Here is a 42877-nt window from a genome sequence, read left to right as displayed (position 1 = left end):
GAGATTGAGTATCCTGCCACCATTACCGGACTCTTGGGCTGAGCAGATTACAGTCAATGCTCGGCGAACAGCGGTGAACATTTTTTGCTATCAGACATCACAGACTCCTTTCTCTCATCAATTTCAACAGTTTTAGTCTAAGATACTGATTTTACAGGAGGCTGTCCAGCGAAAAATGTGTCCGGTAGCAAATTGTCCTGTGCGATCAAGACGAAGATCAGGACGAAGACCTTGATGTGATCGCTCCGTTCAGCATTGATGAAATTCGTAGAATTCGATGTGAACTACCAGACCACTGGAAACCGTATTTCGATTTTGCTGTAAGCGCGGGTCTCAGACCAGGGGAGCAAATAGCCCTGAAACCACAGAACATTAATTGGGAAGAGGGAACTATCACAATCCGGAGAGCCATAACGCTCGATGTGGAAGGGAAACGTATAGAGGGGAGAACGAAGAACAAATACAGTAGACGGTCGTTCAAGCTCACCCGCGCGATGTTCAACGCTTTGAAGGCGCAGAAGGAAATCCATGACCGGTTCAGCTGCAAGTACTTTTTCTGCTCTCCCACGGGCTGTCAGGTTGACCTCAGCAATTTTCGCAATCAAGTGTGGGTTAAATCGTTGAAAAGGGCTGAAATTCAATACCGATCAATCAAGCAGGCAAGGCATACGTTTGCAACGCTGGCTATCAGCCGTGGTGAGGATCTGTCGTGGATTGCTAGGGTCATGGGGCATGCCAATACACAGATGATCCACCAGCACTATGCCAGATTCATCGAAAATGCCAACGGCACTGTGAACGGCTCGAAACTTGACGATCTTTTCGAGAGCAACGGGAACGATGAGTAAAAGGAGGTAAGAACGATTTTGGCAAAATTTTGGCAAAATAACCGCCAAAAAACACGACAGGTTAGCCCAAATTGGGCTAACCTGTTGATTTTCCTGGAGCTGGCGATGGGATTTGAACCCGCAACCTGCTGATTACAAATCTGATTATATTTACTTCACAAATTTTCACATAATATCATTAATTGATTGACATCACTCTATATTTGTCTATTATTATTTCACTCGTCATCACTCTGAATCATCGTTTTTCACTCAAAAAGTGGGGACAAAATGGGGACAAGAATATGTCCTTGCGACCTGCTGATAAAATCAAATGGACAGGCAGAAGTGAAAGACTCTGGCAGAAGAAAGTGGGGACAAATATAGAGGAGAAAATGCAAATGGCTTATAAATGGCAACCGACCAAATTTAAAGGCGTGAGATATCGTGAACATCCCACCAGGAAACATGGTGTCAAGGCTGACCGCTATTACACCATTAGGTACCAGTACGAAGGGAAGCGCCAGGAAGAACCTCTGGGTTGGGCAAGTGCCGGATGGACGGAAGCCAAAGCCTTTGCGAAACTCACCGAATTGCAGGAAGCCGCCAAGAACCACGAGGGGGCAAAACGGCTTCAGGAACAACGGGAGCTTAAGCGACAAAAAGAGGAAGAGGAGAAAGCCCGTCAAGAAGCGGAATTGCTCTCTCGATTGACCGTCTCTCAGTTCTACCGGGACACCTACCTTCCCATTGCCCGGACGGACAAGAAAGCACGTACGGTTGACGTAGAGCACGGTCTCTACCAGCTTTGGATTGAACCCCATATTGGGGATAAGGCGCTTCTTCTGGTGTCCGCCATGGACATCGAACGGATCAAGAAGAAGATGATCGATGCAGGGCGGTCTCCCAGGACTATCCAATACGCTCTTGCCGTGATTCGCCAGGTATTCAACAAGGCACTGGCCACAGGGCATTTTGAAGGTACCCTGCCCACTGCTTATGTTCGTGCGCCGTCGATCAATAACCGTCGTATACGATATTTGAGCCACGACGAGGCAGACAGGCTTTTAGGTGAACTCAGAACACACAGCCGACAGTTGCATGATATTGCAGCTGTCTCGTTATATAGTGGCGCGAGAGCTGGAGAGGTTTTTGCGCTGCAATGGAAAGATGTAGATGTGGAAAAGGGTACATTGTTTTTGAGAGACACCAAGAATGGAGAAAGTCGTGTGGCCTACCTGCTCGAAGGGGGTGCAACAATACTCAGCGAACGATTGGAACGTGCGAAAGAAAGAGGGGCCTATAGTCCATCGGCGTTGGTTTTTACAGGTAGGAAAGGAGATCCTATCACGGAAGTTTCCCGCACGTTTGATAAGGTTGTCGAGAATCTTGGATTCAACGAGCACGTCACGGATCAGCGTGACAAACTGGTCTTTCACAGCCTCAGACATACCTATGCCTCATGGCATGCAGAAAATGGAACCAGCCTGGTGGTGATCAAGGAACTCATGGGGCATAAGAGCTTGGCCATGACCGAACGCTACAGCCACCTGTCGCCCAACGCTATGAAGGATGCTGTGGCGCAGTTGAATAAAGCAAAGGCGGAAATCATTTCCATTCCCCGCAGAAAACACCAAGTGGCAGGAGCCGGTGATAGTCAAGTTGACTAGCGTAACTGCATGGGTTACAGGATGATGGTGTGATCAAAAGTTTTGTCCATAAAGGGCTTGAAGAATTCTTTTACACTGGAACGACCAAGGGCATACAGGCAAAACACGCTGCAAGATTGGCGGGTTTGCTCGACCGTCTGCACAGTGCCGCTGATGTGGAAGATATGAACTTTCCCGGCTCAGGCCTGCATCCGCTCAAGGGCGAACTGAAAGGACACTGGTCTTTGAAAGTATCCGGTAACTGGCGCCTGACATTTTGTTTTGAGGATGGGGATGCCTACATTGTCAACTATCAGGACTACCATTAGGAGGCTGGCATGCCACCCAAAATGACTCGACGTCCTTCTTCTCCCGGCTTTATCATCAGGACGCACTATATGGAACCCCTGAACCTCACGGTAACCGAGTTGGCCCTGCGGCTTGGCATTTCACGCAAGACGCTTTCCAAGATTTTGAATGAACGCGGTTCCGTATCGCCGGACATGGCCTTGCGTCTTTCCCGTGCGTTCAATACGACCCCGCAACTCTGGCTCAATCTCCAACAGACCGTTGATCTGTGGTTGGCCGAAAACACCCCCGGTGACTGGCAGAAGGTAACCCCATTACCCATGGACCAAAGCGAAACGGCATAAGATCTCGCAAAATATTATCCTTTCCTTCTCCCATCAAGGTCCAGGACGGTACAATGAGATCCTCAGAGGCTGGTAATTAATCGAGGGTAAACCCTCGGCTTTGCCGGAGGTATTTGACTCATGGCAGGCTCTGCCTGGATTTCACCAGAAAGAAGCGAGCAGAGGAGGCTCAGGCTGTGAGCAACGTTGATGACCTGAAGCAACAAGATCGGTTCGAGACTGTCAAACGCTTATTTGAATCTGCTCTTGAAGAGGCGAATGGGATAGTCGCTGAGAACTGGTCAATTCTTCAAAAACTGGTACCTTCTCCTGATGGTGACATTCAGCTGAGACCAGAGGAAGTTCCTGCCGTTCTATTGAGAGAGATGGCACGTCTTGAAGCTAACTATAAGAAAGACAGTAAAAGCAAAATTGGCCAAATCAAGGCACTTTACCGTCTTTTTTGTGCTTCCAATATAAGTGGCATCGCTGTCCGCCAGCTAGGATCTATCAGAACGTCACAGGCACAAGATTTCCCACCGTCCGCCGTATTGGGAGCACAATTGATTGGGCTATGGCATGGTCAACTCTTGGCGTTACGATGGATGGATGAAGATGGGGTGATGTCTTTATTCAAGGCTGTTCATCACAAGGAGGTTGCCGGTCAGCATCGTGCAACGAGATCGGAGCGGCAAGCAGAGAAGATGTCTGAACTTGTGGGGGCGCTCAGGAGAAAGCACAAGAATTCTAAAAAGCCCCTTATGGATTGTGCAAGGGCGACCCTTGATTCCAGGAAGCATGATAAGAATGTCACTCCTGAAAAACTCATCATTGCCTACATGGAACCACAGTTGGAGGAGGCATTTCAAAGTGTGTGCAACCTTTGGGATGAGGGTGATGAGGGCACACACGTTGAGATGACGGATTTTTCTATGAGCCGAGACTATTTTAATGCTCTGGATTCTGAGTCACGGAAAATTTTGAGGAATGAACTATTGAGCAGATTTCGCGAGGCAGCAAACAGAAGATACCCAGATCGCCTCTTTGGCAGCAAGGGAGTCCGCAAGAGTGAGTGAACCTAATGGGAAGGGATGGCGGAATATGATCATCATATGGCAAAGGCCTGACCGATCCCATGAATAATCGATATAGGAGAGATATTGATATTCTTAGCCTAAGCAGCACTTCTTATATTTCTTCCCACTACCACATGGACATGGGTCATTGCGGCCCACCTTGGTAATTTTACGCGGTGCGTGACGTTCTGGAATGGATTCCCCCGATGCTGGACGCGGAATCTCGATTAGACCATGATTGATTGCGTCAACGAGTTCCATCTGATTCTGCAATTCGTGTTGGGCATGTGGGTTCAAAGACGAAGCGAATGGCTGAAGTCGTTTAATCTCTTCACGGGCCAACTTGCTCTCGCCGCAATATGCTAGAATGATGGCATATTGGGCACATACTGGCACCATGTTGGCAGTCAGACCATATTCGCGTACAAGCGGCAGGAGGTGACATTCCATGAATTCACGTGCAAATTCGGGATCACGTTGAATCGTAAGGAAATCGTCGACAGCCTCTTGGCCTGTCCTTACCGCTGAACGGTAAGCACCACTCATTACATAAAATTTTAAAGCATGGAGGTTTGCGAGCCCCGAATAAAGTCCGCGCTTGCGTCGTGACATGGCATAGAGGTCTAGACAGTCGGCAAGATGTTTCAAGTCGTCCTGATGATTCGCATCCAGTTTGCCCCCAAGCGCCTTAATGATTTGCGGAGGATTAACCCCAACAACATCGGACCAATCGAGACCGAGGACGCTATAGTATTCCAGATAAAGAGTTTTTGCTTCTCTCTCGACATCACTATAGCGACCTAATTCGAACAATGCATTTGCATGGTTATAACGAACAATGCGCATAAGCAGCGGATCGTTATTGCAGAGTTCCTGTGCTTGCTCGAATGCGACTTCAACATCGTCCGCATTGCCTTTTATTGCCGCACTGGTCATCTGCTTCATTATGAGAGCCTGTTGCTCGCGGTCCCCCAATCTCCCCTTTGTGATCAACGATGCCATTTGATCCAAACGCGCAGAGAAGGTCTCACCACGGATTCCGGCATGCCAGTCCCAAAAAGCCAGCGCATCTAATGTCCAGAATCTACCTTGTTCGTCTAATTCGTCGGATTCCACTGCTGCTTCCAGCACCGACTTCAGGTCGGTCGGGTCGCCAAATTCATGGAAATATTCGAATGTCGCGACATTTACAAGGGTCTCGAAGTCACCTGTCGCTGGTAAAAGCCGCAACCAGATACCAAAACGGATGATATCAAGATGTTTCTGTAATGATATGGAAAGAAGGTCACGTAATTTTTTCTGGCTCTTCAGCAGTGCACCTGATGGAAGATTGGATTGTAATGCACGGCCGAGAATGCGAAGCGCATCATGCACCTTAAGGCGACCATCAGCGAATAACTGAAGTCCTCCGCAGGTTGTGAGTTCACGAAGGGACCGACCCCAAGGCCTCGATGGTGCCTCAAGCGCCGCCAAGACTGCGTCGGCCTCCTCGCGGGTAAGTGGGGCAATCGATAGACTAAGAGCCGCTAAAGCCATTCTCGCATCCGGGGAAAGCGTATCCAGCAATCGTGTTAAAATCACCTCCTGGGTAGTGACCGTCGAATGCGCGTCCTTTTGTATATCATCAGCAAATCCTACCGCATTCCCCATATAGAGGTCAAAGGCAAGCCGAGCTGCGTTTCTGACGAACAGTGGCATACCACCAGTCATTACACGCCAACGCTCTGCAGTGGCGGGGTCTATCCTGCAACCAGCTTCCGAGAATTCGGCAGCGATGGAATCAGTATCCCATCCCGCAAGCGATTCCGCCCTCTTATTAAAAAGGGCTTCTATCTCGGCGAGCCCAGGCCATGGTTGATTCAGGAATACAAATCGGACGCGAGTGCATGCTTCCGTAATATCGAAAAGGTCGCGCCCTGAGATACGGTGAGCGTTGTCGATTACTACTATTGGGGTAGGGCTAACTTCAATGCGACGGTCCAGCGCTCGAAGCATTTCAAAACCAGAAGCAGAAGGCAACAACACCTCACCAACGACTCCTCCGCGCCCACCCAGGAACCTCGCGACAAGTTCGCGGGCCAAGGAGCTGGCGACAGCTGGTCCAGGGAGATCAGCCACATCGAAGTACGCTGTGAGGGATGCACAGTGTCGGGCGACCTGCGCCGCCCACGCAGTTTTTCCCGCTCCTGAGAGGCCAGTAATGAAGCGTATCCGCGTCGGAGAATCGAGGTTAGGCTCATTCGCCTGAGGCCGGTAGTTTTCCGGTACGGACGGGAAGTCCTGTAACTGTTCAACAATTTGCTCGAATAAAGCGGGCAGGTCTGCTTTATTGAAACTGTGAGAGGGGCGTTCCTGGTCGTTACCTGTGGCCGCAAAATGAATCCGCGCCGCCAGTTTCCATACGAGCGTCTCTGGCGAAACAGCAGCAAATGGGACAGTGCGGGCCGCTTCGAAGCACCATGCGATTGCGGCGGGCAAATCCGGCCAAGCCGGTGGTAACCAGTCGTCCCCAACGCATGCGGGGCTATCTGGCCATCTGATCTTCACATCGGCAGGCCAGACAGGAGTGCTCAAATCTGCCATGAGTGAGGCGTTTGGAGGAACATTTGCAATTATCTGAAACTGTGGCGTCCCGCTTCTGAGATCAGACTTGTGTGTACTTCTGATTTCTTCGAATCTTTGTAACGCGCCTTTTATGTCTCCACGATTCAGCGCTTCTGTTCGCGTTTTGATCTGGAGGTATAGAGAGCTCCCCTCTAGTGCGATCTCGATGTCCTCATCCCGCTCAACACTTACAGAGAGCCCTCCAACATTCGCCAATCTCAGTAGGCACCCAACAGCGTAAAGATGTTGGTAGAGAAACCCGCGATGCACAGCCTCTATTAACCGGAGTTGTGCCGGGTTAAGTACATCAGAAGGCTTCTCGTAGGAGTCAGTGGACGGCGCCTCAGATATCAAACTGCGACTCTCGGGCATCACCAGTTTCCCTCATTTGAAATTTGTATCCTATCCGTTCGCTAAATTTAGTCAAGAATTTAGGAATAGGCGAAGACATTCTGAGGCGAGTCTTGAAGCTTCTTTTGTGACGATCCAGAATAGGTTTAAGAGCCTTCATGGATATTCCACACTTCTTGCCAGAATGTGGAAACTGATCTGAAAGATAGCCATAATAGATATGATATCAATATGTTGAATTTATTGCCTTGGTAGACATCAAGTGCCGAAGAATGCATTTTGCATCTCGCTGCTGAAAGACGTTGCCTGCGAGATGCCGAATTTCAAAGAACCTGGGGATCTCAACAGTAAAGTCTTCTATCCCTCTCCTGCAAAACTGTGGGCATAATCGCAGCGAGGAATCCGATCCTCATGGGTCGCAGGGCGCGCCATATCCCAACCATGAACTTTTCTTGTCCTACCCCCTTCGCTTAGCCTAAACACCCCCCGTTTGTAGCCTAGTGGCGATCTTTCGCAAATAACCTTCCCGAGTTACCGTTGGTGCACATTCGTGATGCATCTAAAACAAAGGAGGTTTTATGCCCAAAACAAATATTGAGGAACTCATTGAAAAATTGAAATGTTCCTGGCCAAGTCCCCTTGTCGCGCGACTCGATGTGGACCGTTTCAGCGGGGGGCTTTTGCATCCTCGCACGATGGCGAACCTGGACTCCAAGGGCGAGGGACCAACTCTTCTAAAATTTGGTCGGCTAGCCGCATACGACAGAGACGAATTGATCGCTTGGCTGTTGAATCGATTGTCTGAGTGAGCGCGGGTGCATGGACATGAACAACTCCCAATTGAGTCAGGACAGCAGTAGCGACAGCATAGGCAATCTGGAAACCCCTCTCGATTGTTCTCTCAAAGATCCGAATTGTGCCGAGAAAGCTATCGCACCTGATGATCCTGACAGGATGACAGCGATCCGGGTGGAAGCAGCTAAAATCATAGAGATGGAGCAAACGAAATTCGCCCCATTTGAAGAACTTGCCACGAAGGACTCAAAGCCCAAGTTTAAGCGGTCTGAATTGATCGAACGGATAGAAGGTACTTCCGATTTCGAAGAGCTGACAGGAACTATTGCCCGGGACGTGACTCAGAGTGGTCTGCCAGATACCCATGTCCTGAGTCTTAGAAAATCGATCGCGAAAAAAGCCGGCGTTTCCGTTGCATCCCTTGTTGAAGACGCCAAGAAGATCAATCAACTCATAGAAATGGCAGTAAGCAGTGAGGATGACCATCTTCCCGTTGCCCGCGCGGTTGTCGAATCTTACGGTGCTCAGAATATCATCGATACTCCATACGGCACCTGGCTGTGGGATGAATCCGGGATTTGGAAACTCCTGGACCCCCGTCAGATGAAGAAGAGAATTCATGAATTGGCAACAAGTCTTGAACTGACTCGAAATAAAGTCGATTCGATCCTAGACTTGACGAAAACAGAGGTATTTCGGGCAGGCCATGAATTCGATGCCGCCAAGAATGCTATAAACGTTTTGAACGGCGAAATCCATTGGAATGGAAAAAACTGGGAATTGCAGTCGCATCGTCGCGATCATTATAGAACCACTCAATTACCAATACGTTATGATCCATTAGCCAAGGCTCCTCGGTTTGAGCAGTTTCTTCGGGAAGTCTTTATCAAAGACGCTGACCGGGTGCTCAAGGCGAGATTGATTTGTGAGATGATAGGATACTGTCTATTGTCATCTTGCGAATACGAAAAATTCTTCCTCCTCATCGGCCCTGGCGCGAACGGCAAGTCCGTTCTTATGGAAACTATCGCAGCGCTGGTGGGGGGTAGACATGTCTCTGCAGTACAGCCCAGTCAGTTCGAAAACCGTTTTCAGCGAGCGCATCTTCACGGGAAACTCGTAAATCTGGTCACGGAAATCGCAGAAGGACACGAAATCGCGGATGCACAGCTTAAAGCAATCGTTTCCGGGGAGTTGACCACGGCCGAGCACAAACATAAGCCGCCTTTCGATTTTACACCATTTTGTACCTGCATCTTCGGAACCAACCACATGCCACACACGAGGGATTTTTCAGACGCCCTTTTTAGGCGGGCAATCATCATCACCTTCAACGGTAAGTTCAGTGAACCGGAGCAGGATAGGCATCTCAAGTCAAAACTGAAACTTGAACTGCCCGGAATCCTCAATCTCGCGCTCCAGGCCATTGGTGAAGTATTCCTGCGGGGGGAATTTACCCGGAAGCCGTCGTCAGAAGAAGCGAAAAAAGAATGGCGACTCGACTGTGATCAGGTGGCCCAATTTGTAGAGGAGAATTGCGAAATTAGATCGGGCCTGCAGGTTGCGTCTCAGCAGATCTATTCCAGATACGAGAGATGGGCAAGTGATGCGGGGGTTAAAAAACTTCTGAACAGGAAGAACTTCACTACTCGGTTGGTGCGCCTGGGGGCAGAACTCACCAGGGGAACCTTAGGTACACGCATGATCGCGGGCATTGCTTTAAAATAATAGGTGCTGTGAGTGACACGAGTGACGCGTGTTTCGACATTACCCCTGATGAGTTTTCCTGCTCTGTATATTCAAAAGAGAGTGAGAGAAAACCAATACAGAAAAATGTGGGAATATGCGTCACTCGTGTCACTCCCGTCACCCAAACAAGACGACGAGTGCTGAGGAAATGAATATCCTTTATCAATTACAACTTGATGGAATAACAGTAAAAAATGTCTCAAACACCAATGGCGGCGAGTATTCTTCCCCCTGTCCTGGTTGTGGTGGCAAGGACCGCTTTCGTTCCTGGCCGGAGCAAGGCCAGGGGGGGAAGTGGTGGTGCCGCCGCTGTGGTAAGAGTGGTGACCTCATTCAATATCTGCGGGAGTTCCATGGGCTATCCTTTCGGGACGCATGTAAGAGACTTGGCATGGTCAATGATGGATGCAAGATTGTGCCCGGCGCCAACCTCTATAAAAACAATAGAAACGGCGGGCAGCGGAAACCGCGGCCGATATCGAACCCTCCAGCATTATGGCAAAACAAAGCTGAATCTTTTGTTTTATATGCTGAAACCAATCTCTGGTCTGATGTTGGGACGGAATCTTTAGGGTGGTTGAAAGAACAGAGGGGACTCATTGATGAGACTATAAAAACATTCCGTTTAGGCTGGAATCCACAAGACTGGTACCCGAAACGGGAAGTGTGGGGGTTGCCCACCAAGTTGAAAGAAAATGATCGCCCGAAAAAACTCGTTCTGCCTACCGGCCTTGTTATTCCCAAACTCCAGAATGGCAAAATACTGCGACTGAGAACACGCCGTGCAGTTCCATACAATGGTTCGCGCTATTCAGACCTTCCAGGTTCAAACAAGGGGGCGCTCGTGATACCTGGTGGCAAAGGAAAAGTCGTTGTGGTGGTGGAAAGTGATCTTGACGCTCTGCTGATCTGGCAGGAAGCAAAAGACCTTGTGACCGTTATGGCGCTTGGATCGGCGCAAGCCAGACCCGATGAGGAAGCTTCGAATGTACTTGAAGGCGTTCAGGACATACTTGTCGCATTGGATGTCGACGATGCCGGAGCCAATGAGGCTTGGCATTGGTGGAGAAAGCATTTCAGCAAAGCAAGGCGCTGGCCGCCAGTTCGTGGAAAAGACCCTGGTGAAATGTGGAAAGTCGGCGTCGATGTCCGGTTATGGATCAAGGCTGGTTTGAGCGAGATGCCTCAGGATGATCCTGCTGAAGCCTTTGCAGTACTGGCGGATATCGAACCAAGTGAACCAAATTACCAGCCTGAAACAAGGATTCGAGAGGATACACAAATCGAAGGTGAAAGGAAGAATCTTGCTGCTCCTGATCGATCCGACCCGGATGCGTATAGCATCGAGGAGAGCATTGAGGAGCACGGGAATGAGGTCATTTCTCTGGTTGGGGAAAAGTGCCCTCAACTTTTTTGTGAAACCTGTCTGCACTGGATCGAGTCTTTTCCTGCTTCCCCGCATGGAGTCTGCCGAAATGTTTCAGCCAAGCAATGTCGGTTTCAAAACCGAGCACAAAACGGATGTGCATTTCATTCTTTGCGAGGACAAGCCCACAAAGCTGTGAGTTTTTAACTAATTGGAGTTGCCCAGCCGTTTCAGCATTTTGAGCAATCCAAATCCTGAAAAGATGGCGGGATGCTCCCCTGTGGGGCTGAGCGACGGTGCAGAACTGGTTAGGGTTCATTTTCGCGTCAGAATTGCCATACGGGTTGTTGAGGAGAGTGAGATAACATGCAAACCAAAACGCGACAATCAGACCAGCCCACAGAAACAGAAAAGACAGAATACACTGAAGCGGAGATCGAAAGAATTCAAAAATATATTTCCGAGTGTAAGACGGCGCCAAAGCCCCTCAAATATGATGCGAAAAAGGATGATGACGATGGAATCACATTGGCATTGATCGATGATCCCGAAAACAATGAGACTTGGCTCAAGATTTACGAAACAGCGGGAACAACCGATCCATCATTGGGCCAATTACTGATACACCAGTCTGTTCTTGCCAGCGCCAGGACTTCAGACAAGGAAAACATGGAGCAAATGGCGAACGCTGTTGCTGCCGGCATGCTTGGAATAGCCCCGAAGGATGAAATCGAGGGCATGCTTGCTTCACAGATGGTGGCTGTGCATAACCAGGCCATGAAGTTTCTCAATCTGGCGTTAAGCAACCAAAATTTGGCTATAGTTCGAGAAATGCAGAACGTCAGCAACCGGTTGCTTCGAACCTTTACCCTACAGATGGAGGCCCTCACGAAATACAGGAAAAAGGCAGAGCAGACCGTCCGGGTCGAGCATGTTCACATTCACAGTGGGGCACAGGCAATAGTTGGGACTGTCAGCCACAATCAACTCCAGAGGGAGGGGGGCACAGATGAAAAATATGGATCAAGCCCGTGTACCGGGCGAATCGAAGACAGAACCGGCGGAGTTACTTTGGACCTTCCAGAAGGCGAAAAAGTGTGGAGCGAAAACCCGGAGCGGTGGGAACTGCAAGAATCCGGCGATGAAGAACGGGCGTTGCCGTCTTCACGGCGGAAAAAGCACGGGGGCGCCCAAGGGTAACAAGAACGCTTTCAAGCATGGGCGGTATTCCCGCGAGGCAATCGAGGCCAGGCAGTTTGTTCGCGAACTCATTAGGATGAGTCGGCAGATGATTTTGGAAACAACTGGGCACTCGTGAGGACTTTAAGAATTCGACATTTCCACTTTATCCTCGTTATTGCCGAGCTTAACAAAATATCTGAAGTAAAATCACAAGAACCGGCTCTTCTTTCCAAAGCTCGTAACCAGCACGTTTTTCTTAGCCCTGGTCGCAGAAACATAGAGCAAAGCCCGTTCTCTCAGTTCGTTCTGCTCGACGGCCAAAGGATTGTCCTGACCCTCTAGAACCATTTGCAGGGGCACGATCCCTTCATTGACTCCCGCAATAACGAGGTGATCAAATTCGAGCCCTTTGACTCGATGCATGGTAGCTAGCCGAAGTCCCGGTGTACTGCGGTTTTCGGCCGCACTCCTCTTGATGAGGTAGGTAGTAAACCCTGCAGATTGTAAAGCTGCCTCGTATTGCGCTAGCAGACCGTGTATTCGGCAGACCAGGCAAACTGAATTGATCGGAACGCCCTCCGATTCTAGCTGTTTCAAATGCTTCACAATGAAATCGGTCTCCTCCGCCATGGATGGCAGGTTCACCACCTGGGGAGGACTGCCGTGAAGCAGGGCCTTGTATCCCTTCTGGTCATCCACACCAGCATCCAGATCATCGATTTTCCGACCCTCAAGAAGCTTGACGGCCCACTTTCTTGTCTCATCAGTGGTTCGGTAGTTGATCTTCAGTTTGTGACTGCGGCCCTTGATGTTGATCCCACATTGTCCCAATACCACCTTGTGCCTGTAGATCCTCTGATGGCCATCGCCCACGATGAAGATATCGTTCGTGCTCCCATCGGTAGGAATCATCTGTCGGATCAGCTTGAAGGCTTCCGCACCCATATCCTGGCCTTCATCAACAATGACAGCTTTGTAAGGGAGTACTGAGCCTTTGCTCTGTAGGATCACGCGAGCATCCCGAATAGCATCGATGGCTTCTTTGTATCCCTTTTCATTGAGCTGTGCCCGGTACTCTTCGAAGACGGGCCAGATGGCTTTTCGTTCGACACGATTGAGCTTCCTCCCTCGGCCGAGTCTGGATGCTTTCATGTAATCGTCGCCAGACGAGATCCCCTGAGTCTGGATGATCTGCTCCCACTCGTCCCGGTAGAAAGCCTCCGGGAGGTCCAGGCTTTTAGGTGCAACATTGAGCGCATTGGTCCAGCAATCCCTAGTATCGTCCTCGTAGACGATGGTGTGCTCGTAGCCGTTCTTCTTGAGAAATTGAGTGACCCATGCATCGAGGTTCACCACTTCGATTCGCTTGAGAACGTCAACCGGGCAGATCTTCCTTAGATTTTCACGGATATCGGCGGCGAGATTTCTGGTGAAAGTCGTGAAAAGAATCCGATCACCTTCGGCTTTAAAAACATTCTGAGCCAGGTGCTTGGCTCTGTGCATGGCGCAAACGGTCTTGCCGGTTCCGGCACCACCCAGCACACGAACCGGGCCTTTGGCGTTCTTTTCGACTATCTTTCTTTGAGACGGATGGAGGAAAACCCGCCATTGCTCTAAAGGAGCATTCAGGATTTCGGCAAGCTCCAGTGCGTCCTCGACGACATGAAAACGCCTCATCGTATCGGGATTCTCAAGGGCTTTGACGAAGTCGCCGGTATCGACTTCTTTCTCGACTCCGTGCTTTTCCACTTCCCTCAGAACATCCTCAAAGGAATAACCGGCGGCATAGAGAAAAAGTGCTTCGTATGCTTCTTGAGGTAAGACGGCCTCATTTTGGTCAAGGTCGTCTTCGTTCATGATGCCGCGAACGAGTGGCACAAAGGCATCAGGAACGCCAAGCTGCAAGAGGTGCTTGTCCTTGAGGTCATGGAAAAGGCCTCTCTCTTCCCCGGCAGCACCGACGATAGAATGACGGGCCGCCACCTGTTGAATATCAACCACCTGAAGACTTCCGGTCTCTGGGTGAATGCTGAAGACCTTATTTTCAGCCCATTGATAGGCTTTGTCATGATGATCCACCCACAGGAGCAGGAATACATTACCGATTTCGGGTTTCAGGACAATTCCACGGTACGTGTTGTCGATTCGGACGCTCCGGAGATTTGGATCTTTACACTGCTGGATTTTTTCATAGTTGATAGCAGCTGCAGCCGGGTTCATCCGAAACTTCTCCACAAATTCCCTCACCTTTGACTGCTGTTTGTGAGGAATCAGGGAGAAGGCTTTCAAGAAGTCCGAAGAAATGGCAACCTTTATATCATTGATCCCTTGTTGCATATCCTCTCCTGTCCACTACTCAGGGTCTCATCCCCTGTTTTTCAGACTACATGGGGTTGTCGTGTTGCTCCAGACTTCTCCCATAGTGTTTCGATCTATGAAAACATCTCAACGGTGCTCGTCGGATCGAGAACCACTTCGGCGACAGATGCGACTTGCCATCCCCTTTCCGTATAGAGGGGCTTGAATTCCATTTCTTCGGCAAGCAAAAAGGCAATCTTAACAGGGGGCCAGCCCAGCTCTGCTGTCGCGATTACCGCCCCCTTCTCATCGCACAATTCAAATCCCGGTTCCGGGAGGCTAATCCCGTTTGCTTCAATCAATGAAAGAAATGGATGAATCGATGGATCTGTTACAGACTTGAGCAACTTGAGTTGTTCCGATTCAAAATCTGGGGCGGGACTCGGTTGGGACGGCTCTTGTTCCGTGAGAAAGCACGAAAACTCACCATCCGAAATGCCTCTCGAAGTAAGGAAAAGGATCAGTGGCGCGAACTGGTAGACGTTGAAAAGCCTGATGAATCCATTCCAGGCTGCCTTGAAGTTCGGACCCAAGGCAATCTCGTCGTCATCGTGGAAACGGCATGTCACTTCGAGCTTTTGAAACCTGCGGCCCTGCATGTCGTCCTTGCCGATGCAGACAAGCATTTTGAGCATCGGCTTATTGTCCTCGTGATTCTTCTGGTTGATGCCAAAACAATATGAGCCGTTTGGATCGTGTTCCAGGCTCAGTTGAATTTCATGCCATGCTGCATCCTTCTTAAGGATCTCCCGGACAGACTCAATGGCATCAAAGGTTCCCAGCTTCTTCGAATCGATGTGGATCATGGCGTGGATCAAAGAATAGAGTCTCCACATTTCAAAATCCGGGATGGCCAGGAACTGGATCAGCATCTCGAAACCTGTGGCCAGGTGCATATCCGAAAGATTCTTCACGCCAAATGTGGTATCGAAGGCATCAAGGAGCTTTCCGAGAACGGGACCGTTGGGCTGGGTGAAGTTGGTGAAGTAGGCTTGTTGCGGCTTGAACTGATTTTCGATATCGTTCCACGACAGGGAGAAGACGAGATATTTCCCGCTCCGAACGAGGGCCATTCTCTGAGCTAGATCCTTACCGACCCTGTTCTTGAGAGCGGCACCATCGGCATGGAACGAGAATCCATCGGTGAAAACCGCGATAGAAGGCCTGCTATCTTTCTGCCTTTCAGGATGAAAAACGAAATCGATCTTGCTTGGCACCAGGACCCCGCTTTCAGGTCCGACACTCACCTGGGGCTCGATGTAGTAACCATTGCCGTTGATCTTGAGATACCATCCCGGCTTTCCATTCACGATATCCTGTTTAAAGGAAACAGGCTCATCGTGAAATTTGACCCTCCTTACGGCCTCGACAAAACGGGCCTCAAGCTCGCTGTCAAACAAGGCATTCACCGATATCTTGCTCAGCGACTCCGTTTCAACAAGAGCATCCTTTCCCTTGACGATCTCCGTTAAAACCTGAATGGCCGTGTTCCGGGAGATATCCGCCATGTCGAAGCTCATCCGGTATGCAAAAAGACACCGGTAGCATCCATCTTTCTCCGGATTCTGCTGACATGAGCAGGATCTCAAAACCTCCAATGCGGCTTCGAAGACATTCATGAGCGGCTTTTCGGTCCTGATCAACTGCTTGAGGTATCCCGTTCCTCCGGGAACTACGTCATAGAGAACAAGGTACTTCCTCTTGTGGGACGTTCCGGCCACTGGATCGTCATAGACGGTGGTTTGAAGATGATCGATGCTCCCTCGAAAGACTTTCTTCAATCCGAGAAACAGGGCAGCAATGAAGGAGTGAAGCTTCTGCTCTGAACCGGCAAAGCTCGTCATGGGAAGCAGGATTCGGATGGCCTCCGAAGTGAATTCCCGGTACATGTAGAGACAGTCAAAAACGTTTTTCTCAGAGCTTCGAAGCTTGTACTTGCAGGTCACCGCATGCTCTATCTTCTTCCCATTTCCCTGGACCTTGCCGCATTCGCGACAGATTGCAAACCCCCTTTTCGGAACCTGGTGACCGGCAATATCGATGTTCTCCCCCACCGTCTCCTTGTTTCCGAAATTTACTTCTCGAAAGGTCGCTCTGTCCAGATACTCGAACCCGAAGGGGAAATCTTCCCAGTCGATCTTGAAGGCTTTCTCGATGAACTTCTCATCGGCATCAAAGAGCATGTGTTTGTTGTAGAACTCAGGCTCTCGATCATCACTGTCATCCTGGTTGCGGCTCTCTTTGTCGGAAGTTGTTGCAATCACCTGGCGCATACGGATCATGCGGCGCTTCTGCCCGTCATCAGCCCAAAGAGGGCTTCCGCATTTCGGGCAGGCAGGCTTTTCTTCCCCTGAAACTGCCAGTTCATGGTACGTGCAATTATTGCAAAACCGCCAGTCTTCTACCTCGGATGTGGCCATATTGATCTGATCAACAGTGACCTTCCGACCCTCGGCGTAGAACCTGTTGGCGGGAGCCAGTTCGTGGATGGCGCTCACAGCCGGTCGTTCGTATTCAAATACTTTGGTTTGATACTTCCCTGGACCATCCACGTTCTTCTTTCTTCGGTAGATGACGGATCGAAGGATCACTCCCGCCTGTGGGAAGGCATAGTTTGGAAGCAACCCCTCGTCGGTGAAGAAATTGAACGTGTCCTTCTCGACGATAGAGCGGATGATGCCGTTGATGGCGGCCTTCTCAAGTCTCAAATCGTCAAGGTCCGACTCGTAGTTCTTGTCCTTTACCGGATCGTTTTCCTTTTGCTTGATTCGATAGTTGAGCTTCTTCACCCGGTCTTGAAGGGCGCGTTTTTCCTTATCGATCTCGTTTAGACCGTTCAAGATCCGGTATCTTAGATTCTGCTCTCCCTCGGCACCCTCGACAAAGGCCCTGAGATTTTCCACGGACTCTTCTGTCAGAGACCCCTGAAAAATCTGTACGAATCGCTCGAAAAGGACCGTTCTATTGTTTTCACTGAAATCGAGAAGGTTAAAAGGGAAGAGACTCTTGTTGTTTTTCTTATTGAGGTTCGTAAGCACTTGTCCCAACTTGTATGGGAGAGCGACGCCGGATGCTCCGGTTTCAATCCACCTGTCGAAACAAAAGGCCGTAAATTGCCTCTCAAGGACTGCGGGGGCATTTAGGAAACAGCCTGGAGGCTCCACTCGTCCGGCAATCATTTCCTGCGGCTGATCGTAGAAGTAGAGATCATGAGGCCTGGCATTGGCGACAGTCATGGCAAAGGAGTTGCCATCCCGTCTTCCTGCTCGCCCGATTCTTTGCAGGTAATTCGATTGGGATGGTGGAACCGAGCAAAGGATCACCGATGAGAGGTCGCCGATATCGATACCCATCTCAAGGGTTGGTGTGCAGGAGAGAAGATTCGGGTCCCATGGATTCTCGCCGTTGATGAAACGTTTCTCCAGAAGCTCCCTCGTTCCCCTCTCCAATAAGCCCGTATGCTCCTCGGCAAAAATCCGCTGAACATCCCCCGTGGAGTAAAGCTTGCCGTAATAGTCTTCGGTGTCGGGCTCCTCCTTATAGCGGCCCTGGCATTCGAACCTCAGGCAGGAGCACCCCCTCCACCATTCCGAGCCGTCTTCAGTTGCCGAGACACTATGGCCGCAGGTATCACACCTGTACTGTTTCACATTCCTTCCGACGAAAACGGCGGAACGGTTGATTCCCCAAACGGCATGCCCCTGGATCTTCACCTCTTCAAGAATTCCAAGCTTTGAGAGTGCAGGGATGACCAGTTCATAGATCCTTTCCGAGTACATCCCAACGAGGGGATAGAGCCGGCAGAAGTTTTTCGCCACCCAGTCTTCATACCAGGTCCTTCCTCTCCCCTTGCTGATGAGGGTATCGAATCGGGTGCCGCCCTTAGTCGTTAGGAAAGCAGGGGTGCGGGAGTGTTTCCCGAAATTCGGCATGTGGGGGATGATGTTGATTGAATAGTACCCGCCCCAATTGTCCACGTAGGATCTCAGAGCCGGATGAAACACCCCTCCCTTTGTTCTGAGCTGGGTTATGAAGCCAAGAAGGAACCGGAGAAGCGTCCTTCCATCCAGTTCGCGCAGACACCCGAGTTCATTTTGGAGCTGTTCAAGCAGTGAATCAGATGCTTCCTTGAGCTTCTCGATCTTGATACTGCCTATCGAGGAGTCCGTCTTTTCAAGGGTTCTTCCGATTCGGCAGTTGAATCCATATTCACTGGTGATCTCCCAATCGATCCGTCGTAAAACGTCATCGAGAAGAGTGCTTCCATCCGGTATCTTACCGCTCTTGACCAATGATTCGTAATCTTCGGACCAGGCCATATCCGGCGCGAGGAACGTACTGATGAAATCGCTCTCGCCTCTTTCCTTCAGCCAGTATTCAGAGAACCTGGCTGGGACTTGATCCAGAGAAAGCTCGCCAGGTTCCTGATCGATGAACTTCTGCAGAGCGCTCCGGAAATTGAATCGATAGGTTCTTGCGGAGAAAAAAGCAGCCCGGTGGGAGGCATCCTGAACGGAGTCGGAAAAGGTGAGGAGCTTCTTGTCATCATTGAAGGTGGAGGAGTAAATCTGGCTTATGGCAACACTTGTGAGGCTTGCAGCCCTGGAGCCGATGATGGTAAGGCTGTCGTAGCTGTCGCAAAAAGGGCAGTTGTGGGTTCCTTGAACCGTTTCATTTTTTTTGATTCTGGTGTTGACGATGAGGACCAGAATTAAACGATCCTTCTTGCCGCAAACCGGGCACGCAGAGATTTGGTCTCCTTGGCTCAAATGAAGACAGTGGCCGCAGATCCATTTGCCAAACTCCTGCTGGCCGAGCTGCACCACTCGCTTGTCCTTGGGGAAAAGATAGGTGAGGGTCGGGCTGTAATGAAAAAACGAAAGGTAAAAGTGCTGAAGGTCGGGGTTCATTGAAGTGTCTTGTTCTCTCTTGGTCCCCGCCCATCCCATGGCACCGCACTCCCGGCAGTGAACAACCGGAAGGTGAATTCGTGACTGTTCATCATTGAGATCGTCTGAGAATCTCAGCCTCGGCTCAGGACTTACCTCGGCAACGATTCGCCTCAACTCCCTGGCCCACAGCTGAAGTCTGACGTTGAGGAACGGTAGAAGCCTGTCGGCCGGTTTGACCCTGGCGCAGGAGATGAGGGCCAGGAGGCTTCCGAGCACATTCTGTTTGTATTCCTGAGTGCCTCCTTGAAACTCGGGAATCACCCTGTCCAGCTCCGCGATGATTTCCGGGAGTGGCGCGATGCCGCTCCTTTTCTCAAGGATCATCAGGAGATTTCGGAAGAAGGCATGCTGCTTCAGCTTCTCCGATAGATCGATTTTCCATTGCTCTTCCGTTGGATTCTCGATCCGCTCTCCGAGCCACAGCTCATGCTGCGTCTGAATGTAGGATGCAAAATCGGAAAACGAGTCCGGTCTCAACCTTTCTGCTTCTTCCTGAGGGACGACAGCAATCAGGGTAATGAAGGAGTCTTTGAAGAGCTCACCCGGGGTCAGAAGAGATTCCGCAACCACTGAGTCGCCATCGAATTCTTCCCCGAAAACCTCACTGCTGTATTCTTGAAGGTCCTTGTAGCTTTCCTTGCCGCCCAGAGTGGCGGAGGTCCCAACACAGCAGAGATACTTTTCCGGAGTCTTCAACCGCTCCTTCAATCGCCGAATCAAACAGGCAAGATCGGTCCCTTGAGCCCCATCGAAGGTATGCAGTTCATCGACGACCAGGTACTTCAGGGTTTCCGGGCCATTGGACTGCCACAAAGTAAAATCTCTTGGTCGGATCAGCAGATAGTCGAGCATCTTGTAGTTTGTGAGGAGAATGTCGGGGGGATTCAGTCGCAGGGTATCCTTGTTGGTGATCACCCTGTCTGCTGTCATTGTCGCGGCGGCGTTTTCTTCCTTCTGCCCGATGAAAAGTCCCGCACGGATCTTCTCTCGAAGATTTGGATTCCCATGGATCGTCCTTGCCAGACGTTTTGCCTGGTCCGTCGCGAGGGCGTTCATGGGATAAATGATGATGGCCTTGATGCCCGGCTCTCCCCAATGACGGTAGCAGTAGTCGAGGACTGGATAGAGGAAGCACTCCGTCTTGCCGGACCCGGTTCCCGTGGCCACCAGGGTGGATTTGGCTTCTTCTCCACTGAGTCGCCGGAAAGCCTTTTCCTGATGGAGATAGGGTGCAACACCAAGAGGAATATCCTGGAAGAATTCGGTATCGGTGTTTCCCTGTCGAAAGGGAAGCTTCAGCGAGAGGTATGGGCCTTTGAACAGCTCCTCCCGGCTGTCGATGAGCCGGTCGACAATCTCCTCGAAAAACGGATTTGAGATAGGGAAAGTGGTCTTGAGAAAGTCTTCGATGCCACGTTGAACCTGGTTGGAAAGAACGGATGGGATCATTCTTCGCTCGAATCCATGGGAATTCCCTTCAGCCTTCCATCACGATACGCTCGAAGCCTCTTCTCTGCCTCTTCGATCCAGAGGGCATTCAGCTCTTGGTCCAGCTCATCGAGACTTCTCAGCAGTTCCTCAACCACCAGGAAACGTTCCTGAGGCGTCAATTTCAGTGCCTGTTCAAGTATTTCTCTTGCTTCCATGTTCTCTTTTTTTTCGACATTCTCGATTGCCCTCAAGAGCCGCTCCTTATTCGCTTCCGACCGAAGAAGGTAGGCTGTTTGATCAACTTCACTCCCCATGATTTCTACTCCTTCCACCCGTTCGAGTTGGAGCGGTTCGGGCTTAGACACAGAGAAAAGCTGAATTTTTCATTATATTTCCTCTGGAGTCTTCTCTGTGATCTCTGTGCCTCTGTGGTTAATGGGTATTTTGGAAACGACTCATTCCCTAAGTTGTTCTTCGACGCCAGTAATTGGGCTTCCGGTTCAGATGCATGACCGCTATGACGATTATCTGATCATCTTTCGGCTGATAGACTACTCCGTAGGGAAAACGCTTGAGAAGGCACCTGCGCGTGTTCTTTGAAAAAGGGGACCAGGCCAGTGGGAACCGACATATATTCTCGATTGCGGCATGAACTTCGCCCGCAAACGCCAGACCAAGACCATCCTGACACTCTTCATAGTAGTTAACTGCCTCGTTAAGCTCGGCCTCTGCTTCAGGGGCAAAACGGTACCTCATTTCTTCAGCCTTTTAAGCAGCCTTTCGAATACTTCGTCACCCGGCACCGTCTTGACATCTCCAGTTTCGATTTGTGCCACTCTCCTTTCTGCCTCGATGGCCCATAGTTCATCAATCTCAGTTTGAGAGGAGTTTAGACTCTGCAGGAGTTTTTCCACCAGTTCAATTCGGATTTCCACGGGAAGGGAAATCGCCTCGGATATGAGATCGTCCTTGGAAATCATGTCATTACCTCCTTGGGAAATTATGATCAGGTCGATCCGCCTCATGCGACGGATAGCTCCCCAATCTGTCGCACGGTCTTGCTCTCATGATAACCCAGACAACCGGAATCGTCTCTCGAGCTCAGCCCATGCGATTTCATAGTCCTCCTCCCGGTTGCATCGGTCGAAGGGAGCCTCGTAGACGATGGTTCGCTCCCTGGGTCCGCCGGGGAGGGTGTCGTCCATGATGCTTCGCGAAACGCTCCCGCTCCTCATGTTCTTGATGGGCTCCCAATCGGGGCGGGAAAAGCCGACGCCAGGCAGACCCTTGCTTGCTGTGAATACAATGCGACCATTTTTATCATACCATGTGTCCGCTTCATACTGCCGAAGGACGGGAAACTGGACCCGGTAAATGGTTTTCAGCTCTTCCAGGGTGAGCCCCAGGGCCATGGCCGTGAGGACATCGATTTCTACCAAGGCTTGACGGCGCTCGTAGTCGGTGCGGAGGGCGCAATGACGGGTCCACTCCGGTGTGAGATTGGCGAATTTGGCATTGTCGAGGCGGGGGTCCCTTTTGGTCCAGCGGTCGAGGTGGAATTCTTGTTTGAAAGCCCCTGTCCACAGCTCGGTATAATGAATCGTGAGGGAGAGAAGCATCATTGCGCGTAGATGGAGTTGTTCCCGGTAGGGACTGTGCTCGTCGGGCATGGGCAACTGGCTGATGAGAGAAACGTTCGCGTGCCCCATGCCCGTTGTCTTGACCCTGAAGTCAACCGGAATCGAAATCGACAGGGAGAAAAAGTCCAGCAATTGCATAGTGTTCTTAAAGCAAGTTGCGAGACAGGTATGCACATGCCCTACTCCGGGTGGAAAAACGCTGGAAAGCAGCGTTCGTTCGCCGGATTGGCTAAGCATCTCCCGATTGATGAACCGATAATAGCTCGACACGCGCTGCTTTTCCCCCCAAGGCACCTTCGGGGTTCGCCTCTGGTATTGACTGGCATCGCACCCGGGAACATAGTTGGTCCGGGGGAGGTAATCGTCCGGGATCTCGGTCAGATCGAGAACGTCGTAATGGGCTTTTTCAGTGCAAACCCTACGTGGTGTCTTGTACAAAGGGATGCCCACGAAAAAATGAGGCCCTGAGAGCACCCATTCGTCGATGGATTTCGGGAAGCGCGTTTCACGCCGGATGGTTCCGTCGGTCACTGAATTAGTCTCATTCCAGTGTTGAGTTGAGTAATACTCGCCCTGCAGGTCACCAAGGCGTTTTGGCTGGTCGGCAAATTTTCGAAGGACGCTCACCAGTTCCCTGGAGTGTACGGCAGGCAAGCGCGCCTGTCGGGGTGGAGTGCCTTCGGAATCATAAAGTCTTGCAAAAAGAGCCAAATGATTGGAATCGACTGAAACGATCCGATTTGCGTGCCCCGTCATGTCCCATTTATCATCCCGATTCTTGACGCCAGGAGTTGGGCCAAACCCGGTATGTTCGAAACAGTTGTCAATAGTGCTGGGATGAAAGAGGTTTGCAACTGTATGGAAAGTCTCTTCGCCCGGTTTCGTATATACATTGATACTGTAGCGTTCGCGGTGTCCAATCGGGAACAACATCAACTGGTTCTGGAACTGGAAATGATACCGGAGCCTGGGATAGACAGCCTCTCTCAATGCCCCTCCTTTGGGATCGTCGTAGATCCCTTCAGGATGGAGAAAAGCCGAAACACCCGTATCCCTTCCAACCATCCAGGCCTGGGGGAGGAAACACTTGTACAGATTGGCTTTCATTCCCGCCAACGATGGATAGCTCTGCACGGCATTCAGAAAGTTCTGTGCTCCTTCGGCCTCTTCGAATGTAGACAAATAGCTGCTTCGAAGGTCATGACGCCCCAAGGTCTCCTTCCTGAGCACGGCAAGCTGGGGCGCAGTGAACGACCGGAGCACGAACAGCGGCTCGGCGTCGCCCATGACGCCCCCCTCATTCCATTCCACTTTGATCCAGGGCGGGTTTCCCACAATCAAATCGAACCCCGCGCGCTCGGCAAACAAGTCCGCAAATTCCAGCTCCCAGTGGTGAAACCGGTATTGTTCGGCCAGGCTTGAGACAAGCTTCAGCCGCTCAAACTCTCTACAGAGGCTGTCCAGATCGACAAACCCATACTGATTTGTCGTCTTGAGCTGCTTTGGTCGCTGCTCCCCCGCCGGGAACATCCGAACCTGGTTTCCGTCCATGGGAACGGGATCGTAGACGCTCCCTTCCAGGATGGCGGACACCTCCATCAGGTACTCATCCCGGCTCGGCAGGAGGTCCGCTTTCTCCATGGGCCAAAACCAGAGAGCACACCAATAATCCATGACCATTTTCAGTCGCCGGTAGGCACTGGAATGGCGAATCCCCTGGGATAGTATCTTTTCACCGAAAATCTTGTCCTTCGTCTGGATGCTCAGGGGAGTCTTTGGACCTGCCGCCCCATTTTGTCCAAACACGGGGAGGCTTTCCCTCGTCTCACTCCGGACTGCCTGGCGGTCCTCCACGCACCTCTGCCAAAGCCTGTCCACGGCCTGGGACAACCGTGCAAGGGTTTGAATCTCACTTTCCGACCAGGGTCGAATGAAGCTGCTTCGCCAAGCCTTGATCTTCTTCAGCTCCTCTTCGGCCATGGATTTGACCACCTTGTCGGTGTAACTGGCCATGCCGCTGTCCGGCAGCAGAAAATGGTAGACCGTTTTGGCTGGTCGGCTCTCGCTCAGGGGAACCCTCTCAGGAACAACATCCAGCCACGTCTGCTTTCCCTTTCTGTTCTTCTCCAGCAAATCGGCCGAAAAGACCTGCCTTCTCGCGCCGATCAACGAGTTGCCCGTAGCCAGCCGCATCCCGAACCAGGGCACGGTGGAGCCCTCATGGATCGTGTTGAGCCAGAGGGAGACTTCAGCCAGTTCCACAGCCGTCGGATTGAGGTCCACCCCGTAAACGTTATTGGCGGCAATATGGGCTTTGACCTTCTGTTTCTCTTTTGTATAGGCATCATGGGCGATGACCTGCCCCGTTTCCTGCTGTTTGAGCTTGAGATACGCTTCGGACAACTGGTTGATCACTTCGTTCAAGAACGCGCCGCTTCCCATGGCCGGCTCACAGACGGTCAGTTGCAGGATGTCGTCCGCCTTCTTGTCTTGGAGCAGTTCCTTGAGGGCATATTTCACGAGGCACTGGGTGAGGACTTCGGGAGTGTAATAGGACGCGGACTTCTCGCGGTTTCGTCCAGCCAATCGATAGATGAAGGTCCCCTTCGGGTACATCTTCAGGGTGCCGTCATCATGGAAAACTTTCTCGTTCTCCTCATACTTGGAGAGGTTCTCTGCCTTCACGAAGTAGGCAGTATCCAACTCGTTGTATATCGCATCGGCCTTCTTGACTTCATAGAGATCGGTTTCGGCAAAGAATCCGCTGTAGGAGAGCAGACCCTCATAGACGGCCCCGAGTTGGTTGATTCCGAGCTGGGCATAGCTGATTCTGCCCCGTCGTTCCCTGTTTCCTTTTGGCCTGGAGAGGGACAGCAGCTCCAAAACTCGCTGCAATACGAAGCTTCGGAATCTGACTCGGCTCAAGAGAGGAGTGTTCGCCGGATCAAAGAGATGACTCTTGAGTGGTTGCATGCGAAAGATGGGTTTGCCTGCGGTTGTCGCCAGCTGCTGCGGGCTGAACCCGCTGAAGACTAAATTGAAAAGGATTTGAAGAGACTCATGGATGAAAAAGCCGTTTCTGGACTCAGCGGTTGTGAGCGGGACCAATTCCAGGTCCCTCAAGGATTCAAGACTATACCCGGTTCGGTACTCCTCACTTTTCATTTGTGCATAGCCAAGATCCGGCCGAGCTTCGACATAGAAGAGAAAAAGAAGACGGTAGAGGTATCGGAGACACTCCCTGGTCAGCTTGTCCGAGTATTTCTTCCCGTAGATCCCTTCCTTGAGCACGTTCCGTAGGTAATGGACGGCCTCGTTTCCAATAAGTTCCACGGCCTCACGAACGGCATACTTCAGATCTTCGGAAACGGAAAAGGCATGCTTGTGGGAGTTCTCATCCAGGGTATCGAGCAGACAGATCCCGTCCTGCGGGCGGGTGCTATCCATGGAAAGGAGCGCCGCCACGGCACGAAGGGTTGATACTTCTCTTCGCCCGAGGATTTCCGGTAGATCGAATCGGAGGAATCTCTTCTCATTCCATTTGGATCGATCCAGGAGGACCACATTGAAGTGGCTCATGAGCATGATCCACCTGGGGGGCTCTGTTTGGGTAAAAATCTTCTTGGTGATCAGGTCGGCCAGGCAGTCCTGCAGCACCATCTTGTCGGATTCAATCCCGGAGTACTGACATTGGGCAATACAGAGGTCGAGGGGGTCAACGGATTCATCCGGCCGGCAGATGGTCTCAATGGCCCACAGGTCCGGAACGCCGCTCTTCTTTTTGATCTCACAGATCAGGGGTAAAAGCTCGCCGGTATCCAGTTCCTTCACCACGGGGGCATAGGGGTAGCCAAGAGCTTCCAAGAGCATCGGGAAGAACTCATGCTGGGCTTCCAGGATGTTCTCAGAGTTTCTCAATTTCTCAAGCTGGCTTCTAAACGTGAAATACCGCCGGGCCAGTTTTTCGAGTTTGTTGTAGGGCGGCTGTATGTTCTCTTCTTCTTCACGCTTGCTCCAGGTGGCGAAGAGGTTTTTCAGATCATTTTCAAGGATCACGCTCAGGTAGTGCTGGGTGTAGAATTCGTTTTCATTGCTGATTCCGGTGAGATCGAGAGCCATCTACCTGCCTCCCTTCAAGACGGAAACCACACGGATGTACGGGAACTTCTCCGTGCTCATCGTCTCTTGAATCCAGTCCAGATATTCATCGAAGATCCGCTCGATCTCCCGCCGTTCCTTTTCCTTTCGATCCAGAACAATCTGAGTTGCGGACCTGTTCTGTGAAAACCGGAATTCAAGCTGCACGTACTTTCTGCCTTTGAGCCGTTCAAGTTCCTTGTACTGCACATCGAGTTTTTCGTTGATGACCTCCTCGAACTCGTCACGTCGAACCTTCATCCACTCGTAGGCCTTCTCGACTGCCAGGGGAATCAGCTTCTTTAGCGATAAGGTGTCAACTTCCACCCCTTTATTCGGGTATTGCTTCCGGTGGATTCCGGTCCTTTTCAGCACATCTTCCATATCGATGATAGAAACGAACGCGTCGTTGATGAACTGAATGCCGAACCACCGATGGACAAGGGGATGACCTTTCCGGTTCGGAACGAGTCCTGACATGATGAAGATCGATTCGCCCGGCTGGAGGCCTCCGTTCAGGGATAGGACAGGAGCCTGATTGCGGCCGAAGGCTGCCGTGACCTTATCGTTTACCCAATTCATCACGGGGTGTTGCTCCCAGAGGAGGTGAATTCGGGGCCATACCTTTTCCTCTTTCCGACTCCGTTTGATTTCCTTCATGATCTCATTGCGGTCGGCAGAAAGAACAAACCGCCCATCCTCCGGCCAGATCTCTCGCGGCATGAATTTGAATCGGTTTTCCAGTTCAGAGGGGGCAGTGATATTGGCGCTTTTCTGATTGTCATCGAATTCGGCCTGAATAGGCTGAACCCGCCTGACATATTCCACGGCTTCCCTGAGGTAGGTAAAATCATCCGGGAAGAGGGACGGCATGAGCATCTTTGCTTCATCCGTTGTCTGTCCGGTCGGGACCTCTTCTTCTCCCCAAAGGATTGCCAGGGGATCAACGGCGGCCGCCTGCAGCCTGGATTCAAAATCCTGGGTCGTGAGGTTATCCTCGATGGCCTTGGCCGTTATGTTTTCTTCAAGCTCGATGTCGTAAACTCCCATGAGAGCCGACGGGTCACCGATGTTCTTAACTGCCTGGTCATCCTTATCGATGAGAAGATCCAAGATCCTGGTATCTCCCCGAATATCTTCATTCCGGCTCTCGGTCATGAGATAGACGATGGTCGGTTCCCGCTCCTGTCCATATCGGTCGATACGACCGTTGCGCTGCTGGAAGACCATGAGGGACCAGGGGATGTCGAAATGAATCATCTTATGAGAGAGGAAATGGAGGTTGATGCCTTCGGATGCAACATCGGAAGCCAGGAGCAACCGGATCGGGGCTTCTTCCTTCCCGAAGGAATCAACGATGTCCTGTTGCTCGATATCGGACAGCCCACCATGGAGGATGGTGATCTGATTCTCCTTCAATTTGAGATCACGTTTCAGGTTCTCTTGGAGAAACTTTAGAGTCTCAATCCTTTCAGAGAAGACAACCAGTCTGTCCAGAGGATCTTTCCCGTCCCAGCCGAGTCCACTTTTTTTGTCCTGAATAACCATCAAGAGCTTCTGGTACTTGCTGAAATCACCTGCGCCGACCTTGCCCAAGACCTCTGCCAATTCCTCAAGAGAGGCTATATCGCCGTCAAATGCCGGATCGTTTTCATTCTTCAGTCGATTGATACGGTTCTTGACGGTCTGGAGGCATGCCGCCGGACTTGAAAACAGGGCCTTTTCCAGAGTCGTCTTGAAGAGCTTTCCGGCCGTCCGACGTTGGTCGATTTTGGTGAAGCTCAATTCGGCAAAGGTGTCGAAAACCTCCTCCTCAAGGGTCGTTGCCTGGCACTTTGCCTTGCTGATCTTCCGCTCTTTGAAGGACTGCTTCACCTGGTCCTTGATGTCTTTTTTGAATCGCCGGACGAAGAGTCCCTTGATGTCCTCAGGGCCGTATTTTTCAGGATCAGCGATGGCGGTCGGATTGAGCATGTTCATGAGGCTGGCGAACGCCTTCGGTTTGCCGTCGTGGGGAGTGGCAGAGAGCATGATTAGGGTATCGGAACGAGAAGAGAGAAGCTTTGCCAGCCTGGATCGTAGGGAATTCGTGCCCCGTTCGGCCACATTGTGTGCTTCATCGATCACGATGATGTCCCAGGTGCAGCTTTCCAGGTAGGTTCGGTATTCGATATCCTGCTTCAGGGTGTCAATTGAGATGATCGATTTATCGAAGTAGAAGAAAGGATTGTGGTTGGTCGGAATGCGGGAGCGAATCCGTTGAATCCCAATCGAATCCAACCGGGTAAGAGGGATGGTAAAACGGCTCCAAAGCTCCTTCTGAAACTGAGTGAGCATGCTCTTGACGGTCAGAACGAGAATTCGTTTCCCACGGCCTCGCTTGATCAGTTCAGTCAGCAGAATCCCCACTTCGATGGTTTTCCCGAGCCCAACGGCATCGGCAATCAAAATTCGTTGGCGGGGCTGCTTCAATGCCTGAATGGCGGGGTCAAGCTGATAAGGGACGACATCCATGGCTGCCTGATGGCCGATGTAGAGGTTTTCGTCCGTTGGCGGGGTTTGCCGGAGCAGGCTCTCCATGTAGAGGAGCGAGTCCCGGTAATAGTTGGAGCCATCCGGAACCAGTTCGGTGTCGGCTGGGTCCATGACCTGAATGTTCTTGTCGATTTCATCCAGGAAGATAGCTTCCTTGTCTCTCACCAGCTCGGAAAGACCGACCACCGAGAGGGCCTGGCCTCCCGTAGAAGTCCGATCCACCTTCCGGACCAACCACTCAGCGTCTCGGATCACCACCCTGGCACCAGGAGCAAAGACTGTCTTCTGCATCAATCACTCACTTCGAAGGTTATGAAAGGGGATTTTCTGTCCATCCGACCGAATTTTTATGCTCCTGTGTCAACACATTGTCAATCAGGAGATTCCTCGGCTTGGCGGGTGTCGTTTCAAAATGCAAATGTTCTATCGTTAGAGATTTATAGATGGGATGTTGTTGCCTACATGACCGTGGGTAGACGAAAGCAGCACTAACACCTCCTGGTTGGCTAACTGGCGGATTGAGGTACTCTTGTTGAGCGATTCCGTTTTGGCAGCGGATTATTGCGATTATTCAAAAAAAGAAGGCTTTGAATTTGGGGTGTTTTAGCCACTTTCTCAACCAAGTCCATGTCTGAGTATGACTTGAAGTTACTGTAAACGACGCTTGCTCTATACTCTACGCGGCTGAGATATGGACTTTCTTGAATGACTGAAATTTCCATGTCAGCAAGGATTCCAAATCGTCGGGATACTCATAAGGCGCAAACGTGATGCACCGTTGAATCGCTGTCCTGAATTTCTTGAAATCGGGGTAGAACCGGGAGTAAAGGCATTTCTTACGCAGAAACCGCCAGTAGCGTTCAATCAAATTGAGCTGTGGAGAGTAGGATGGCAGAAAGAGGAGTTCTATTCCCAGGTCGGCGGCAAAGCACTGTACAAGGGCACACTTCTGGTATCTGGCATTATCCAAGACGATGGTGATGGGCTTTGATCCATAGTACAGAACAATCTGGAGCAGGAGCAGGCATACGCTTTGCGCATTGATGTAGGTTTCATTGGTGAGAGTGAGGACTTCTTTCGAGACGGCATTGAGGGCGCCGAGAACGTTGAAGCGCTTACGCCCCGATGGAGAGGGGATGAAGACTCTGGCAAAACACCACACCATCCCCAGAAAGGCTCCATGCACGAAATGAGCGGCGTCCATAAACAGCATGACTCGCTTTCCTTCTCTGGCCTCGGCCAATCGGGGCTCAAGCTCTCTTTGCCTGAAGCTCTCCTGCTCTTCCTGCTTGTCCGGATCTGCGGCCCTGCCCGGGATCGCCCCCATTTTGCGTCACTTCATCCCGATGCGTCTGAGAAATGCTCTGATCTGAGTGGGAGAGCGCTTGATTCCGGTTAACTGCTCGATGACAGCCTGTGCCTCTGCTATCGTACGAGGCAAATGATCTTTGAAGTAGGCCTCAAGAGTGGGCTTATGCTCGAGAAGTCTATTGGGCTGCCCCTTGTAGCGTAATACCTTAAGCCCTTCCAGGCCACAATCCTGGTACTGCTTCAGATAAGCTGCCAAAGTGGTTTTCGAGATCCGGCAAAGCCGACGGATCTCCTTGTGCGACATCCCAGTGCTCTTCAGATAGAGCACTTCCATCTTCTTTTGAACCTGTGGGCTCGGATGATGGTATCGCTCATAGTCCAAACTATCGATGATCTCGGGGCTGAACTGGACTTGAATCATGGTGTGCTCCCTTCTTAAGGGTTTCTTCCAGGAGGACGTTACACACCAGGCTCAAAAAAGTCCAGGATTAATCCGTTCGCAGTATACACTGCAAATCTGGCGAACTCAGTCTCGGTCAAAGCAATGCCACCCTTTTTCGTCATCCACGTGGGCCATGAGAGGCTGTCTTCTCCATGGCCTAAAAAATGGGGACAAAATGGGGATAAATTCGCCATCAACAGAAAAAGGGGTTAACGATTGTGATCGTAACCCCTCGAATTTCCTGGAGCTGGCGATGGGATTTGAACCCGCAACCTGCTGATTACAAATCTCAAGATTGATATATTCCACTTGCTTATCTGAAGTAAAAATACAATAATTACAACAGATTTAAAATGACATTCGGTTAAATGAATCGATCTAAATCACGCTTCTGGCTAGAAGGGAGCTAGAAATGCCCAAGGACATGTTCCGCGTTCAGAAGTTCGTGGGTGTCTATTACAGAGAGTCCGATCAGAGAAGACACCACGGCAAACCGGACCGTTGCTTTTATATCACCTATCGAGACGCTTCCGGGAAATTTATCTATGACAAAGTGGGTTGGGGCTCCGAAGGATACACTGCCGCCCTGGCGTCTCAGCTTCGCGGGGAGCGTCTGCGCCTGATCCGCCACGGAGAAGAACTGCCCCGCGAACGCAAGAAGAAGGGGGTTCTTTTCAGTGAGCTATGGGATCGTTACGACACGTGGCTCCAGGCGAACAAGAGCGATCCTCGCCATGACCGCTGCACCTACCGCATTCACTTGCAAGGCCGCTTCTCCGGAAAAACACTCGATCAGGTTGCTCCATTGGATCTGGAGCGCATGAAGGACGATTTGCATCGAGAAGGGAAGGCCGCCGCAACCATTAAACACTGCCTGGTTCTGGTGCGGCAATTGTTCAACAAAGCCATTGCCTGGGAGCTCTGGGAGGGGAGAAATCCCGTCAGCGCCATCAAGCTCCCTAAATTGAACAACGAAAGACAACGCTTTCTGACGGTTGAAGAAGCCGAAAGATTGATGGCGGAGTTGGAAAAGCGTTCTCCTCAAACTCGCAACATCGCTTTTCTTTCTCTCTACACGGGCTTGCGGGCGGGTGAGATCTTTGGTTTGAAATGGCACGATGTGGATTGCAAAAACGGAATTATCCATGTGACGGGCAAGGGTGGGGGACAAGAGAAGGTCTATATGACCGATTCAGTCAAAAGGCTTTTCGATCAGATAGGAGAGGGCAATCCCGACGATCCCGTCTTCAAAGTTCGGGGTGGAGGAAAAGAGCATATCAAGGAGGTCAGCAAGGCCTTTTTCAAAGCTGTCGAGAGTGCTGGGCTCAACGAAGGGATTGTCGATCCTCTTCAGAAGGTGACTTTTCACACCCTGCGACACACTTTTGCCTCCTGGCTGGCGCTGCGCGGCACTCCACTCTTTACCATTCGGGAGCTCATGCGGCACAAGGACATCCGAATGACCATGCGGTACAGCCACCTCATTCCCGACCACAAGAGAGAGGCCATCAATGGGATTGAAAAAACAGTTCAGGAGCATCGATTGTCTGAATCTGTATCCAGTGATGCTTCCGGGTCTCCTCAATCGCATCCATAGCACGGAGATCTTTCAAACGAGCTTCGAATAAGGCGTTGCCGTAATATTTCTCACCGTGAACACTCCGGTTTCTTCGTTAATAAATTTTTCGATGTTATATTTTATTAATGTTCCGGCTAAGTAAATGTTTCTTTAGTAAGCGGCTAACCAGCTTTCTCTCCGAGATTCACGCAATAGCAGGCTGAGCTTGCGTGGCTGATTGTCGGAGAAAATAATCGGAGTGTGGGGAACATCGGAGAGTTTTCTATCCTCTCATGGAAGGATTTGTATATGAAGCGGCAAACAGGCGTCTATCGTACCTGCTCGACGGCGGGAGAAAGTTACCGGGTGTATCTACCAGATCCGCTGCCTCCCTCTCCCCCTCTCGATTTAGATAGCGAGCATCATGACCTGATGGAAAAAGCAAATCGGGCATTGGGTCGGTTGGACGGTCTGACGCTACTGCTACCGGATACCTCTCTTCTGTTGTACTTTTATGTGAGAAAAGAGGCCCTGCTATCGAGTCAAATCGAGGGCACCCAGTCCTCCTTTAACGATCTTCTGTTGTTCGAGAACGATGAAGCTCCCGGTGTACCCCTGGATGATGTTCAGGAGGTTTCCAGTTATGTCGCGGCGATGACCTACGGTCTGGATCGTATGCGCGATGGGTTTCCTCTCTCTTTACGACTCATCAGGGAGATCCACGAGGTTTTGCTTTCTAAAGGTCGTGGAAGCAATAAAGGGCCGGGGGAGTTTCGCCGATCGCAAAACTGGGTTGGTGGCTCCCGCCCCGGAAACGCAACCTTCGTCCCACCGCCTCCCGAACTCCTGATGGAATGCTTGGGAGCTCTCGAAAAGTTCCTTCATAACGACCCAGTATCCACGCCCGTGCTTATCAAAGCTGCCCTGGCGCATGTCCAGTTCGAGACGATTCATCCCTTCTTGGACGGCAACGGTCGCCTGGGTCGCTTGCTGATCACTTTTCTGCTGTGTGCCGAAGGCGCCTTGACCGAACCCGTGCTGTACTTGAGCCTGTATTTCAAGGCACACCGACAGGAATACTATGACTGGCTGCAGAAAGTTAGGTGTGACGGTGACTGGGAAGGCTGGCTGAAGTTCTTTCTCACGGGAGTGATGGAGACATCCGATCAAGCGACCCAGTCCTCAAGACTCATTCTGAAGCTTTTCGACAAGGATCGTGAACAAATTGAGCGGCTTGGGAAGGCGACCGGCACCACCCTTCGAGCCCATCAACTGATAAAGGCAAAGCCGCTTCTATCGATCCCCTCGGCAGCGAAGGCCCTCGCACTTACCGTCCCAACCGTTACACAGTCTTTTCACGTCCTTCAGCAGTTGGGGATTGTGCGGGAAATAACCGGGCGGAAACGAGGGAGACTCTTTGCCTATTCGGAATACTTGAGCATTTTGAACCAGGGAACGGAACCTCTATAATCCACTTGCCCTCCGAGAGGATCGCCATGGGCGGGATCGAGAGGACACTTCAAGCGCATCGCCTGTCCGAACCTTCCGATGCTTCAGCTACTCTTCAAAATCATCAAGAGCGTAACGCAACATCTGACGGTTTGCAGCTGCCGTGAGACCAGGATAAAATAAATGTTTGATAAACATAAAAACTGACGATGTTGAAGTTGCCAGCCAGTAAGGTGTCTCTGCAAGGCACGTACGATGTTGCTCAACACCGCCGGCACCGTTTCTGCGGCGCCGGTGCGGCGGGGCGATTGTTCAGGTGGGAATCAATACTCGAGCATCCGAGGCAGTGATTTGGCCTGTTCGATCCATTTCGACACTTCGGATTCCGCAGGCTCTCGGCGAGTAAGCTTCTTTTCTTTATTCACTGCCGACATCGTTTGAGTGAGGTTGGCTGCATTTCGTCGTGCGAGCTCGGGCACCGTGTCTACACCCGCAGCTTCGAGCAACTCCGAATATTCGGAACCGACACCCTTTATCCGATAAAGATCCACCATATTTGCGAATTTCAAGATCTCCGCTTCAGCCAATCCAGTTTTCTCTGCAAGCTCCTTTCGCTGTCTGGGCGTACGTGTGTTTGCGAGAAGCGAATCTGTGTCCTTAACTCCCGCAGAACGGAACTTTTCTCCTATTACAGCACCGATGCCTTCAACATCTTCAATCTTGTGATTTGCCATGCGTGATTCTCCTTTTGGGTGGTGAGGAGTGATAATTTTGACATTATACCACCAGCCTCTTTTCTTTGAGCATAGGAAAACTGCTATATCTGCGATTCTGGAAACGCTGATCATAACGACATTGACGCTTATACAAAGAAGCAGCCGGTCTGAAAAAAGAGAGATATCCTTTGCTGATCGAGCTGGCGGACGAGCTTGTCTCGATAGAACAGAGATCGACGGGGCTTCCAGCATCTTTGGCCGTCATCATCCAAAAGGCCTGGATGAAAAGTACCCCAAGAAAGATTCAAGAGCGCTGGAAAAATGAAAGCGCCGATCAAGATGGTCCTGCCGGAGACAGCAGTGGAGTAAAAGCATTGAAATTGAATCGCCTAAATATTATATACTGATAAGTATAATACTCTAAAGTATATCCATGGAGGCGATATGGCATTCATTGACAGGGAAAGGGAGCTGGGGTTCCTGGAAGAGAAGTGGATGGAGCCGCAAAGTCAGTTCATTATACTCTGGGGCAAACGGCGAGTTGGTAAAACCGAATTGGTGAAGCAGTTCATCAGCGACAAACCTCACGTCTATTTCCTTGCTGAAAGCACCAACGAGAAGGAGCAGTTGTTCCGTTTCTCGCAGGCGCTCGGCCGGTTTTTCCAGGAGCCGCTTCTGGAAACCCGCGGCTTTGCAGGATGGGAAGAGAGCTTCGCCTACGTCAGGTCGAAGAATGAGCGGTTCGTGCTCGCCATCGATGAATTTCCCTACCTGATGTGGTCGAATCCGGCCATCGCCGGCCTTTTTCAGAAGGCATGGGACGAATACTGGTCGGGGACCAAGGTCTATGTTCTCCTTCTGGGCTCCAGCATGGCCATGATGGAAAACGAGGTATTGGGCTACCGCTCGCCGTTGTATGGCAGAAGAACTGGGCAATGGCGTGTTGATCCTCTGAGTGTTGCCGCGGCGAGTCAGTTCAGGCAGGGAAAACCCTATGAGGATAGGCTTGCCCATTTTTCCGTTGCCGGCGGCATCCCGGCATACTGGCTTCAGTTGAGCTCCAAGAAAGATTTCTCTCAAAATCTGAAGGATCACGTTCTCAACAAAGGGGCGATGCTCTACGATGAAGTGGAATTCATCCTGCGTGAAGAGCTTCGGGAGCCACGCTACTACTTTGCACTGCTGCAGGCCATTGCCCAGGGCAAACGGAAATTGTCGGAAATCGTGAACGCTACAGGAATAAGCCAGCCCGTTGCCAACAAATACCTCGGCGTTTTGGGAGATCTGAAGATTGTTGAGCGCGAGTTGCCGGTGACGGAAGAAAAGCCTCTTAAGAGCAAGAAGGGGCTTTATCGGATCACCGATGAATTCTTCCACTTCTGGTTCAAGTTCGTGTTTCCAAGACGCGGAGAGCTTGAAATGGGCAGAGTCGAAGGGGTCCTGGCAAGTATCAACAAAGCGCTTCCTCAGCATCTTTCCAGTGTATACGAGAAAGCAGCCATGGAAACACTCTGGAGAAATATGGACCGCTTCTTCCCGTTTTCCGCCGTGGGAAGATGGTGGGATCGGAACGAAGAAATAGATGTCGTTGCAGTGAATCGGGATTTGGACTCCATCGTCCTTGGCGAAGTCAAATGGAGTGAAAAGCCGGTAGGGATCGATATCTATGAAGCATTGAGGCAGAAGGCAAGCCAAGTGGTATGGGGGACGAAGGAGAGAAGAGAACTCTTCTGTCTCTTCAGCAAGAAAGGGTTCACCGATGCAATGATAAGACGGGCGAGTGAGGAGGGTGTCGTTCTGTACAACGAAGAGACCGAAATGTGACAGCCTTAATAGGAAGCGCCCTTTTTCAACACGAAAATCCGGGGCTTTCTTGTGAAGGAAAAGGCTGCTCTGCATTGAAACATCAGAAAATCTTCAGCCAGAGAACAGGACCTCTTTAGTTGTCTTGTCCTCCGACAGGGAAGCCATCAACGGATTCGAGAGGACAGTTCAAGAGCATCGGTTGTCAGAATCCGCTGATTCTTTAACCACTCCTCGAAATCATCCAGTGCGTACCGCACCTTCCGGCCCAGTTTGAAGTAAGCGGGTCCCTTGCCGAGGTGGCGCCACTGCGTGAGTGTCCCCTGGGGGATTCCGAACTTTTCTGAGATCTCTTTTGGCGACAGGTATTTTCGTTCAAACGCTCCCATGAAAGCCCTTTCTTTGGCTCAGCCAAGTCTCTTTTATTCTCCACGAGTTCCGAACCGGTCTCGCAAGTGGACCCTACAAACTCTTGCTTGTCCTTCTATAAAATTTATCGTCTTACCCTGCCTTAGTTTTCCTCGCTTTAACCCTTCCTGAATCATCCGAAACACAAGCGCTTTCATTCAATCTCTACGAAACAGTGCCCAAAACTGTCCCGGCATTTCCCATCGGTTTTCCACCCTCCGTGAGACCTCCGTGATTTTCGGCGGACCCAATCCTCCGTAAGCTCGCCTTCAACTCTTCGGGACACCTCCAGGAGCAATGTGGAGGTGTCCTGTGAGTTGCGAGTATGGGGACTTGTTCGAGGAATGGGAGCTGGCGTTGGTCGGAAGTTTGATTTCAAAGTTTGGGAGAAGCTGGGAATGCCTGAGGAAGGAGGACAAGGATGATCTGCAGCAGGAATGCTTGATCCATTGGTATCTCAATCGAAAATCTTATGACCCGCTCAAGGAGGTGTCCCGGAGGGGGTTCATGGCTTCTGTGATTCGAAACCGCCTCATGGATCTTGTCCGTGAAAAGAATGCGGACAAGAGGAAGGTCTCTCATTGCTGCGTCGAATTCCCTCCTGAAGACGACGGCCTCATTCCCTCGTCCGACTGTGTCGTCCGGGAAAGTCCTTCGCTCTCCATGGATTCCGCAGATCTCCTCCATCTGGGGATCGATCTAAAGCGTACGGTTCGAAAATTAACCCCGCGTCAGCAAAAAATCTGCCATGGCCTGGGGCCTTCAGGGCTCAGCGCCAGGGAGGTGGGCAGGCGGCTCAAGATTCCATCCACCACCCTGCATCGAGAAATCGGCCGGATTCGAGATCGCTTCGAGCAGGTTGGTCTCGGCGATTACCTGGAGTGAACCGGAACGCTTTGGGTTTGTTTCACGTAACCAATGAGTAACACGGTGTACTCGGCACCTGATGGCGCTGCGCTTCGTACTTTTCCGGAATCGTTCGTTTGGAGGAGCACGGCGCCCCGAGTATGGCGGAGCTTCGTCCCTTCTACCCGGAAGGTCCCCCCCCATGGAATGGCTACGACTCTACACGGAAATCACGCGCGATCCCAAATTGAGGCGCCTTCCGGCAGAACATCGCTGGACCTGGATTGCCTGCCTGTGCATTGCACGGCGCTCTCCACGGCCGGGGTACCTTCTGTTGGCTGAAACGCTGCCGGCGGAAATTTCAGACATCGCCGACGAGGCGGCGGTACCGGTCGAAGACGTTACACGGGCGATTGAAACGTTTCAATTTTACGGCATGCTGTTTCAAGAAGGCACCGTTTTCAGAATCGCCAAGTGGGACAAACGGCAATTCGAAGGCAAATCATCCACCGAACGGGTGCGGCGGCACCGGGAGAAACAACGAAACGCCGTGGAAATGCCGGCTGCAAAGCCTCATCCCGCCTCGAACGAGGAGGATTCCGGCACAGAGGAAAAGCATTCGGGAGGTGTTGCTCAAGGGATCGATAAAACGTTTCAGAAACGTTACCCACCCGTTCCGGAAACGCCCCCAGAATACAGACTACAGAATACAGAAAACGACTACTACAAACAGAGTGCCTGCAAGGCACCGGTCACTCCGCCCGCCCCGCTCGCATCCGTTGTCGTCGTTTCTTTGGGGGAAAAAGACAAGACGCCGCCTCAGCCGGAGGATTCGCTGAGTCAGCTCCTGGAGCTGATTCCACCGAGCCACCGTAAGGAATATCTGCGGGAAAAGGTCCGGGATTTCCTTGAAGACAAAGGCCCTGCCTACGTTCGAAGAAATATTCTCTACGCTAACAGCCATGCGAAGCAGGATTACCGGGCATACCTGGGGCAGTCCCTGAACCGCGACTGGGGAAAAAGCATGGTGGAAGACCTGGCCGCACAGGAAGAACGCGAAAAGGAGGTGAGAAAAGCGCTGGAAGCGCGGGAGAGGGAGGAACGGGAAGCCGAAGAGCGTTACCGGCAGGCGTCGGAACGTTTCGCCTCCCTTCGCCCAGAAGAACGTCAGCGGATCGTGGAAGAAGTGAAGCGGAAAAACCCGCTCGTGAGAATCCATTCGTTCAGGCCCGAGACCCTGGAAGCCCTGGCCATCAAGTACCTGGAGGAAAATCATGTCTCTTTTCCCGAAGAAAAAAGCCCGCAAGCAGAGGGTGGCGCATGCGTCGAAGCTGCTCCCGGAGAACCTGCCGCCCCAGCGGTGCCCGGTACACGGGACCCGCCTCGAAGCGCGCAAAACCTACTACGTGTGTGAAGCCTGTCGCGCGGAAGCTCTCAACCGGAGAGCGGCCGGAAGGTGGTATGCCCGCCGGTGCAGGAATTTTTCCTGCCGCACGACCTTTCTCACCAACGCCATGCAGCAGGTCCGGTGCCACCGGTGCACTCGGCGGAAATACGGGGAGCCCTTTGGACGTCATGCTGAAAAACGGGAATACCTGCCCGATCTGTAACCAGAACCTTGCCCAGTGGCGCACCACCTGCGGGAGGACTCGATGCAAAGCCGCCTATGGCATTTTTCAGATGAAACGATTTGCTCATGTGACCCCGATTCAAACACGCCGTCATTTGCTCTTTTCGTCGGACGAGAAGTTCTCTGGGTGGGAAAAATCGCCGTCGAGCCCGGTGGGCTCTGGCTGAGGCAGGTCGCCTGCCTGGCCAGGCAATCGGACCTTCTCGTCATCGAAGGCCAGTACCTGCCGGCCAACCTGCCGCCTCGGGAAGCGATCAAGCGATGGCCGTCCCTGCTCACGCTGATCGTCGCCCGGGGGGAGATCCAGGCCCAGTGGAAAGTGCTGGGGAAAACGGCCCACGTGGTCCAGCCCGGCACCTGGCAGAGGTCTCTCGGCGCCTCCTCCCTGGGCCGGGATCGGCTGAAGGGGCTCAGTCGCATGAAAGCGTCCGACATCCTTCAACGGAAGGTCACCGATCACAACATCGCCGATGCAGTGAACCTCGGTCACTGGTTCATCGAGGAGCGCCAATGGCAAGGAAAACTAAAATCCCATGCCCCGACGGGGATATCGCTTACGTGTCCTTCTGCAACACGTACTGCCGGAAGAGACCGGAATGCCCCTCGTGGGTGAAAAAGGAGAAAGCTCATGATTCAAAACCTGCTGGCGGAAATCAAACAGGTCCAGTCGACTCAAACCAACGGAGAACGGACGGCCAAGGTGGTGCTCTCCTTCACGGTGAATACCCCCGAGCATGAAGCGTCCCTCAACCGCCTGATCGCTCTGCAGACCCAACTCGTACTCATCGACATTCGACCCGAGGAGCAGCCATGAAAAAATTTCTCGTTGCCTTTTGGCTTGCATGCCTGAGTGTGCCAGCGTGGGGGATGGACCCGGTGCAGTACATCGTGGAGCATTCCCCGGAGCTGCAGCAGTTCCAGGCCCAGAGTCGCTGGTACAACCAGATCAGCGTGAAAGCCACGACCCGGGGACGATATGGGCAGACGGCCCTGCTTTCCGAAGACGATGCCACTCTCGAAAGCTCAGGAAACCAGGCCAGGTCGACTTTCGACTTCACCATTTCGGCGACCCTTCCTCTCATTTGCCCCAAGGAAGCCCTGGACAGTCGGGTCAAGTACTTCGCTACCCTGCGTTCCATGAGGACCGAAGCGGCCGCGGCCATCGCCAAATACCAGGCCCTTCGCTCCTGGATCACAAGGGAAGAGACCATCCTTCAAGACTTCAGAAACGAGCTGGACTGGATCCAAAAGCGGGTGGAGGCCGGTCTGGAAGACACCAAAGCCGCCATTTCCAAAACCATAGAGATTAAAACCCGCATCCAGGGGCTGGAATCCAAACGGCCGGAACTGCAGGCAGCTTTGGAATCCGTTCTGTCGCTCGTAGACGGTGAGCACAGGGAAAAGCTGAAAGCGATCCTGCAGGGGATATGACCGAAATCTCCTGCCGGATCATCCCCACCTTTGCATCCTTTCCCATGAGACTGACTATGGGGATGAGGGATCGTAGAGATTTCGATTTGCACTATGGTTAAGATTTGGTCCTTCATCCAGCGTCAAGGTGAGAAGTCCAGGTCCCTTCGCCTGTGTATTCGCCGGGCCATGAAGCATCGTGACGCCTTCACGGTAAAGCCCGGCGATGTAGTGGTGGTCGAAGGGGGACCGGGAGCGGGTAAGGCGAAGTTCGTTTCTCAGCTTCGGAACAATCTGGAGCGGGACGATCTTCCCTGCGTCTTCGTGGATGCCAACGAATCCCGCACCCGGTGGCTTCGGGAATACACGAAGCAGCTGCCCACCCGAATCACCAACACGGATCGACGCCTGGAAGCCATCATCGAACGGATTCTGCCGCCCCACTACTACCTCATCATTACCAACGCCGACAAGATCACGGACTCCAAGCTCGACACGGTCAAAGAGCTCATCGCCAGGTCCCGGTCCATCATCCTGGTGACCATGGATTACAACATGATTCACACGAAAGTCATCGGCATCCTTTCGTCCCCGAGACTCGTCACTCTCGGCAGCGGCAAGACGACGTTCGACTGCACGTACCTGCTCATGGGGGGATTCATCATTTTTCTCGCGCTGTACGGCTACAAGGAGATGCTCTTCATTGCCGCTGCAGCTCGGTATGTCTTCATTGGAGTGAAATCGAGGATGAAGGGATGACCTGGCTTTCTCATGGCATTTGTGGAGTGGCTCTGGCTTTGGGAAGCGACTACCCCCTGCCGGCTTGTGTTGCGGGAAGTCTGGCCCCGGATTTGGTGGAACGGGTCAGCAAGAGGGTCATTCCTCACCGCACCATCTCCCACAGCCTGATTCTCTGGCTACTGGGCATGATGACTGCCTGGTGGACACCGCTCTTTCCATTTTTTCTGTCGGCCCTGGTTGCTCACCTGGGGCTGGATGCCTTCAACCCCATGGGAGTGCCGCTCTGGGACGGGACAACGGGAAAGCGGCTGACCCTTTTTTACGGCCGCCTTCGAAACGGTACTACGGGGGAATGGGTGCTGGCCTTCAGCGTGGCTTTCCTGCTCTACGCCGTCATTCCGGCCTTCCAGGCGAGGCACGCGCAGTCCATGGCGCGATCGGAGCTCATGTCCCCCTACGAGATGCAGCAGATCCGGAAGAAGCTGACTCCCTTCCTGCAATTCTTTCAAAAAGAGCCTCCGCCGCAGCCACTGCCAGCCCCGGCTATTTCCCTGGATGGCTGGGATGTCGGCACTCGGCTGCGCGATAGAGCCGCATCCCAGGACGTACCGGACAAAAAAAATTCGGTGAGGAAGGACCCGAACGCATCACTTTCAGCCACCGTCCTCTCTGCATACGACGGGGACACCCTGACAGTCAGGATGGGGGCAAGGGTCGAAAAAGTGCGGCTCATCGGGATCGATTGTCCGGAAAAAGAGCAGGCCCCCTGGGGGATTCGGGCCAGGGACTTCGTCAGATCGAGAGTCCTTCGCAAAAGAGTGGCCATCGAAATGGACCTGGTTCCACGAGACCGATACGGACGGCTGTTGGGGTATGTGTGGGTGAACGACCGCCTGCTGAACGAAGAGTTGGTCGAGCAAGGGTTGGCCATGCAATACAGCCTGCCGCCCAATGTGAAATACGCAGCGAGATTTTCCAAAGCGGTCCGAAAAGCGCGCGAGAATAAAGCCGGGTTCTGGCGTGAAGGAGGATTGGAAATGTCTCCTTCCGAGTGGAGAAGAAGCAAGCGGTAAAAATCCGATTCCAGCCTGTTGGGAGTGATGATCCTCGTTTGCCGGTGAAACGGCTGCAGCTCACCCCTTCCTTCCCAGCATCTCTGTTCCGGTTCGAAAGGCAGAAAAGAGGTCGGGGTATGGGGGAAGTCGTCGTTAGGGGCAGTGTCGCATGGGCGCGGGGGGGTGTCAAGGGGCGAGATGTATCGTGGGAGCGGTCTGGCGGG

The 42877-nt window shown here is 51.9% G+C and carries 29 protein-coding genes and 1 pseudogene; 19 read left to right on the top strand and 11 right to left on the bottom strand.

The window, feature by feature from the left end; all coding sequences use genetic code 11:
* Nucleotides 1-236 precede the first annotated feature (236 nt).
* The 5 genes from MWC30_RS19025 to MWC30_RS19005 all read left to right on the top strand — a co-directional run bounded on the left by MWC30_RS19025 (nucleotide 237) and on the right by MWC30_RS19005 (nucleotide 4184).
* Nucleotides 237-848, top strand: coding sequence for a site-specific integrase (locus tag MWC30_RS19025; protein WP_244085788.1), 612 nt, complete (start codon nucleotides 237-239; stop codon nucleotides 846-848).
* Between the two features lie 182 nt (nucleotides 849-1030).
* The gene (locus MWC30_RS19020; protein ID WP_244085787.1) at nucleotides 1031-2497 is read left to right on the top strand and encodes a site-specific integrase; all 1467 of its coding nucleotides are present in this window, start codon (nucleotides 1031-1033) and stop codon (nucleotides 2495-2497) included.
* 29 nt (nucleotides 2498-2526) lie between these two features.
* Nucleotides 2527-2805 carry a type II toxin-antitoxin system RelE/ParE family toxin gene (locus tag MWC30_RS19015; RefSeq protein ID WP_244085786.1) on the top strand — a complete coding sequence of 93 codons (279 nt, stop codon included), beginning with the start codon at nucleotides 2527-2529 and terminating at the stop codon, nucleotides 2803-2805.
* Nucleotides 2806-2826: 21 nt separating this feature from the next.
* Nucleotides 2827-3129 (top strand): HigA family addiction module antitoxin, encoded by a 303-nt coding sequence (locus MWC30_RS19010; RefSeq protein ID WP_256461280.1) that lies wholly within the window; start codon nucleotides 2827-2829, stop codon nucleotides 3127-3129.
* Nucleotides 3130-3305: 176 nt separating this feature from the next.
* Entirely contained in the window at nucleotides 3306-4184 is an 879-nt protein-coding gene (locus tag MWC30_RS19005) for a hypothetical protein (RefSeq protein WP_244085784.1), read from the top strand.
* A 93-nt stretch (nucleotides 4185-4277) separates the two neighbouring features.
* Here the strand turns inward: MWC30_RS19005 and MWC30_RS19000 are convergent, their stop codons facing one another.
* A complete protein-coding gene (locus MWC30_RS19000) occupies nucleotides 4278-7160 on the bottom strand; it encodes an SEC-C metal-binding domain-containing protein (protein WP_244085783.1) in 2883 nt (960 codons plus the stop codon).
* A 798-nt stretch (nucleotides 7161-7958) separates the two neighbouring features.
* On the opposite strand from MWC30_RS19000, the gene MWC30_RS18995 reads away from it, so the two are divergent.
* The 3 genes from MWC30_RS18995 to MWC30_RS23115 all read left to right on the top strand — a co-directional run bounded on the left by MWC30_RS18995 (nucleotide 7959) and on the right by MWC30_RS23115 (nucleotide 12367).
* Complete coding sequence (locus tag MWC30_RS18995) at nucleotides 7959-9662, top strand: phage/plasmid primase, P4 family (protein ID WP_244085782.1); 1704 nt, start codon at nucleotides 7959-7961, stop codon at nucleotides 9660-9662.
* 169 nt (nucleotides 9663-9831) lie between these two features.
* The gene (locus tag MWC30_RS18990; protein WP_244085781.1) at nucleotides 9832-11256 is read left to right on the top strand and encodes a primase-helicase zinc-binding domain-containing protein; all 1425 of its coding nucleotides are present in this window, start codon (nucleotides 9832-9834) and stop codon (nucleotides 11254-11256) included.
* An 802-nt stretch (nucleotides 11257-12058) separates the two neighbouring features.
* On the top strand, nucleotides 12059-12367 hold the full coding sequence (locus tag MWC30_RS23115; RefSeq protein ID WP_368860893.1) for an HGGxSTG domain-containing protein: 309 nt from the start codon (nucleotides 12059-12061) through the stop codon (nucleotides 12365-12367).
* 71 nt (nucleotides 12368-12438) lie between these two features.
* Here MWC30_RS23115 and MWC30_RS18980 read toward each other — a convergent pair whose 3' ends face one another.
* The 8 genes and pseudogenes from MWC30_RS18980 to MWC30_RS18950 all read right to left on the bottom strand — a co-directional run bounded on the left by MWC30_RS18980 (nucleotide 12439) and on the right by MWC30_RS18950 (nucleotide 31016).
* Nucleotides 12439-14568, bottom strand: coding sequence for a UvrD-helicase domain-containing protein (locus tag MWC30_RS18980; protein ID WP_244085779.1), 2130 nt, complete (start codon nucleotides 14566-14568; stop codon nucleotides 12439-12441).
* A gap of 95 nt (nucleotides 14569-14663) precedes the next feature.
* Entirely contained in the window at nucleotides 14664-20990 is a 6327-nt protein-coding gene (locus MWC30_RS18975) for a DEAD/DEAH box helicase (RefSeq protein ID WP_244085778.1), read from the bottom strand.
* Entirely contained in the window at nucleotides 20987-21286 is a 300-nt protein-coding gene (locus MWC30_RS18970) for an addiction module protein (RefSeq protein ID WP_244085777.1), read from the bottom strand. The genes MWC30_RS18975 and MWC30_RS18970 overlap by 4 nt, the downstream gene beginning before the upstream one ends.
* Nucleotides 21287-21434: 148 nt before the next feature.
* Nucleotides 21435-21728 (bottom strand): type II toxin-antitoxin system RelE/ParE family toxin, encoded by a 294-nt coding sequence (locus MWC30_RS23110; RefSeq protein WP_368860892.1) that lies wholly within the window; start codon nucleotides 21726-21728, stop codon nucleotides 21435-21437.
* A complete protein-coding gene (locus MWC30_RS18965; protein WP_244085776.1) occupies nucleotides 21725-21997 on the bottom strand; it encodes an addiction module protein in 273 nt (90 codons plus the stop codon). The genes MWC30_RS23110 and MWC30_RS18965 overlap by 4 nt, the downstream gene beginning before the upstream one ends.
* Before the next feature lie 39 nt (nucleotides 21998-22036).
* On the bottom strand, nucleotides 22037-26731 hold the full coding sequence (locus MWC30_RS18960; RefSeq protein WP_244085775.1) for an N-6 DNA methylase: 4695 nt from the start codon (nucleotides 26729-26731) through the stop codon (nucleotides 22037-22039).
* Nucleotides 26732-29575, bottom strand: a complete 2844-nt coding sequence (locus MWC30_RS18955) for a DEAD/DEAH box helicase (RefSeq protein WP_244085774.1) — start codon at nucleotides 29573-29575, stop codon at nucleotides 26732-26734.
* A 385-nt stretch (nucleotides 29576-29960) separates the two neighbouring features.
* Nucleotides 29961-31016 (bottom strand): annotated as a pseudogene (locus tag MWC30_RS18950) (IS630 family transposase).
* A 433-nt stretch (nucleotides 31017-31449) separates the two neighbouring features.
* On the opposite strand from MWC30_RS18950, the gene MWC30_RS18945 reads away from it, so the two are divergent.
* Both MWC30_RS18945 and MWC30_RS18940 read left to right on the top strand, forming a co-directional pair.
* On the top strand, nucleotides 31450-32634 hold the full coding sequence (locus tag MWC30_RS18945) for a site-specific integrase (protein ID WP_244085773.1): 1185 nt from the start codon (nucleotides 31450-31452) through the stop codon (nucleotides 32632-32634).
* A 270-nt stretch (nucleotides 32635-32904) separates the two neighbouring features.
* A complete protein-coding gene (locus MWC30_RS18940) occupies nucleotides 32905-34065 on the top strand; it encodes a Fic family protein (RefSeq protein ID WP_244085772.1) in 1161 nt (386 codons plus the stop codon).
* A gap of 302 nt (nucleotides 34066-34367) precedes the next feature.
* Here MWC30_RS18940 and MWC30_RS18935 read toward each other — a convergent pair whose 3' ends face one another.
* Nucleotides 34368-34778: a DUF4332 domain-containing protein gene (locus MWC30_RS18935; RefSeq protein WP_244085771.1), complete on the bottom strand. Its 411-nt coding sequence runs from the start codon at nucleotides 34776-34778 to the stop codon at nucleotides 34368-34370.
* Between the two features lie 170 nt (nucleotides 34779-34948).
* Here MWC30_RS18935 and MWC30_RS18930 point away from each other — a divergent pair, with 170 nt between their 5' ends.
* Both MWC30_RS18930 and MWC30_RS18925 read left to right on the top strand, forming a co-directional pair.
* A complete protein-coding gene (locus tag MWC30_RS18930; RefSeq protein WP_244085770.1) occupies nucleotides 34949-35167 on the top strand; it encodes a hypothetical protein in 219 nt (72 codons plus the stop codon).
* Nucleotides 35168-35204: 37 nt separating this feature from the next.
* Complete coding sequence (locus MWC30_RS18925; RefSeq protein WP_244085769.1) at nucleotides 35205-36584, top strand: ATP-binding protein; 1380 nt, start codon at nucleotides 35205-35207, stop codon at nucleotides 36582-36584.
* A 146-nt stretch (nucleotides 36585-36730) separates the two neighbouring features.
* On the opposite strand, the gene MWC30_RS18920 is transcribed toward MWC30_RS18925, so the two are convergent.
* A complete protein-coding gene (locus MWC30_RS18920) occupies nucleotides 36731-36952 on the bottom strand; it encodes an AlpA family transcriptional regulator (protein WP_244085768.1) in 222 nt (73 codons plus the stop codon).
* A gap of 316 nt (nucleotides 36953-37268) precedes the next feature.
* On the opposite strand from MWC30_RS18920, the gene MWC30_RS22550 reads away from it, so the two are divergent.
* The 7 genes from MWC30_RS22550 to MWC30_RS18885 all read left to right on the top strand — a co-directional run bounded on the left by MWC30_RS22550 (nucleotide 37269) and on the right by MWC30_RS18885 (nucleotide 42671).
* Nucleotides 37269-37856 carry a sigma-70 family RNA polymerase sigma factor gene (locus MWC30_RS22550; RefSeq protein ID WP_256461279.1) on the top strand — a complete coding sequence of 196 codons (588 nt, stop codon included), beginning with the start codon at nucleotides 37269-37271 and terminating at the stop codon, nucleotides 37854-37856.
* A gap of 163 nt (nucleotides 37857-38019) precedes the next feature.
* Nucleotides 38020-39231 (top strand): phage replisome organizer N-terminal domain-containing protein, encoded by a 1212-nt coding sequence (locus MWC30_RS18910; protein WP_244085766.1) that lies wholly within the window; start codon nucleotides 38020-38022, stop codon nucleotides 39229-39231.
* 343 nt (nucleotides 39232-39574) lie between these two features.
* Nucleotides 39575-40060 carry a hypothetical protein gene (locus MWC30_RS18905; protein WP_244085765.1) on the top strand — a complete coding sequence of 162 codons (486 nt, stop codon included), beginning with the start codon at nucleotides 39575-39577 and terminating at the stop codon, nucleotides 40058-40060.
* Nucleotides 40061-40075: 15 nt separating this feature from the next.
* Nucleotides 40076-40261, top strand: a complete 186-nt coding sequence (locus MWC30_RS18900; protein WP_244085764.1) for a hypothetical protein — start codon at nucleotides 40076-40078, stop codon at nucleotides 40259-40261.
* The gene (locus MWC30_RS18895; protein ID WP_244085763.1) at nucleotides 40258-40878 is read left to right on the top strand and encodes a hypothetical protein; all 621 of its coding nucleotides are present in this window, start codon (nucleotides 40258-40260) and stop codon (nucleotides 40876-40878) included. Before MWC30_RS18900 ends, MWC30_RS18895 begins: the two co-directional genes overlap by 4 nt.
* 93 nt (nucleotides 40879-40971) lie before the next feature.
* Nucleotides 40972-41616 carry a DNA/RNA helicase domain-containing protein gene (locus MWC30_RS18890; protein ID WP_244085762.1) on the top strand — a complete coding sequence of 215 codons (645 nt, stop codon included), beginning with the start codon at nucleotides 40972-40974 and terminating at the stop codon, nucleotides 41614-41616.
* Nucleotides 41613-42671 carry a thermonuclease family protein gene (locus MWC30_RS18885; RefSeq protein WP_244085761.1) on the top strand — a complete coding sequence of 353 codons (1059 nt, stop codon included), beginning with the start codon at nucleotides 41613-41615 and terminating at the stop codon, nucleotides 42669-42671. Before MWC30_RS18890 ends, MWC30_RS18885 begins: the two co-directional genes overlap by 4 nt.
* Nucleotides 42672-42877: the final 206 nt, after the last annotated feature.

It is taken from the genome of Desulforhabdus sp. TSK, from assembly GCF_022836495.1.
GTDB lineage: Bacteria > Desulfobacterota > Syntrophobacteria > Syntrophobacterales > Syntrophobacteraceae > Desulforhabdus.
The sequence above is the reverse complement of the archived record's forward strand: the minus strand, read 5'-3'. Positions and strand labels throughout refer to the sequence as shown.

Bases quoted from the DNA above. Each gene is read 5' to 3' on its own strand.
- MWC30_RS18980 (WP_244085779.1), bottom strand. From the start codon at position 14,568: ATGCAACAAGGGATCAATGATATAAAGGTTGCCATTTCTTCGGACTTC.
- MWC30_RS18945 (WP_244085773.1), top strand. From the start codon at position 31,450: ATGCCCAAGGACATGTTCCGCGTTCAGAAGTTCGTGGGTGTCTATTAC.
- MWC30_RS23110 (WP_368860892.1), bottom strand. From the start codon at position 21,728: ATGAGGTACCGTTTTGCCCCTGAAGCAGAGGCCGAGCTTAACGAGGCA.
- MWC30_RS18990 (WP_244085781.1), top strand. From the start codon at position 9,832: ATGAATATCCTTTATCAATTACAACTTGATGGAATAACAGTAAAAAAT.
- MWC30_RS19000 (WP_244085783.1), bottom strand. From the start codon at position 7,160: ATGCCCGAGAGTCGCAGTTTGATATCTGAGGCGCCGTCCACTGACTCC.
- MWC30_RS18965 (WP_244085776.1), bottom strand. From the start codon at position 21,997: ATGAGGCGGATCGACCTGATCATAATTTCCCAAGGAGGTAATGACATG.
- MWC30_RS23115 (WP_368860893.1), top strand. From the start codon at position 12,059: ATGAAAAATATGGATCAAGCCCGTGTACCGGGCGAATCGAAGACAGAA.
- MWC30_RS18885 (WP_244085761.1), top strand. From the start codon at position 41,613: ATGACCTGGCTTTCTCATGGCATTTGTGGAGTGGCTCTGGCTTTGGGA.
- MWC30_RS18895 (WP_244085763.1), top strand. From the start codon at position 40,258: ATGAAAAAATTTCTCGTTGCCTTTTGGCTTGCATGCCTGAGTGTGCCA.
- MWC30_RS18975 (WP_244085778.1), bottom strand. From the start codon at position 20,990: ATGATCCCATCCGTTCTTTCCAACCAGGTTCAACGTGGCATCGAAGAC.
- MWC30_RS18935 (WP_244085771.1), bottom strand. From the start codon at position 34,778: ATGGCAAATCACAAGATTGAAGATGTTGAAGGCATCGGTGCTGTAATA.
- MWC30_RS18920 (WP_244085768.1), bottom strand. From the start codon at position 36,952: ATGGGAGCGTTTGAACGAAAATACCTGTCGCCAAAAGAGATCTCAGAA.
- MWC30_RS19010 (WP_256461280.1), top strand. From the start codon at position 2,827: ATGACTCGACGTCCTTCTTCTCCCGGCTTTATCATCAGGACGCACTAT.
- MWC30_RS18940 (WP_244085772.1), top strand. From the start codon at position 32,905: ATGAAGCGGCAAACAGGCGTCTATCGTACCTGCTCGACGGCGGGAGAA.
- MWC30_RS18890 (WP_244085762.1), top strand. From the start codon at position 40,972: ATGGTTAAGATTTGGTCCTTCATCCAGCGTCAAGGTGAGAAGTCCAGG.
- MWC30_RS18955 (WP_244085774.1), bottom strand. From the start codon at position 29,575: ATGCAGAAGACAGTCTTTGCTCCTGGTGCCAGGGTGGTGATCCGAGAC.
- MWC30_RS18995 (WP_244085782.1), top strand. From the start codon at position 7,959: ATGGACATGAACAACTCCCAATTGAGTCAGGACAGCAGTAGCGACAGC.
- MWC30_RS18900 (WP_244085764.1), top strand. From the start codon at position 40,076: ATGATTCAAAACCTGCTGGCGGAAATCAAACAGGTCCAGTCGACTCAA.
- MWC30_RS22550 (WP_256461279.1), top strand. From the start codon at position 37,269: ATGTGGAGGTGTCCTGTGAGTTGCGAGTATGGGGACTTGTTCGAGGAA.
- MWC30_RS18910 (WP_244085766.1), top strand. From the start codon at position 38,020: ATGGAATGGCTACGACTCTACACGGAAATCACGCGCGATCCCAAATTG.
- MWC30_RS18925 (WP_244085769.1), top strand. From the start codon at position 35,205: ATGGCATTCATTGACAGGGAAAGGGAGCTGGGGTTCCTGGAAGAGAAG.
- MWC30_RS18960 (WP_244085775.1), bottom strand. From the start codon at position 26,731: ATGGCTCTCGATCTCACCGGAATCAGCAATGAAAACGAATTCTACACC.
- MWC30_RS18970 (WP_244085777.1), bottom strand. From the start codon at position 21,286: ATGGGGAGTGAAGTTGATCAAACAGCCTACCTTCTTCGGTCGGAAGCG.